The 57,345-nt window shown below is 50.7% G+C and carries 52 protein-coding genes and 18 tRNA genes (2 of these 70 only partly in view); 54 read left to right on the top strand and 16 right to left on the bottom strand.

All coding sequences use genetic code 11. The features are described from left to right. The 18 genes from AC50Y3_RS25320 to AC50Y3_RS25235 all read left to right on the top strand — a co-directional run. Positions 1–4: transfer RNA gene (locus AC50Y3_RS25320), tRNA-Ala, on the top strand; it begins 72 nt to the left of the window's first position. A 19-nt stretch (positions 5–23) separates the two neighbouring features. Further along, a tRNA-Asn gene (locus tag AC50Y3_RS25315) sits at positions 24–99 on the top strand. A gap of 7 nt (positions 100–106) precedes the next feature. After that, a tRNA-Ser gene (locus tag AC50Y3_RS25310) sits at positions 107–197 on the top strand. A 5-nt stretch (positions 198–202) separates the two neighbouring features. After that, positions 203–277, top strand: a tRNA-Glu gene (locus AC50Y3_RS25305). 11 nt (positions 278–288) lie between these two features. Beyond that, positions 289–364, top strand: a tRNA-Val gene (locus AC50Y3_RS25300). A 21-nt stretch (positions 365–385) separates the two neighbouring features. Beyond that, positions 386–462 (top strand) — tRNA-Met (locus AC50Y3_RS25295). Positions 463–472: 10 nt separating this feature from the next. Continuing rightward, a tRNA-Asp gene (locus tag AC50Y3_RS25290) sits at positions 473–549 on the top strand. Positions 550–564: 15 nt separating this feature from the next. Continuing rightward, positions 565–640, top strand: a tRNA-Phe gene (locus AC50Y3_RS25285). A gap of 22 nt (positions 641–662) precedes the next feature. Beyond that, a tRNA-Thr gene (locus AC50Y3_RS25280) sits at positions 663–738 on the top strand. A gap of 4 nt (positions 739–742) precedes the next feature. Continuing rightward, positions 743–827: transfer RNA gene (locus AC50Y3_RS25275), tRNA-Tyr, on the top strand. Positions 828–840: 13 nt separating this feature from the next. Next, a tRNA-His gene (locus AC50Y3_RS25270) sits at positions 841–916 on the top strand. Between the two features lie 28 nt (positions 917–944). Beyond that, a tRNA-Gln gene (locus AC50Y3_RS25265) sits at positions 945–1,019 on the top strand. 5 nt (positions 1,020–1,024) lie between these two features. Next, positions 1,025–1,097: transfer RNA gene (locus AC50Y3_RS25260), tRNA-Lys, on the top strand. Positions 1,098–1,111: 14 nt separating this feature from the next. Further along, a tRNA-Leu gene (locus AC50Y3_RS25255) sits at positions 1,112–1,198 on the top strand. A gap of 3 nt (positions 1,199–1,201) precedes the next feature. Then, positions 1,202–1,276: transfer RNA gene (locus AC50Y3_RS25250), tRNA-Gly, on the top strand. Between the two features lie 4 nt (positions 1,277–1,280). After that, positions 1,281–1,351 (top strand) — tRNA-Cys (locus tag AC50Y3_RS25245). Positions 1,352–1,370: 19 nt separating this feature from the next. Then, a tRNA-Pro gene (locus AC50Y3_RS25240) sits at positions 1,371–1,447 on the top strand. 8 nt (positions 1,448–1,455) lie between these two features. Beyond that, positions 1,456–1,526 (top strand) — tRNA-Gly (locus AC50Y3_RS25235). A 70-nt stretch (positions 1,527–1,596) separates the two neighbouring features. Here the strand turns inward: AC50Y3_RS25235 and AC50Y3_RS25230 are convergent. Beyond that, positions 1,597–1,992: a VOC family protein gene (locus AC50Y3_RS25230; RefSeq protein ID WP_494821487.1), complete on the bottom strand. Its 396-nt coding sequence runs from the start codon at positions 1,990–1,992 to the stop codon at positions 1,597–1,599. A gap of 206 nt (positions 1,993–2,198) precedes the next feature. On the opposite strand from AC50Y3_RS25230, the gene AC50Y3_RS25225 reads away from it, so the two are divergent. The 4 genes from AC50Y3_RS25225 to AC50Y3_RS25210 all read left to right on the top strand — a co-directional run bounded on the left by AC50Y3_RS25225 (position 2,199) and on the right by AC50Y3_RS25210 (position 5,524). Beyond that, the gene (locus AC50Y3_RS25225; protein WP_494821486.1) at positions 2,199–3,332 is read left to right on the top strand and encodes a YecA family protein; all 1,134 of its coding nucleotides are present in this window, start codon (positions 2,199–2,201) and stop codon (positions 3,330–3,332) included. Positions 3,333–3,335: 3 nt separating this feature from the next. Further along, positions 3,336–3,989, top strand: a complete 654-nt coding sequence (locus tag AC50Y3_RS25220; RefSeq protein ID WP_494821485.1) for a M48 family metallopeptidase — start codon at positions 3,336–3,338, stop codon at positions 3,987–3,989. 153 nt (positions 3,990–4,142) lie between these two features. Continuing rightward, the gene (locus AC50Y3_RS25215) at positions 4,143–5,105 is read left to right on the top strand and encodes a ParA family protein (RefSeq protein WP_494821484.1); all 963 of its coding nucleotides are present in this window, start codon (positions 4,143–4,145) and stop codon (positions 5,103–5,105) included. Further along, the gene (locus AC50Y3_RS25210; protein ID WP_494821483.1) at positions 5,102–5,524 is read left to right on the top strand and encodes a hypothetical protein; all 423 of its coding nucleotides are present in this window, start codon (positions 5,102–5,104) and stop codon (positions 5,522–5,524) included. Before AC50Y3_RS25215 ends, AC50Y3_RS25210 begins: the two co-directional genes overlap by 4 nt. A 79-nt stretch (positions 5,525–5,603) precedes the next feature. Here the strand turns inward: AC50Y3_RS25210 and AC50Y3_RS25205 are convergent, their stop codons facing one another. Beyond that, positions 5,604–9,971, bottom strand: coding sequence for an endo-1,4-beta-xylanase (locus tag AC50Y3_RS25205; protein ID WP_494821482.1), 4,368 nt, complete (start codon positions 9,969–9,971; stop codon positions 5,604–5,606). A gap of 220 nt (positions 9,972–10,191) precedes the next feature. On the opposite strand from AC50Y3_RS25205, the gene AC50Y3_RS25200 reads away from it, so the two are divergent. From AC50Y3_RS25200 to AC50Y3_RS25100, 21 genes are all read left to right on the top strand, one after another. Further along, a complete protein-coding gene (locus tag AC50Y3_RS25200) occupies positions 10,192–10,875 on the top strand; it encodes a PspA/IM30 family protein (RefSeq protein WP_494821481.1) in 684 nt (227 codons plus the stop codon). Continuing rightward, positions 10,872–11,915, top strand: coding sequence for a TFIIB-type zinc ribbon-containing protein (locus AC50Y3_RS25195; RefSeq protein WP_494821480.1), 1,044 nt, complete (start codon positions 10,872–10,874; stop codon positions 11,913–11,915). The genes AC50Y3_RS25200 and AC50Y3_RS25195 overlap by 4 nt, the downstream gene beginning before the upstream one ends. Further along, entirely contained in the window at positions 11,912–12,715 is an 804-nt protein-coding gene (locus tag AC50Y3_RS25190; protein WP_494821479.1) for a TPM domain-containing protein, read from the top strand. Before AC50Y3_RS25195 ends, AC50Y3_RS25190 begins: the two co-directional genes overlap by 4 nt. Before the next feature lie 38 nt (positions 12,716–12,753). Further along, a complete protein-coding gene (locus tag AC50Y3_RS25185) occupies positions 12,754–13,749 on the top strand; it encodes an SPFH domain-containing protein (RefSeq protein WP_494821478.1) in 996 nt (331 codons plus the stop codon). Positions 13,750–13,894: 145 nt separating this feature from the next. Next, complete coding sequence (locus tag AC50Y3_RS25180; protein WP_494821477.1) at positions 13,895–14,548, top strand: GGDEF domain-containing protein; 654 nt, start codon at positions 13,895–13,897, stop codon at positions 14,546–14,548. 221 nt (positions 14,549–14,769) lie between these two features. After that, a complete protein-coding gene (locus AC50Y3_RS25175; RefSeq protein WP_494821476.1) occupies positions 14,770–16,074 on the top strand; it encodes an ABC transporter substrate-binding protein in 1,305 nt (434 codons plus the stop codon). 74 nt (positions 16,075–16,148) lie between these two features. Further along, positions 16,149–17,078 (top strand): carbohydrate ABC transporter permease, encoded by a 930-nt coding sequence (locus tag AC50Y3_RS25170; RefSeq protein WP_494821475.1) that lies wholly within the window; start codon positions 16,149–16,151, stop codon positions 17,076–17,078. A gap of 1 nt (position 17,079) precedes the next feature. Then, the gene (locus AC50Y3_RS25165) at positions 17,080–17,907 is read left to right on the top strand and encodes a carbohydrate ABC transporter permease (RefSeq protein WP_494821474.1); all 828 of its coding nucleotides are present in this window, start codon (positions 17,080–17,082) and stop codon (positions 17,905–17,907) included. 37 nt (positions 17,908–17,944) lie between these two features. Next, a complete protein-coding gene (locus tag AC50Y3_RS25160) occupies positions 17,945–19,120 on the top strand; it encodes a trans-sulfuration enzyme family protein (RefSeq protein WP_494821473.1) in 1,176 nt (391 codons plus the stop codon). A gap of 46 nt (positions 19,121–19,166) precedes the next feature. Further along, positions 19,167–19,844 carry a FadR/GntR family transcriptional regulator gene (locus AC50Y3_RS25155; protein ID WP_494821472.1) on the top strand — a complete coding sequence of 226 codons (678 nt, stop codon included), beginning with the start codon at positions 19,167–19,169 and terminating at the stop codon, positions 19,842–19,844. A 171-nt stretch (positions 19,845–20,015) separates the two neighbouring features. Continuing rightward, entirely contained in the window at positions 20,016–20,390 is a 375-nt protein-coding gene (locus AC50Y3_RS25150; protein ID WP_494821471.1) for a PH domain-containing protein, read from the top strand. Between the two features lie 103 nt (positions 20,391–20,493). Next, a complete protein-coding gene (locus tag AC50Y3_RS25145) occupies positions 20,494–21,597 on the top strand; it encodes a glycosyltransferase family 2 protein (RefSeq protein WP_494821470.1) in 1,104 nt (367 codons plus the stop codon). After that, positions 21,594–22,202, top strand: a complete 609-nt coding sequence (locus AC50Y3_RS25140) for a glycerol-3-phosphate acyltransferase (protein ID WP_494821469.1) — start codon at positions 21,594–21,596, stop codon at positions 22,200–22,202. The genes AC50Y3_RS25145 and AC50Y3_RS25140 overlap by 4 nt, the downstream gene beginning before the upstream one ends. 108 nt (positions 22,203–22,310) lie before the next feature. Then, positions 22,311–22,538 (top strand): helix-turn-helix domain-containing protein, encoded by a 228-nt coding sequence (locus AC50Y3_RS25135; RefSeq protein ID WP_494821499.1) that lies wholly within the window; start codon positions 22,311–22,313, stop codon positions 22,536–22,538. Positions 22,539–22,724: 186 nt separating this feature from the next. Beyond that, a complete protein-coding gene (locus AC50Y3_RS25130; RefSeq protein WP_494821468.1) occupies positions 22,725–22,961 on the top strand; it encodes a cold-shock protein in 237 nt (78 codons plus the stop codon). 166 nt (positions 22,962–23,127) lie between these two features. Continuing rightward, positions 23,128–24,381, top strand: coding sequence for a helix-turn-helix domain-containing protein (locus AC50Y3_RS25125; protein WP_494821467.1), 1,254 nt, complete (start codon positions 23,128–23,130; stop codon positions 24,379–24,381). A 147-nt stretch (positions 24,382–24,528) separates the two neighbouring features. Beyond that, a complete protein-coding gene (locus AC50Y3_RS25120; protein ID WP_494821466.1) occupies positions 24,529–26,532 on the top strand; it encodes a glutaminase family protein in 2,004 nt (667 codons plus the stop codon). 100 nt (positions 26,533–26,632) lie between these two features. After that, positions 26,633–27,478, top strand: coding sequence for an SDR family oxidoreductase (locus AC50Y3_RS25115; protein ID WP_494821465.1), 846 nt, complete (start codon positions 26,633–26,635; stop codon positions 27,476–27,478). A 148-nt stretch (positions 27,479–27,626) separates the two neighbouring features. Beyond that, a complete protein-coding gene (locus AC50Y3_RS25110; protein ID WP_494821464.1) occupies positions 27,627–29,384 on the top strand; it encodes a methyl-accepting chemotaxis protein in 1,758 nt (585 codons plus the stop codon). 191 nt (positions 29,385–29,575) lie between these two features. Beyond that, positions 29,576–30,736, top strand: coding sequence for an S-layer homology domain-containing protein (locus AC50Y3_RS25105; protein ID WP_494821463.1), 1,161 nt, complete (start codon positions 29,576–29,578; stop codon positions 30,734–30,736). Between the two features lie 61 nt (positions 30,737–30,797). Next, positions 30,798–32,492, top strand: coding sequence for an S-layer homology domain-containing protein (locus tag AC50Y3_RS25100; protein ID WP_494821462.1), 1,695 nt, complete (start codon positions 30,798–30,800; stop codon positions 32,490–32,492). A 68-nt stretch (positions 32,493–32,560) separates the two neighbouring features. Here the strand turns inward: AC50Y3_RS25100 and AC50Y3_RS25095 are convergent, their stop codons facing one another. Further along, positions 32,561–33,175, bottom strand: a complete 615-nt coding sequence (locus AC50Y3_RS25095) for a TetR/AcrR family transcriptional regulator (RefSeq protein WP_494821461.1) — start codon at positions 33,173–33,175, stop codon at positions 32,561–32,563. 178 nt (positions 33,176–33,353) lie between these two features. Here AC50Y3_RS25095 and kynU point away from each other — a divergent pair, with 178 nt between their 5' ends. From kynU to kynB, 3 genes are read left to right on the top strand one after another with little or no spacing between them, the layout of a single operon-like run. Beyond that, positions 33,354–34,640, top strand: a complete 1,287-nt coding sequence (gene kynU, locus AC50Y3_RS25090; RefSeq protein WP_494821460.1) for a kynureninase — start codon at positions 33,354–33,356, stop codon at positions 34,638–34,640. 25 nt (positions 34,641–34,665) lie between these two features. After that, the gene (gene kynA, locus AC50Y3_RS25085) at positions 34,666–35,517 is read left to right on the top strand and encodes a tryptophan 2,3-dioxygenase (protein ID WP_494821459.1); all 852 of its coding nucleotides are present in this window, start codon (positions 34,666–34,668) and stop codon (positions 35,515–35,517) included. A 53-nt stretch (positions 35,518–35,570) separates the two neighbouring features. After that, a complete protein-coding gene (kynB, locus tag AC50Y3_RS25080) occupies positions 35,571–36,191 on the top strand; it encodes an arylformamidase (RefSeq protein WP_494821458.1) in 621 nt (206 codons plus the stop codon). 110 nt (positions 36,192–36,301) lie between these two features. Here kynB and AC50Y3_RS25075 read toward each other — a convergent pair whose 3' ends face one another. The 4 genes from AC50Y3_RS25075 to AC50Y3_RS25060 all read right to left on the bottom strand — a co-directional run bounded on the left by AC50Y3_RS25075 (position 36,302) and on the right by AC50Y3_RS25060 (position 41,451). Then, on the bottom strand, positions 36,302–37,339 hold the full coding sequence (locus tag AC50Y3_RS25075; RefSeq protein ID WP_494821457.1) for a CapA family protein: 1,038 nt from the start codon (positions 37,337–37,339) through the stop codon (positions 36,302–36,304). Positions 37,340–38,101: 762 nt separating this feature from the next. After that, positions 38,102–39,259, bottom strand: coding sequence for a glycosyltransferase (locus tag AC50Y3_RS25070; protein WP_494821456.1), 1,158 nt, complete (start codon positions 39,257–39,259; stop codon positions 38,102–38,104). 193 nt (positions 39,260–39,452) lie between these two features. Then, complete coding sequence (locus tag AC50Y3_RS25065; protein ID WP_494821455.1) at positions 39,453–40,448, bottom strand: Gfo/Idh/MocA family protein; 996 nt, start codon at positions 40,446–40,448, stop codon at positions 39,453–39,455. 1 nt (position 40,449) lies between these two features. After that, positions 40,450–41,451: a Gfo/Idh/MocA family protein gene (locus tag AC50Y3_RS25060; protein WP_494821454.1), complete on the bottom strand. Its 1,002-nt coding sequence runs from the start codon at positions 41,449–41,451 to the stop codon at positions 40,450–40,452. A 501-nt stretch (positions 41,452–41,952) separates the two neighbouring features. Between AC50Y3_RS25060 and AC50Y3_RS25055 the strand changes: the two genes are divergently transcribed. After that, the gene (locus tag AC50Y3_RS25055; protein ID WP_494821453.1) at positions 41,953–42,084 is read left to right on the top strand and encodes a hypothetical protein; all 132 of its coding nucleotides are present in this window, start codon (positions 41,953–41,955) and stop codon (positions 42,082–42,084) included. Here AC50Y3_RS25055 and AC50Y3_RS25050 read toward each other — a convergent pair. From AC50Y3_RS25050 to AC50Y3_RS25040, 3 genes are read right to left on the bottom strand one after another with little or no spacing between them, the layout of a single operon-like run. Then, a complete protein-coding gene (locus AC50Y3_RS25050; protein WP_494821452.1) occupies positions 42,081–43,169 on the bottom strand; it encodes an SIS domain-containing protein in 1,089 nt (362 codons plus the stop codon). The two genes, AC50Y3_RS25055 and AC50Y3_RS25050, sit on opposite strands and share 4 nt — an antisense overlap. After that, on the bottom strand, positions 43,166–45,574 hold the full coding sequence (locus tag AC50Y3_RS25045) for a glycoside hydrolase family 9 protein (protein WP_494821451.1): 2,409 nt from the start codon (positions 45,572–45,574) through the stop codon (positions 43,166–43,168). Before AC50Y3_RS25045 ends, AC50Y3_RS25050 begins: the two co-directional genes overlap by 4 nt. Continuing rightward, the gene (locus tag AC50Y3_RS25040; protein ID WP_494821450.1) at positions 45,571–46,557 is read right to left on the bottom strand and encodes an ROK family protein; all 987 of its coding nucleotides are present in this window, start codon (positions 46,555–46,557) and stop codon (positions 45,571–45,573) included. The genes AC50Y3_RS25045 and AC50Y3_RS25040 overlap by 4 nt, the downstream gene beginning before the upstream one ends. A 255-nt stretch (positions 46,558–46,812) precedes the next feature. On the opposite strand from AC50Y3_RS25040, the gene AC50Y3_RS25035 reads away from it, so the two are divergent. Both AC50Y3_RS25035 and AC50Y3_RS25030 read left to right on the top strand, forming a co-directional pair. Further along, complete coding sequence (locus AC50Y3_RS25035) at positions 46,813–47,901, top strand: LacI family DNA-binding transcriptional regulator (RefSeq protein WP_494821449.1); 1,089 nt, start codon at positions 46,813–46,815, stop codon at positions 47,899–47,901. Positions 47,902–47,982: 81 nt separating this feature from the next. Beyond that, positions 47,983–48,378 carry a hypothetical protein gene (locus tag AC50Y3_RS25030; protein ID WP_494821448.1) on the top strand — a complete coding sequence of 132 codons (396 nt, stop codon included), beginning with the start codon at positions 47,983–47,985 and terminating at the stop codon, positions 48,376–48,378. A 91-nt stretch (positions 48,379–48,469) separates the two neighbouring features. On the opposite strand, the gene AC50Y3_RS25025 is transcribed toward AC50Y3_RS25030, so the two are convergent. Both AC50Y3_RS25025 and AC50Y3_RS25020 read right to left on the bottom strand, forming a co-directional pair. Next, the gene (locus AC50Y3_RS25025; protein WP_494821447.1) at positions 48,470–48,913 is read right to left on the bottom strand and encodes a DUF3888 domain-containing protein; all 444 of its coding nucleotides are present in this window, start codon (positions 48,911–48,913) and stop codon (positions 48,470–48,472) included. Between the two features lie 81 nt (positions 48,914–48,994). Then, positions 48,995–49,444 (bottom strand): DUF4395 domain-containing protein, encoded by a 450-nt coding sequence (locus tag AC50Y3_RS25020; protein WP_494821446.1) that lies wholly within the window; start codon positions 49,442–49,444, stop codon positions 48,995–48,997. Between the two features lie 156 nt (positions 49,445–49,600). Between AC50Y3_RS25020 and AC50Y3_RS25015 the strand changes: the two genes are divergently transcribed. The 4 genes from AC50Y3_RS25015 to AC50Y3_RS25000 all read left to right on the top strand — a co-directional run bounded on the left by AC50Y3_RS25015 (position 49,601) and on the right by AC50Y3_RS25000 (position 53,607). Continuing rightward, on the top strand, positions 49,601–50,092 hold the full coding sequence (locus tag AC50Y3_RS25015) for an HPP family protein (protein WP_494821445.1): 492 nt from the start codon (positions 49,601–49,603) through the stop codon (positions 50,090–50,092). A gap of 132 nt (positions 50,093–50,224) precedes the next feature. After that, positions 50,225–51,079, top strand: a complete 855-nt coding sequence (locus AC50Y3_RS25010) for a patatin-like phospholipase family protein (RefSeq protein ID WP_494821444.1) — start codon at positions 50,225–50,227, stop codon at positions 51,077–51,079. A 171-nt stretch (positions 51,080–51,250) separates the two neighbouring features. Beyond that, entirely contained in the window at positions 51,251–52,630 is a 1,380-nt protein-coding gene (locus AC50Y3_RS25005) for an MATE family efflux transporter (RefSeq protein WP_494821443.1), read from the top strand. A gap of 125 nt (positions 52,631–52,755) precedes the next feature. After that, positions 52,756–53,607: an aldo/keto reductase gene (locus AC50Y3_RS25000; RefSeq protein ID WP_494821442.1), complete on the top strand. Its 852-nt coding sequence runs from the start codon at positions 52,756–52,758 to the stop codon at positions 53,605–53,607. A 97-nt stretch (positions 53,608–53,704) separates the two neighbouring features. Here the strand turns inward: AC50Y3_RS25000 and AC50Y3_RS24995 are convergent, their stop codons facing one another. After that, a complete protein-coding gene (locus AC50Y3_RS24995; protein ID WP_494821441.1) occupies positions 53,705–54,622 on the bottom strand; it encodes an aldo/keto reductase in 918 nt (305 codons plus the stop codon). 82 nt (positions 54,623–54,704) lie between these two features. Continuing rightward, complete coding sequence (locus tag AC50Y3_RS24990) at positions 54,705–55,544, bottom strand: AraC family transcriptional regulator (protein WP_494821440.1); 840 nt, start codon at positions 55,542–55,544, stop codon at positions 54,705–54,707. Positions 55,545–55,658: 114 nt separating this feature from the next. Between AC50Y3_RS24990 and AC50Y3_RS24985 the strand changes: the two genes are divergently transcribed. After that, positions 55,659–56,477, top strand: a complete 819-nt coding sequence (locus AC50Y3_RS24985) for a phytanoyl-CoA dioxygenase family protein (protein ID WP_494821439.1) — start codon at positions 55,659–55,661, stop codon at positions 56,475–56,477. Between the two features lie 213 nt (positions 56,478–56,690). Here AC50Y3_RS24985 and AC50Y3_RS24980 read toward each other — a convergent pair whose 3' ends face one another. Both AC50Y3_RS24980 and AC50Y3_RS24975 read right to left on the bottom strand, forming a co-directional pair. Next, positions 56,691–57,059, bottom strand: a complete 369-nt coding sequence (locus AC50Y3_RS24980) for a DUF6220 domain-containing protein (protein WP_494821438.1) — start codon at positions 57,057–57,059, stop codon at positions 56,691–56,693. After that, positions 57,056–57,345 carry the 3' portion of a hypothetical protein gene (locus AC50Y3_RS24975; RefSeq protein ID WP_494821437.1) on the bottom strand. The gene runs 244 nt beyond the window's last position, so the window shows 290 of its 534 coding nt (coding positions 245–534); the start codon falls outside the window, past its right edge; the stop codon is at positions 57,056–57,058. Before AC50Y3_RS24975 ends, AC50Y3_RS24980 begins: the two co-directional genes overlap by 4 nt.

The raw sequence follows: 57,345 nt of genomic DNA, 5'->3' as shown, positions 1-57,345 counted from the left end.
ACCATGAATTTGTTTCAAACTATTCCCTGATAGCTCAGTTGGTAGAGCACTCGACTGTTAATCGAGTTGTCACAGGTTCGAGTCCTGTTCGGGGAGCCATTTATCTGGAGAGCTGTCCGAGTGGTCGAAGGAGCACGATTGGAAATCGTGTAGGCGCTAACCGCGTCTCGAGAGTTCGAATCTCTCGCTCTCCGCCAGATATGGCCCGTTGGTCAAGTGGTTAAGACACCTCCCTTTCACGGAGGTAACAGGGGTTCGAGTCCCCTACGGGTCACCATTTATTTCCCTGGAGGCTTAGCTCAGCTGGGAGAGCATCTGCCTTACAAGCAGAGGGTCGGCGGTTCGATCCCGTCAGCCTCCACCATTTAAGGTTTACTTGTATTATCGCGGGGTGGAGCAGCTCGGTAGCTCGTCGGGCTCATAACCCGAAGGCCGCAGGTTCAAATCCTGCCCCCGCAACCAATTTTACTGCGGAGCCGTGGTGTAGTGGCCCAACATGCCTGCCTGTCACGCAGGAGACCGCGGGTTCGAATCCCGTCGGCTCCGCCATTTCTTTATAAGTTCGGCTCGGTAGCTCAGTCGGTAGAGCAGAGGACTGAAAATCCTCGTGTCGGCGGTTCGATTCCGTCCCGAGCCACCATTTTTAAACTGTAAGTTCATATGCCGGTGTAGCTCAGTTGGTAGAGCAACTGACTTGTAATCAGTAGGTCGTGGGTTCGACTCCTATCGCCGGCACCATTATGGAGGATTAGTGAAGTGGCTAAACACGGCAGACTGTAAATCTGCTCTCCTTGAGTTCGGTGGTTCGAATCCATCATCCTCCACCACTTTTTTATTATGGCGATCGTGGCGAAGTGGTTAATGCACCGGTTTGTGGATCCGGCATTCGTGGGTTCAATTCCCATCGGTCGCCCCATTTTTTAACTAAACCAAATGCTTCATGTTGGGGATTAGCCAAGCGGTAAGGCAACGGACTTTGACTCCGTCATCCCTAGGTTCGAATCCTAGATCCCCAGCCATTTTTGAGCCATTAGCTCAGTTGGTAGAGCACCTGACTTTTAATCAGGGTGTCGTAGGTTCGAGTCCTACATGGCTCACTTTATCTTGTTACGCGGTCATGGCGGAATTGGCAGACGCGCTAGATTCAGGTTCTAGTGTCAGCAATGACGTGGAGGTTCGAGTCCTCTTGACCGCACCATCTGCGGAAGTGGCTCAGCGGTAGAGCATCGCCTTGCCAAGGCGAGGGTCGCGGGTTCGATTCCCGTCTTCCGCTCCATCATGGCGCCATAGCCAAGTGGTAAGGCAGAGCTCTGCAAAAGCTTCACCCCCAGTTCGAATCTGGGTGGCGCCTTGAATTTTTTTATGAATCGCGGGATGTAGCTCAGCTTGGTAGAGCACCTGGTTTGGGACCAGGGGGTCGCATGTTCAAATCGTGTCATCCCGACCATATTTTCTGCGGGTGTAGTTCAATGGTAGAACTTTAGCCTTCCAAGCTAATAGCGTGGGTTCGATTCCCATCACCCGCTTACCTTATTAGAAAAAAGCCTTTTATCCGTTGGGATAAAAGGCTTTTTTCTATGTTGCGCACGTAAGGCGCTATTTTGCATTTACATCCGGCTGATGAATCCCAATAATGTTACCTTCGGTATCGATATAGTACCCTTGCCAAGCCATGCCGGGCAGTGCGTATTTCGGCAGCGCGAGTGTGCCTCCGAGCGCCAGAATTTTGGCCTCAGTCGCATCATAGTCGCCAACGCCCATTGTGCAGGCAAAACCATTCACAGGCTGTCCAGGCTCCGGAGAAGCACCATGGCGCTGCATCAAAGCGCCGTTGATTCCCATTCCATCGGCTTCCCCCGTTATAGCTCCAAAATAGGGCATTCCGGCATAGCTGCTGTAGTCCTCAAACTTCCAGCCGAATACCTCTCCATAAAACTTCTTAGCGCGGTCCATGTCCGTGACATGAATCTCGAAATGAACGACTCTTCCCATGATTACCTCCATTGTTTTGGCTTCCTTACTTGATTCTTTTTATAGGGTTTCCTTTCCTACTTGATCCATAACAATTAACAAAATAAAAAATTATAAACGGCTAGGTAAAGCCGGACTAATTTGCTTAATACTACCATTCCCTTCAATTGAGAGCCAGGTTAGGGTACAATTGATATAGGTTGTTTGAATTGTAAAGGGGTTAAGGTATGGATTTGGAAAAAGAAATGCTGCAGTTGAACGTAAACAATGCGATCAAAGGCGCGGTGAAAACGAGTTTAAAGGACATCCTTGGGCAGTTAACCAAGGATCGGTTGAATTTCATTGCTGCAAACTGCGCGCTAGCGGGGCGCTCCAAGCTGAAGAAGCAGGAGCTCGTAGATGCGCTTTGCGATAGAATTACGAATGTGACGCAAGTACAGTCGGCTTTCCTTACAGCAGAGCCGCAGGAATGGAAGCTTGTGAACCGGCTGCTGGAAGTTCCGTACATTCAGGATAACGCGATATATGCGGATGCTTACTTGTTTTTGATGGATAAAGGATTGGTATTCAGCTTCCTCGAAGGGGACGAGCTGTTCTTTGTGATGCCGGAGGAAGTGAAGGCCGCGTATAAGAAGTTGGACCAAAAGTTGTTCCAAGAAAATCGCAACATTAACCAACTGGTGCTGCGGTACATGGAAGCCGCTGCTAACTTGTATGGGATCTGCCCCGTGCATAAGCTCATTGAGATTATTAACGAACAGAACGACGTTAGCTTGACGGAGGAGAAGCTTCTTGCGATCCGTTTATCCGTCTCGGATAAAGTGCTGACTTGGGATATCCAGCGTGGCTTTCTATTTAGCGACAGCCTAGATGGAGAAGACTTGGACGATTATGAAGCGTTCTTGGAGAGCGTGAAGGACAAGCCGTATTACGTTCCTCCAAAGGAAGAGCTGCTTCTGTATGCGAATATCGACTATTTCGAGAAGACGCCTCAGCTGGAAGCATTGAAAAACTATATCATGCAGGACCTGGGCAAAGTGGAGAAACTGGCTGAAGCGCTGGCGGATGATATTCAGTTCTCATGTGCGATGGAAGAGCCGCTTAGCGTCATTATGGAAGAGTTCGATCAGCGCAAGATTCGCCTGAACAAGAAACAGCTAAAGGATGTTACGCCGCTAATTATTAACGTGCATAACAATACGAGAATGTGGTCCAATCGCGGGTTTACGCCTGATGAACTAAGACCGAAGCCGGAACAGAACTCGAATGTGGTCCAGTTCCCTGCGGCATCCACGAAAATCGGAAGAAACGAACCGTGCCCATGCGGCAGCGGGAAAAAACATAAAAAGTGCTGCCTGTAGGGTATGGAGATTCAACTCGCACAGCGAACGATTGACGTTCATGTCGCCTATGGGCCGGGTAAGAAGCTATCTATCCAGATCGAGCCTACAGGTTTCATCACGGTGAAGGCTCCCAACGGCACCAGCGACGAACGGATCATAAATGCAGTGAAGCAGCATGGACCGGCAATTACGGCACAACTTGATCGGATTGAGAAATCCCGCGAAGCGTTGACGGTGAAGGAGTATCAGGAGGAGGGCAAGTTCCTCCATCTGGGCAAATACTGTTTGCTGAGCGATCTCATTGATACAACGGCGCAGACTGAAGAAGAGCTTCGGTTACGCTTGAAGAAGTTTTATTTTTCCAGCTGTAAGAAGGTTGTATTGGAACGGATTCCAATCTATCAGAAGCAGCTGAAGGTCGCGCCAAAGTCGATCGAGATCGTAGAGTCCCTCAGCAAGTGGGGAAGCTGCAGCTCGAAGAAGCAGCTGACCTTTAACTATCGTCTGGCCATGGCACCGATGGAGGTCATCGATTACGTCATCATTCATGAGCTGTGCCACCTGTCGCATATGAATCATGATCGGTCGTTCTGGAGACTTGTAGGGAGCGTTATGCCGGACTACAAAGAGAAGGAAGCGTACCTAGCGCGGTATGGACAGGCTATGACGCTGTAGTGCTTTGCTCAAAACTCTTTGGCTCCGCATAATAGAAAACCACATCCGCGGAGGATGTGGTTTTTGCTTTATTTATGTACAAAACCAGTATATTTCTACAGTCATTCCACTAAGTTCTATTAGGACACTTTTGACTGAGGGGATGATTAGGCTATGTCACGGATCATTTCAGTGATCAACTATAAAGGCGGGGTGGGCAAGACAACAGTCACATCTAATCTTGCTGCAGAAGTAGCAAATAGCGGCTTTAAAGTATTAGTGGTTGATCTTGATCCGCAAACCAACTTAACATTCTCTTTTTTGAAGGTGGATGACTGGGAGCGCAATTACCAAGAAGAAACGATTAAAAAATGGTTTGACGCATTTATCGATAATGATCAAGAGGTTAACTTAGAGGATTTACTCATTAAACCAGAACGTGTAAATAAAAGACTACAGGAGTTGGGAGCTAGCGGTAGCATAGATTTGATTTCCTCTCACCTTGGTTTGATAAACGTTGATCTTGAGCTTAGCGCAAAGCTCTGGGGAGGTAGTGACAGGGCGAATCGCAGAAACTTTCTCAAAGTACATTCCCGTTTAAAAGAAGGCCTTCGGCAAATAGAAACAAAGGAATATGATTATGTGCTAATTGATTGCCCTCCTAATTTTAATGTTGTAACCAAGACCGCTATCATCGCCAGCGACTTCTTGCTAGTTCCGGCAAAACCGGACTTTTTATCGACGATTGGAATTGAACAGCTTAATAAAAATGTAACGGAACTTGTATCTGAATATAATGCCAAAACGCAATATGAAGAAGTTCGGCAGGAATTCAGCATCATTTCACCTACATTCGAAGGGGTAATCTTCACCATGGTCGGAATCAGGGAAGGCCTCCCAATCAAAGCGCAGCAGCAATTTATCTCTCAGGTTCAAAGATTAAAGATTCCCGTTATGGAGACGATTATCAGGGATAATAAAACCTTTTATGCGGATGCTCCCGAGTCTGGAATTCCTGTCGTACTTGAAGATGTAAACAACGGAACTTTCGAGCATGTGCGACAAGAGCTGAGAGCGCTTGCTCGAGAAGTGATCGCTAGAGTTAAATTGCAAGATGGAAGGGGGAGTAAACGGTGAATGCGTTTAAAAATGATATGGCCAAAATCTATAAGTCATTCGCACAGGCACTGTCTGAAATGAGCGACGATGAGTTCCATGCTCTCATGGAGGGAAAGGGGAAATTGAAATATGTGCCCGGAGATAAGGTAGTAAAAGAAAAGGTGGAAAAGAATTCGAGCGTAGAAGTTGGTTACATAGTAGAGAAGCTCTTGATAGCGGATACAAGAGAAATGGCTAGAGAATATCTTATGGAACAGAATTTATCGAAGAACGATTTAATCAAGCTAACGTTACTATTGGATATCTTCATTAATAAAAGTGATGGGAAAGAAAAAATGATGGAGAAGATTGTGGAGTCAACAGTTGGTGCCAGGATACGATCCAAGGCCATTAAGGATACTCAGATCAGGACCAGCTCGGCACGTAAGAAAGGTTGATCCTACTAAAAAGTAAAAACCACATCCCCTATGGATGTGGTTTTTACTTTGGGATGGGGAGCACGCTCCCTAATCGGTCTTACGGATTCCAAATACGGTACAGAATGACCGCCGCTTCGGCGCGGGTGAGCGATTCGTGCGGTGCGATTTTGCTGTTCTTGCCGTTGATGATTCCGGCTTTCACCAGAGCTGCGGCGCTGTCTTGTGCATAGCCTGAGATCGCGGCGGCGTCAGCATAAGCATCCAGAGCTCCGGCAGTTCCGAGCGGCTTGCCGGCGACTGCCAGTGCGCGTGTCGTCAGCACCATCATATCTTGACGGGAGATTGTGCTGTCTGGCTTGAAGGTGTTATTTTCGAAGCCGGTTGCGACTCCCAGTTCCTTGGCGATGACCAGCTCGTTGTAATAATAAGCGGATTGCTCGATATCGCTGAACATTGCACCTGCTTTGCCTGTGCCGTGAAGTTCAAGCGCTCTTACGAGAAGGGCAATGAAGTCAGCACGTTTGATGGAAGCTGCCGGAGAGAAGTTGTTCTCGGCTGTTCCTTTAATAATATCGTGCGATGCCATAACATCCACGGCTTGTTTGGCCCAAGGGACATGTTGCAGGTCGCCGAAGGACTTAAATACGGAACCTACCGCATAACTGCTGAAGTGGGTCGTTTGGAAAACAACCGATTTAGTTGCTGCATCATACCGAGCGTTCGGAATCTGCGTCGCGTTGCCTTTACCATCGATGTACCAAATGACGAGATGCTCCGGATCGTTAAGCTCTTCCGCTGTTGGCGTGTAAGGGATGGCTACCGATACGGGCGCAGTCGGATTATTCCATGCAAGAGCAGTGTTGCCTGCGACTAGGTTTAGATCGATAACCGGACGGTTGCCGATCAGCTCGCGGGTAGCGGCATCTAAGCTGTCTGGCGAAGCTTTGCCTACACGGATGGATACTTGCTCTGCTTTGTCTGTCACGTTAGACAGCATGTTGCTTGGAATTTGGAGCGTTGCGTTCTCGGTCTTCACCGTAAGGACGAAGGATTCTTGCCCTTTCAGACTTTGCGCCCGCAGTTGCACCTCGTACGATGCCGCGTTCGCTTGCTTCGGTAACTCGATGACGACTTGTTTCTTGCCGTTAGAAGCCGGAGCGGCTAGCTCCAATGCCTTCTTCAAGTTGTCACTGGAAATCGTGCCGATGGCGCGTCCGTTGTCCGTCTTCATTTCCGGGTTGATCGAAATGACACCATTCTGGTTCTGGACATTGCCTGTTTGTGTATCAACGATGCTGCTGATTGGCGAAGTCGCCGTAGTGGCAAGAGTAAGTACCCCGTACACGGATGTGTCCATATAGCCGTTGCCGGTTGTATCGTTCCATGCGGTAACACTTTGACGGGAGCCGTCCTTAGCGTCATTGATCTGTACGTCAAACCCGAGCTTCTTGTCGTTAGCCGGCGTAATCGATTCCAGAGGAATTTTCATTTCAACCGTGTAGTTAGTGCCGGAAACCTTGGTTGCGGACGCAAAACCGTCTGCCAGGCTTGTCGGATTAAACGATGTTTCATTGTCGAAGTTCACTCGGTACTGCCCGTCATCCTCTTGGTAGAACGAGGTTTTCGCATTGTTTTGATCCAAGAAGATTTCGACGGAGTCCTGCTCATATTTGTTTACGCTTGTTTTGTCGAGCTGCGCGTCGCTAACTTGAACCAAAACGTAGAGATTTTGATTATCCCAGAGCGCTTTGGCAACTCCGCTAGCTCCTTGCCATGCCGTCTGATACCGGTTAATCGGGATTTCCGGTGTCTGGCTCCAAATCGCGTCAACGGTTCCATCGACTACCGGTGTGGCAAATTTAGCTGTTGCTTGGTTGGCTTCCGCCAAGACGGGTTGATGCTCTTCCATGAATGCGGCCGGGTCGATGACGCCGTAATAAGCCGGTTTGGCCTGCAGGTTCTTATCAAACAACAAGGGGTTGGAGGCAGCTCTCCAGCTCGTGTTGTCATCCATGCCCCAGAGGGTGACACGCTTGATGTCGGCAGCATGCGCGTGGAAGATATCAAACAGCTGCGCGTAGAGATAGCCTTGAGCATTGGCAAGCGGTTCGGAGAGCTGATAGTTGCTTCCGGCCTGAATGTCGAGCTCCGTGATGCTGATTTCTACCCCTAATGAAATGAACTTCTCCAATGAGAGTTTTACATTGTCCGGGTTCGTATTCACGCTATAATGCGCCTGCATCCCGATACCATCGATGAGGCGTTTACCAGGGTGTGTCTCTGCATATCGATCGTTAATGTCTTTGACCATGTTGTAGATCGCTTGCGCTTTATTCTGGTTGTCTTCGTTGTAATCATTGTAATAGAGCTTGATGTCCCAAGCTGGATGTGCGTCCAGTACTTCTCTTGCTGCCAGGAATGCTTGCTCGATATAATCCGTTCCGATCGCATTATACCATGGCGTTTGGCGCAAGGACGCTTCCCAATCTGCCGGGTTCGATGGGTTATCGTTCATGGCTTCGTTGACGACATCCCAAGAAATCACCTTGCTGCCGAAATGCTCCATGACCGTTTGGATATGGGTCTTCAAATTAGTGAGCGCTTCTTCACGGCCCAGTGGAATCGTGTTGTTATCGACATCCTTAGTCGTATTTAGCCAAGCAGGGGATTGCTGATGCCATACCAGTACATGCCCGTGCATCTGCATACCTTCAGCGAGCACTTTATCGACAAGAGCATCGGCCGCCGTAAAAGTGAAGTTGCCCTTCGTAGGCTGAAGCGCGTCCGGCTTCATGGCGTTGCCAGCTGTAGCAACGTTGAAATGCTGCTTCAGAAGCTCAAGTCTGACGCCTTCCAGATCCTCCGCGGAGATCGCGTTTCCGATTAGGAAATCGTCTTGGTACTTGTCTTTAATCGGAGCCAGATCCTTCTGAATGGAGATCGGCCCGGAGCCTGTGCTCTCAAAGCTGATATCGTCGATATAGTAGGAAGCTGTTTTGTTAGTGGAGCTCTCTACATAGATCGATAAGAACTCGCTGCTTACATTGTTGTAGCGGTAGGTGCCTTCGTACTTCACCCAGCCGTCGCTTGCACTGATTGTTTTGCCTGCGAGCTGAACATAGTTGGCGCTGCTTCCTTGACCAACCTGCGTGGAGAGCTGAAGCTGTGAGCTAGCCGGAGAGATCAGCTTCACCCAGGCCGTAATTTTATACTCGGAGCCCTTATCTACATACTTCTCTACGCGTAATGTCGGTCCATGCCACGCATCTGTTCGACCTTCCACTTTCAAAGCGTAAGAGCCCTCGTCGGAATGATTGGCTTCATTCGTTACGGTCAGAGTTTCCGTACCTGCTCGGCCTTCGAAGCCGCCCGCCGTTTGATCCTCAAACGTAACGGTGCTGAAATCCAAAGCCGGCGGCCGCGGCTCTTCTACCACTGGCACATCCGGTTCTACTTGCTGGGTGATGAGGATATCGCCAACGTAGAACGGCACGGTTTTACCGGTTTCGTTCGATTGAACACGCAGGCTTATGTCCTTGCTCGTATCCACCGTAAACTCTTTCGTCAATGTGAAAGCGGCACCTGCAGCTAAGTTAGCGCCAGCCAAGAAGCCATAGCTGTTAACCGTCTGCAGATAGGCTTGCGAGCCGTCAGGCACAACCGTACCCGAGTCCACATAGCCTTGCACGGTTACGGTGTAGGTTTTACCGTTTTCCAAGCCAATGTCGCTGAATTTGAAATCTGCCGCGTCCCAGGTGTTTGCTCTGTTGCTTACGGATAGAGCTGCCCCGTCGGCATTGCCATCAAACACTTTACCGGTAACTTGCGTCAAGTTCGCGCCGCCGGATTGCGTTGCAGCACCTTTGCCGCTTGCAAAAGCTTCGTGGTATACCGTAGCGACGTCTGTCGCTGGTTTCATCGCGGTGATGAGGATATCGCCAACGTAGAACGGCACTGTTTTACCGATTTCGTTCGATTGCACGCGCAGGCTTGTGTCTTTGCTTGTATCTACCGTAAATTCTTTGGTCAGCGTGAAAGCGGCACCGGCTGCTAAGTTAGCGCCAGCCAAGAAGCCGTAGCTGTTAACCGTCTGCAAATAGGCTTGTGAGCCATCTGGCACCACTGTGCCCGCGTCCACATAACCTTGCACGGTTACGGTGTAGGTCTTACCGTTTTCCAGCCCGATGTCGGTGAATTTGAAATCTGCCGCATCCCAGGTGTTCGCTCTGTTGCTTACGGATAGAGCTGCCCCATCGGCGTTACCATCAAACACTTTGCCGGTAACTTGCGACAAGCTCGCGCCGCCGGATTGCGTAGCAGCACCTTTTCCGCCGGCAAAGTCCTCGTGGTAAACGACGGTCGTCTCTGCAGCCGCGGCCTTTACAATCGGGGGCTGCAGGCCGGAAGGAAGAAGCAAAGCTGCTGCCAGCAAAATGGAGAGTACTCGTTTAATTGTTCGGGTCATTGTATTGCATCCCCCTGCGAAGTGAATTTGGTAAAGATAAATGAAGCGCTTACAATAAAAGCTGAATGAGACCTCCTTTCCGTACTTAACCTTGATTATAGCCTGTGTTAAAAACTTGTTTTACCAGAAGAAGTAAACAATATATTGTACTAATTAAATATTAGAGCCAATTTGTTGTAGTATAGAAGATAATGTAAGACTTCGAAGGAGGAGCTTTGCGGTGGGAATCTTATCGAGGTTTAGGGACGTGATGAAAGCAAATATGCATGGTTTGCAAGGCAGTGCGGATGACCCGGAGAAGACTGTAAAGGCATATATGCAGAGCTTACATAGCGATCTTGGTCAAGTGAAGGCGGAGACGGCTGCGGTACAGCTTGAGGAGAGCAGAGCCAAGCGGAAGCGGGACGAGTGCAGCGCGGAGATCAAAAAGCTTCAGCGTTACGCGGAGAAGTCCGCGGAGTCCGGTGAGGATGACAATGCCATCAAATTCCTCGATCTCAAATCGAAGCAGACCGACAAATTCGCAGAGCTGGAGGCCGTGTACACCCGAGCTGCTGCGAAGGCGACGATGATGAAGCATATGCAGGATAAGCTCGTGTCTGATCTGGCGCAGCTGGAAGCGCGGCATGCAGAGCTGAAAGGGAAGTTGGCGGATGCCAATACGCAGCAGCAAGCTGGCAGTGGAGCGGGCGCTGCCTTCAACGCCATGGAAGAGAAGGCCAACCAGGCTTTGAACGAGGCGATGGCTCTCGCTGAGGTTAGGGCAGGCGCGCAGGAAGACGATCTGGATGTATTGATCGCCCAGCTCGAGAAGGATGCAGAAGCGGGTACGTCTGCAGCAACTGTAAAGACAGCACCCGAAGATGAGCTCGCAGCAATCAAGGAAAGATTAAAGTCGAGGTGAGCCAAGTGACGGCGGTTATCGAGTATAAGTGTCCCAATTGCGGCAGCGGAATGGTATTCGACGCGGGCTCCGGGACGTTGTCATGTCCAAGCTGTGGACGACAGGATCAGGTGGATCAGATCCCCGATCCGCTGAAGCAGCAGCCGTTTACGCAAGAGGAAGTGAAGGAGTATCACTGCAACAGCTGCGGCTCGGTCATCGTGACCGAGCTGGAGACAAGTGCGACGACATGCAGCTTCTGCGGATCTGCCGTGGTGCTGAGCGATCGGCTGTCGGGTGGTTTTGCCCCGGTGATGGTGATTCCTTTTACAATTCCCAAAGAAGCCGCAATGAAGGCGTTCAAGAAATGGTGCAGGAACGGATTGCTGACGCCTAAAGGATTTATGACGGCGGACCGCGTCGCAGGGATCACAGGGATGTATGTCCCTTTCTGGCTCTATGATTTACATAACGGGATTGAGGTTCACGGCCAGGGAACTAGGGTTAGAATCTATACACAGGGCGATTATAGGTATACGGAGACACAGCATTTTAACATCTATCGCAAAATCCGGCTGGACTATGCGAGACTGCCAATCGATGCATCGGAGAAAATGAATGATGAGCTGATGGATAAGCTGGAGCCGTTTCCCTATGACCAGCTGAAAGCATTCAAGACACCATATCTGGCAGGTTATATGGCGGAGAAATATAGCTATGATGATGAACAGTTATTCCCGCGAGCCAAGGAGAAAACGAGCTCGTACATCGATGCGTATATTGCTTCAACGGTACAGGGGTATTCGAGCGTGATGTACACCGACAAGCAAGTTGACACGACAGTGAAACAGGCGGATTATGTGCTGCTGCCCGTATGGATGATTAGGTACAACTATAATCGGCGGGAGTACACGTTTGCGATGAACGGCCAGACGGGGAAAGTCGTGGGTAAACCTCCGATCAGCAAAGCGAAGGTAACCGCATGGTTTGCAGGGGTTTCTGCCGTTTCATTCGTGGGGTTAAAGATCGTTTCCTGGATGATGGGAGGCGGGTTCCTATGAGCAAACATACTAGGATTCTAGCAGCGATCATCATGTTCGCGATTTGTTTGATGGCGTTAATAATGCCCGCCTTGCCTACAGCGACGGCAGCAACAACAGCGAGCAAGAAGCTGATTTTTGATCAGGCGCATCTGCTTAGTGAACAAGAACAAGTTGAGCTGAGCGCGTTGGCGACTAAATACGGGGCCGATCGAGAGACGGACATCATCATTCTTACATCCGATAATAAGGAAAACCAAGATGTCCAGCTGATGACAGAGGATTTCTATGATAATCAGGCTCCGGGGTACGATAAGGCTCACGGCAATGCTGTTATTTTGACCATGGATATGAACAATCGCCAGGTTTACTTGGCCGGCTTTGGCAAAGCGGAATCTTATCTCGACAGCGGCAGGCTGGATAAGATCCGAAACGCGATTTCACCGGATCTAACGCGCGGTGATTATGCAAAAGCATTCACCAGGTATATCACAATTTCGCACAAATATATGGGGTTCAAGCCCGGTGTAAATCCCGATAATATTTTGTTTACCATCTGGTTTCAGCTGGGAGCTGCTTTAGTCATTGGGGGCATTGTTGTCAGTGTCATGGTGTTCCGTTCAGGCGGCCGCGTTACGGTCACTCGGGCGACATATGAGGATGCCAGCACTTCAGGCGTGTTAGAGCATGCGGATCAGTACATGCGGACGACGGTTACCAAAAGCAGAATTCCGAAGAACAAAGGCGGCCGCGGTTCAGGCGGCGGTGGCGGGACCAGCAGCGGCGGTCACTCCCATAGCGGAAGCAGAGGGTCTTTTTAATAGCCAATAATGCGGACTATAGAAGGGATGGGATTAGAATGGGGCTTTTCGGGAATCAATTCTCAAACGTTGTGGAATGGGAAGAATTTAGGGATGATATGATTTTCTGGAAGTGGAACAATCGCGAGATTAAGAAGGGCAGCAAGCTCGTTATTCGCGCCGGCCAGGATGCTATCTTTCTGAATAACGGTAAGGTCGAAGGGATATTCAAGGATGAGGGCTCCTTCCAGATCGATTCGGACATCATTCCCTTCTTGTCTACGCTGAAAGGGTTTAAGTTCGGTTTCAACAGCGGCATGCGAGTAGAAGTTCTCTTCGTGAATACGAAGGAGTTTACCGTAAGATGGGGCACGCAGAACCCGGTACTGATCCCAACTCCGCAGCTTCCGGGCGGGATGCCGATTCGCGCCAACGGTACGTTTATTTTCAAAGTAAGCGACTATATGGCGCTGATCGATAAGATTGCCGGCGTTAGACAAGATTATTTGGTCGAGGATGTCAAAATCCGAATGACTGCCGTTCTGGATCAGCTGCTGATGAAATGGATTAGCCGAGAGGGCAAGGATATGTTCAATCTGCAGGCGAACGCATCGGACATTGCAAAGGGAATCCGCGAGGATTTGGATATGCAAATGATGGACATTGGGATTGCGATTACCGGTTTCCAAGTGATGAGCTTCAATTATCCGCAAGAAATTCAGGATATGATTACGAAGACGGCTTCGCATGAGATGATCGGCAATTTGCAGAAGTATCAGCAGGTAAGCATGACCGATGGGATCTCGTCGGGCAAAGTACAAGGCGGCGGCGCTGCCTCGGATATGGCCGGTATGATGATGGGCATGAATATGGCGAATGAAATGCTGAAAAATATGAACCAAAACCAGAATCAGCAGCCTGCGGCAGATAAAACCCCGGATACGGCGCCGGCTCCTTCATCCACGGGAAGCAAGAAGCCGAATTTCTGTCCCAATTGCGGGGCCAAGAATGAAGGAGCTAACTTCTGCCCGAATTGCGGTCAGAAGCTGGGATAGGGTAATTTGGAGGAAGCTAGATCATTCGTCCTATAAAAAACAGGGATTGGATGGAAAATGTCGAAATGGGATAGGTAATCCTACCCTACTCTAATGAGATTTGTTTCGAGGATGGTTACACGCGGATTGGAAAGCGGAGATCGAAATGCAGTATGCAGGTAGAATCGTGATTACGGCTTTTGTAGTGGCGTTGGTAGTGATGGCTCGCATTTACGGAAGCATGTATTATAATTTCCCGCTCTTCCAATTACCTTATCTTGGCCTGCCTGCGGTATTGATTTGCTGGTGGTTGGGTAACCAATATGACAAGGTCAAATTTTATGCGGAAAAGGATGTACTGACCGAAATCTACAACAGGCGATTCGTTATTCAGCAATTCCCCAGACTTCTTGCGCGAATGGACAAAAGTAATCAAAGCTTGCGATTGTATCTCATTGACGTAGATAACTTTAAACATATTAATGATTCGTACGGACACGAAATGGGAGACAAGGTGCTCCAAGCGATTGCAACGATCTTGTCATCACATGCTACCGATAAGGCAATCATCGCCCGTTGGGCGGGAGATGAATTCCTGATCATTTCCCCCTCTTCCAACCCGGACGAGGAAGAGGTGATTCCGACACAAATTAAAGACACACTGAAGATATTATCTAAAGCGTTCAATATGGATGTTTCGGTTTCTATTGGCACTGCTGTGTATCCGCGAGATGCCACAGTCTTGGACGATTTACTTAATGCAGCAGAGCGTGAAATGTATGAAATGAAGTCACGTCAGCGTAAAACCACATTCGCATGAGGATGTGGTTTTTTTCTGTTAAAAAATCGTGAATGGCATTAATTAATAAGGTTAATAGTCAGAATAAAAATAAAATTTGGAATTGTTAAAAAAATGTATTGTGGGATAAATCGCTTTCATTTACACTGATGCTATCAGACAGGCAGAGTGTATGCCTGGAAGATATGGAAGACAATTGAATCCGAGTTGGAGGCTTGTTAAACCAAAAGGAGGCTATTTAAATGGCGGCAGGGAAACAGAAAAAGATGTTATTCGGTGCGGTCGCGGGTGTGATGCTTGTAAGCGTTATGGCAGGCTGTAACGACAACGGCGGCTCGGGGAAGAAGGTCACGCTGCGGATGATCGAGAGCTTAACGAGCCCGGCCCGAACAACGGTTTTGAATGAAATGATTTCCAAGTTTGAAGCAGCCAATCCGAACATTAAAGTTGAATTGATTTCGCCTCCTTTTGACCAAGCCGACAACAAAATCAAAACCATTCTCGGAGCTAAGCAGGATCTTGACGTATTGGAAGTACGGGACTCCACTATTTCGGAATTTTCCAATAACGGCTATCTTGAACCACTTAATGACTACGTGAAAGATTGGTCCGATTATGCGACCGAAGTCGACGTAGCCAAGTCGGTGGCTTCGCTTAATGACAAGCTGTATTTTATAACGAACGGTATGTATCAGCGACAGATGTTCTATCGCAAAGACTGGTTCCAGGAGAAAGGCATTCAGCCGCCGACGAATTATGAAGAAATGGTGGCAGCCGCGATCAAGCTGACCGACGCAAGCAAAAACCGCTATGGGTTCTCGTTCCGCGGCGGAGCAGGCGCTAACGGCGTTCCGGATACGATGATTCTTAACTACAACTTCGATAATATCGATCATGATGATTCGACGTTCCTGAAAGACGGCAAGACGATGTATTCCACGCCGGAAGCGAAGAAAGCAGTTGAGCTGTATGTGAAGCTTTACAATGAAGGCTCTCCGAAAGATTCAATTAACTGGGGCTACCAAGAACAGGTTCAAGCGTTCACATCCGGAGTAACCGGCATCCTGCTGCAAGACCCTGACGCGATCCCGGCGCTATTGGAGAAAATGGATGTCAACACCATTGGCACAGCTCCGATGCCGAGAGGGCCAAGCGGTAAGGCATTTACGGCAACCGGCGGCGCAGGATGGGGGATCACCAGCTACTCGAAGAACAAGGATGAGGCCTTTAAGCTGATCGCCTTCCTATCGAGTCCGGAACAAAATACGTATTTTGCTCAAAAAACGGCACTTATTCCGATTCATACTACAGCCAGCCAAGACGCATTCTTCCAAACGGATATGTATAAGTCGCTGCTTGAGATGTCCAGCAAGCCGGACGAATTCGTTAACCTGAAGGCAAACACGAAATATCCGGGTATTGGCCAATGGGGCCAAATTGCGATGGAAAGCGGACAATCCATGCTGCTCGGGAAAGTTTCCGTTGATGATACCTTGAAGCAATGGGATAAGTTCTGGGCCGAACAAAGAGCAAATTTGAAAAAGTAATGGATGCACAAGGGACGATGGGTGGCGAGCAGTCACCCATCGTTACCACTTAACTCCTAAAGGTGGTGCGATTCATGAAAGATGATCAGCCTTCCATCATCGGGCGAGTGCAGGCAAGTTACCGCAATTCGCCGCGCGGCTTCATCTTTTTCAGTTTGTTACCCACAGTGGTCCTAATGCTTGTATTTACATACTATCCTTTCTTGCGCGGTATCGTGATGGCGTTTCAAAACTATCAACTCTTCGATCTGACCAACGTTCATTTCATCGGCTTTGACAACTTTAAGCATATGTTTGAAGACGCAAAATTTAAACATGCCTCGATTAACAGCATCTATTGGGTGTTCATCTCCCTTATATTACAATTTACGATCGGAATGACAGTCGCACTTCTATTGAACAAACGGTTCCGCGGCCGGGGAATCTTTCAAGGCTTTGTTTTCTATCCATGGGCGTTATCCGGGTTTCTGATCGGCCTGATTTGGAAATGGATGTTCAATTCACAGATCGGGGTCATCAACGACTTGCTGCTCCGAACCGGAATCATTCATGAGCGCATCGGCTTCTTGTCGGATCCGAATTGGGCGATGGTTTCGGTCATTGTGGCGAATATATGGTATGGCATCGCTTTTTTTGCGATCATGCTGCTGGCCGCGCTGCAATCGGTGCCTTCAGAGCTGTACGAAGCAGGGAGCATGGACGGTGCTAACGGTGCGCGCAAGCTGCTGAACATTACAATGCCTTATATTATGCCGACTGTCATTACGACTACGCTGCTGCGCGCGATCTGGATATTCAATGATCCATCGATCATCTATGGGTTAACGAACGGCGGGCCGGCTGGCTCCACGCATATTTTGTCCTCCCTGATGCTTGATAAAATCATGTACGGCGGCGATTATGGTGCAGCTTCTGCAATCGGCATCCTGATGATCGGCATTCTCATGCTCTATACGATCTTTTATTTAACCGTGACGAGATCCGAGAAAATGGGGGACTTCTAATATGAAGCGGCACCTGTCGAAAGGGTTGAAGGTCGTCTTCTTGGCGATCTATTTAATGGTGATGGTGTTTCCGCTCTATTGGATTGTTATCACATCCCTGAAGCCGCAGAAAGAAATTTTCTCGTTCCCGCTGAAATACTGGCCAGATCATTTGAGCTTTCAAAATTACATCAACATTATTAAAATTTCCAAGTTCCACATCTATATCGCCAACAGTATGCTGATTTCCCTCAGTGCTGCCGCGGTTGTTGTCTGCATTGCGATTCTCAGCGCCTATGTGCTTGCCCGTTTCAAATTTCGCAGTCACCGGCATATTATGCTGGGATTCTTTCTGACTCAGATGCTTCCGGGCTTCGTGGCGCTGGCTCCGCTCTATTTGCTCATGTCCCGCTTAGATTTAATTAATACGCGATCCTCGCTCATTCTGATGTACACCGTCGGCTTGATTCCATTCTCGACCATATTGCTCAAAGGGTTTTTCGAACGGATTCCGTCCAGCCTTGAAGAGGCAGCAATGATCGATGGCTGCTCCCGGTTGTCAGCCTTGCTGCGAGTCATTATGCCGGTCATGCTGAATGGGATTGCGGCCACTTTTATTTTCGCCTTTGTGCAGAACTGGAATGAATTGTTCATGGCGGTCCTATTTATCGATGACGAATCGCTGAAGACGCTGCCCGTGGCTATGAATTCCTTCGTCATGAAGTTCGATGTGGATTGGGGCGCGATGTCGGCCGGAACCGTGTTATCCGTCATTCCGACCATCGCCTTGTTCGCCGTTGCACAGCGCTTTATCGTCGAAGGTTTGACGCAAGGGGCTGTTAAGGGATAACAGCCGGCGTACAGGAATGGAAGGAGGAGTAAAACGGATGGCAGAGAAGAACGATCGAGAATGGCAGTACACTTTGACTGCGCATGACGCCGTCGATGAACGACATCACGGATCGATTAATATTCCAATCTATCAAACAAGCCTATTCGCCTTTGAGTCGTACGATAAATTTCAAGAGGCTGCGAAGCAGCAACAGACCCATCATGTCTACTCGCGGGGAAATAATCCGACCGTGCGGTATTTAGAGGACAAGCTGGCCGAGCTGGAACATGCGGAAATGGCGAAGTGCTTCGCTTCGGGGATGGCTGCGATCTCAGCCGCGATCCTCTCGACGGTAAAGACAGGCGACCACATCGTTTGCGTGGATCAGGCGTACGGACCGACACGAGCTTTCGTGACCCAGTATTTGAAGCGCTTCGGCATCGAATCGACGCTTGTGGACGGAAGCTCGCCGGAGACTATTCGTGCAGCGCTTCGCCCGGAGACCAAGCTGCTCTACTTGGAAAGCCCGACGTCGATGCTGTTCCAGCTGCAGGACCTGGCAGCCTGTGCGGAGCTTGCCAGCAGCCGCGGCATTGTTACGATTATGGATAACTCCTGGGCTACGCCTGTATTCCAGCGTCCTTTGGAACTTGGTATCGACCTCGTCGTTCACTCCGTTACAAAGTACATCTCTGGGCAAAGCGATAGCGTGGCCGGTGTGGTGCTCGGATCGGAGCGACTCGTCAGTCGGATTGCGGAGGACGAATATATGCTGTTCGGCGGTATTATGACGGCACATACAGCGGCACTGGTCACCCGCTGCCTGCGTACGCTGCCACTTCGCATGGAGAGGCATGAGCGCAGCGCTCTGAAGGTCGCGACTCATATGGCGAGCCAGCCTTATGTGCTGCGAGTCAATCATCCCTCGCTCCCGGCACATCCGCAGTATGAGCTTGGACGAAAGCAAATGAACGGCTCGAGCGGCTTGTTCTCGTTCGAAACGGCCGAGTCGCCGGAGAAGATGCGGCAATGGGCGGGCCAGCTGAAGCTGTTCAAAATCGGGGTCAGCTGGGGCGGCTTCGAATCACTCGTTACCGTCAATCCGGCCTTCGCCGGTTGTACGGCAGAGGCTCGAAGCCTGATCCGTCTGCATATCGGATTGGAGAGCGCCGACGATTTGATTCGCGACTTGGATCAGACATGGGCGCAAGTTTGTGATTTGCAGCTATAGCAGCTTTAAACAGCTTGGATTCGTATAAGCGGGGAGTGATTCGTTTGTGGCTAAGATTCAACGGCAATTGATGCCTGAGCTGGTCTCGCAGGAAATTCAAAATTATATTGAAGAGAAAGGTCTGCAGGAAGGAGATAAGCTTCCTTCAGCTGAGGTATTGGCGCAGATGTTCGGCGTCGGTCGCTCTTCGCTCCGAGAAGCGCTGCGCTATCTGGAGGCAATTGATGTCCTCTCCGTGGCCAACGGTAAGGGGATCTATGTTCGTGATGTGGGGACATATCGATTTGCCGGCAAAATCAAAATAGAAAATGAGAAGCGATTTTTGCTTTCGATATTAGATGTGCGTCGGGCGCTGGAGGGGAAAGCGGTTGAACTGGCAGCCAAACGGATTACGCAGGCTCAAATTGATGAACTGACAGCCTGTCTGAACGAATACAGCCGACTGAAAGAATTGGGGAAACCGACCTCGCAGATCGACTTGGCATTCCACCGGGGTGTTATGAGTGCGGCGTCCAATCCGATCTTAGCCAGCGTGCTGGAGTCGATAGCTGCTCTGTACGAGAAGTTTTTCAATGAACCGCTTGGCGAACAGAAGCTGTTCGACGAAACATATGAGTTTCATCACACTATGTTCGCCGCAATCGCTGTTCACGACCCGGTTCAGGCACTGGCCGAATTTAACAAGCTTATGGATTGCATCGAGAATATCATCAAAACCTATTGATCGCTCATCGCTGTTAACCCACATCCTCATGCGGATGTGGGTTTGATTATGTAAATATACACAATTAGGATTGACAAATTATTCTAACTTTCCTCATGATACATATATCATAATGTGCTGTTGAAGGGTGAGGGAAGCTTGAATAAAGGGAAGGAACAGGGGGCTAAGCAGATGGCAGCTACTTCAAGTATTCTGGAGTGGACCTTGGTTTCGGAGTGTCCGATACCGCAAGACGTCAATGCACTGCTTGTGACAGGAGAAGTAGCGGTTACGGCTTACAAAACCTTCCGCGACACGGCTATTTTCACGAACAAAAGGTTAATCGTGCGAGATGTGCAAGGTATCACAGGCAAGAAGATTGAGATCTACTCTCTTCCTTATTCCTCGATCAATATGTGGTCTACAGAGAACGCAGGCGGTTTCCTCGATATCAATGCAGAGGTTGAGTTGTGGACACGGGCGGGCCATATTAAAGTGAAATTGCAAAAAGGCGTAGATATTCGCAAGTTCGATATGCTGATCGCAAATGCGCTATTGAAAGACTGAAAAAAGGGATTAGCCGGGGTTACCCGAAATAAGTTCATAGATCTATACATCGATGCCATATATTCTACTTATAGCCGTAAACCAAGTCCTAGGGGGTAATGGAATGGGGATGCTGATTATTGCTGTGCTGATGGGTGCGTGTGCTGCGGGTTTGATATTGTTCCGTAGAAATACGATTCCTGTCGATCTTCATAATCATCTCTCCTTGCAGCCGAGGAAGCTGTCCGTCATTATCCCGGCTAGGAATGAAGAGGGCAACCTGCCGCATCTTCTGAGTTCCCTTCAAGCCCAGACCCTAGGAGCGATTGAGATTATCGTCGTGGATGATCATTCCGAGGATGGGACAAGAGCGATTGCCGAGAGCTATGGCGTGAAAGTCATTGCGAGCCCTGAGCTGCCCTTGGGATGGACAGGTAAGAACTGGGCCGTCTGGAACGGCTACTTGCATTGCACCGGAGAGCTGATAGCTTTTCTGGATGCGGATGTCCGGCTCGCGCCGGATGCGCTTCAGGCGCTCATCGCAGCAAGAGATCAGGCCGGTGGGACGATCTCGGTCGTGCCCTATCATCAAGCGGAGAAACTCTATGAGAAGTTAGCGCTTATTCCCAACCTCTTAGGCTTGTTCGCGTTTACGTCACCCATGGAACGGACGAATGCAACAAAAGGGTTGTACGGGTCATGTATTCTCACGACTAGAACGCTTTATGACAAGGTTCAAGGTCATGAGGGCATTAAGGGCGAGCTGCTGGATGACTTGAATCTTGGCGCTAAATTTATTGAAGCGGGCATTCCGGTCGTGAATTACATCGGATACAACAAGGTATCCTTCCGCATGTATCCCGGCGGCATTCGCAGCGAAATTGAAGGCTTTAGCAAAGGGGCGGTGCTTAGTACAAGCAAGCTCAGCTTGCGTACGACACTGCTCGTGGCGGTTTGGCTGATCGGATTAATTATGGTGGAGGCGACGCCATTCTTCCTAGGTACCTCCTGGGGGATGCCGCTCGCAGTAGGGTACGTTCTCTATACCGCGCAAATTTATTATTTCGTTCACTATACAGGGCGATTCGGCAAATGGCTGCCTGCCGTTCATTTCTTGAGTACTGTTTTTTTTCTGATGATTATGCTGTATTCCGTTTATCAGGTCGTCTTCTTTGGACGAGTGGCATGGAAAGGTCGGAGTATTGAAGTCGGAGCTCGGAGAAAATGATGATGATACTATGGACGGTCCTATCGTACTTATCCGGATCGCTTATGTTTTCTTACTGGCTTGGCTTGATGGCGAAGCATAATTTGAAGGAGCATGGCGATGGCAATCCCGGAGCGCTGAATTTGTGGAGAGCGGCTGGGTATACGTACGGGTTGGCGGGGATTGCGCTTGATTTTCTAAAAGGGTGTGTACCGATATTTTGGCTTGTACATACTAATGCGGTGACGGGCCTCGGAATCATTCTTCCATCTGTTGCGGCCATACTCGGTCATATCTTCTCGCCCTTCTTGCGATGGAGGGGAGGCAAAGCGATTGCAGTGACATTCGGCGTCTGGAGCGGGTTGACGGGATTCGCGGCCTCGCTCGCTTATGCCATTATTCTGGCGGCGTTGCTAGTGTCGGGCCGGCTGCTCAGCAGAGGCAAACCATCCACTTCGGAAGCAGATGCCTTTCAGGTTGTGCTCGGTATGCTGCTGCTTGTAATCTTCTTATTCTTTGCGCGTTATTCAGGGGCAGTCCTTCTGTTTGGATTGATCAATTTTCTATTGTTAGTGTACTCCCACCGGAGAGAGCTGCGTGTTGTTGTCCTTAAACGATCGGAATGATCGGCTCACTGCACATTTCCTTACATTTCCTGCATCTGGTTTAGGAATAAGTCCAATTTCGTGGTATAATAAAATATTGGATGAAACAGAAACGTGAGGTTACCTTATATGCAGGGGTTTAACGACTGGAATTTAAAAGTGAAGGAAACGTTTAATGCAACGAGCAACGAAGTTGTATTAACGGTGACGGAAGCCGGCAGTTTGCTAGGCCTCTCTAAGGATCATATGAAGGTTTACGTAGAGAAACATAAACTAACCAAGGTGCCAATCATGCGAAGCGTTCATCGCTACTTGCTCCTCAAGAGCGAAATCGATGAAATTCTTGCACAGAAATAGGATTGAACCGGTCACTATATAGGCTCCATTTAAAGGTTTCTTTCGCTAATTAAGCGATAGTGTGGTATAGTTTGATTCACGTATATGAATGTATATGAGACTTAATGTCACATACTGAAAAGGTGCGATGTTGCCTAATTCGGTGTGTGACTTTTTTTATGAAGGATCGAAGGGGAGGACTTGCTAATGTATTTTTCACGGAAGAGACCCATTGAGGATTTGCCGAATGAAATGACAGCCATCTGGTCATGTACGAAGGAAGGCTGCAATGGTTGGATGAGGAACAGCTACTCGTTTGAGGAAGTTCCGACATGCGCGCAATGTAAGTCTCCGATGATTAACAGTATGAAAGATCTCCCCATTTTACATAACTCCAGCTCCGAACTAAAGACAGCGTTAAAGAACGTAACGCCCAAGGCGTAATGAAGAAAGCCGACCTCCGCTGGTCGGCTTTTTTCGTCTCGGATGTAGGAGGCATATATCCACCTATTTACATTATTAAAACCATTCGATACATAGTAAAATACAAGATAATCTTTATTGATTTCCCTTACATAAGATATGAGTCTACGATGGCGTGGTGACAACGATGAATGGAACATTGCTCGCGAAAATCCAAGCGTACATGAAGTTGAAAAACTGGAATTATTCCGATTTGGCTTCACAAGCCGACATACATATCAGCGAGGTTAGCCGGATTTTTGGCCAGAAGAAGGCACTTACGCCTGCGCAATTGGATAAAATCACAACGGCTATCGGATTGCCGCCGGGGAGCATGTACGCCCTTTATTTCGAAGAGTACTTCAGTGACAGCGAGCCTGTACATAAAAGCAGAAGCAGTCAGTTTCTATACAACTGCATGCTGAACGGCCGGAATTTGGAAGCGAGTCTCATGATCGGCTGTATATTAGAGGAGAACTCGAAATACTTACGAAGCAAGCAAATGCTCAATATCTTCTCGGTGGCGGAGCGTTTGTTTCATGAAGGCAACGAGTCGGAGGCGCTCTTCCTCTACGAGTCGATCATTGAAAATTTCCCGGATCGCTTCTCGAGCGAATTTGCGATTTGTTATTTCCGCCGGTTTTTCATCCTAATCACGACGGACCGGGCGCAGCATGCGTTATCGACGCTTCTGGAATACATTCATTATTTGCCGGTTGATGTCCGACGAGATGCGTTTCTGTGGATTACTGTTTTCTATTACAGGCGCGAAGACTGGAAAGAAGTCAAATATTACGCAGAGAAATTAGAGAGCATCGCATCCTATGGGAACCATTTGGGCTATGCGCTGATGTACAAAGGTTTCTCCTTAACGAGGCTCGGAGGCACGCTGGATGAAGTGCTCGAGCAGATTGATCGCTATTCGGAAGTGAACAAGCAGTTCAGCGAGTACTCGATTGGGAATCGTCATGCAGCCTACTTGGACTTTGGGATCCTGGATTATGCGGAAGAGTATTTGGCGTGGCTGGTTGAGCGCGATGATCTGTATGTAGGACTGCCAAGGCTGCTGAGGACGTATGTCGAGTTAGACCGATTGGATGATGCGAAGGCTCTTGTCCATCGGTACCAGCATATTATCGATGCGATTTCCAAGGAGCGGGACACTTGGGTGAAGCAGAAAATCGTATTGGATTTTCAGTTTGCTTATTCGACCTATCTAAGCAGGATCGGTTCTTACCCAGAAGGAATCGATGTGCTGCTTGAGGTCACGACGGAGGCGCTTAACCTCAAGAATACCCGTTTATTTAAGAAATGCATGCATTCGTTCTGGGAGCTGCGAGACCGAACGTCTCCGGCACAGAACGAGAAATACCGCCAAATGCTAGTATCGGATACGAACTAATCGGAGCTTAAATCCACAACCTTACCGGTTGTGGATTTTTCTTTTGCCCACTTGCCATTTACCTATATACAAAATTACGTATATATATTATGTTTTATATATACATTATGGTTTTTATATACATATCAATGAGAGGATGTTCAAACCATGAATCCGATTCGTCCAGCTGCAGTACCTTTAGTAACGGTAGATCCTTATTTCAGCGTATGGTCAACTGCTGACCGTTTAACCGATGATTTCACCCGCCATTGGACGGGACAACGACATGCAATGACAGGCCTTATCCGAATTGACGGGGTACCTTACCGCTTCGCGGGTCGCGTAGAACCGAGAGCGGAGCGTTATTATACGGAGCCGACGGCACTTACGCAAACGAGCCTGAAGGTCACGCCGCTGAGCACCATCTACACCTTTGAGGCGGCGGGCATTGAATTGACGGTACGCTTCACGACGCCGCTACTGCTGACCGATCTGGATGTGCTGTCGAGACCGGCTTCTTATGTGGCGTTCGAGGTGAAAGCCCTTGATGGACGCGGCCATGACGTGAGCGTGTATTTCGACGTAACCGGCGAATGGTGCGTGGATCAAACCTCGCAAGCGATCGTTTCGGAGTTTAGCGATAATCAAGAATTACTTGTGATGAAAATGAGTCATGAGCAGCAATCCTACATGAATCGGTCCGGTGACGATCATCGCATCGATTGGGGTTATTTCTATTTAACCGCACGGAAGTCGGAGCAAACGCAAGCCTATCTGCATTCGGCAAATTTGCGCAAGCTCTTCGTACGCAACGAGAAATTAACGAACGAACCGGCTGCATCGCCCCAAGTGGTTGCAGAAGGGAATCCGGTTATGGCACTTGTCTATGATCTGGGCGAGGTTGGCGCATCCCCGGTATCCGAGCTGGCTGTGCTGGCTTATGATGACGTGTACTCCGTTACGTATTTCGGCGATCAGCTGCAAGCCTACTGGAAGAGAAACGGCCAAAGCACCGACGATATGATTGCGGCAGCCTTCGCTGAATACGACGAGTTAATGGAGCGCTGCGCGGCATTCGATCAGGAGATTGTGGCCGATGGCGTAAAGTCAGGCGGCGAGAAATACGCGGATCTTCTGGCGGTTTCTTACCGTCAGGCTATTGCAGCGCATAAGCTAGTGACCGATACGGACGGAGAGCTGCTGTTCCTGTCCAAAGAGTGCTATAGCAACGGCTGCATGGCAACGGTTGACGTCAGCTACCCTTCTGTTCCTTTGTTCCTTCTCTATAACCCTGCCCTAGTCGAGGGCATGATCCGTCCGATCATGAAGTACACGAGAAGCGATAAGTGGCCGTTCGAATTCGCACCGCATGATATCGGACAGTACCCGATTGGCAATGGTCAGGTATACAGCGAGAACGCCAGAGAAGGACAGATGCCTGTCGAGGAATGCGGCAACATGCTGGTCATGGCTGCGGCGGTTTGCTTGGCTGGCGGGAATCGCGACTATATTTTCAGTCAAATGGATGTATTCACGGAATGGGCGGAGTATTTGTTGGAGCATGGATTGGATCCGGAGAATCAGCTGTGTACGGATGATTTTGCCGGCCATCTGGCCCGTAATGCGAACCTGTCTGTCAAAGCGATCATGGGCGTTGCGAGCTTCTCCATCCTGAAGAAGCTGCAGAACAAAGCCGATGAGGCCGCTCGCTATCGCAATGCAGCGAAGGAAATGGCGGATCAGTGGGGTGCGCTTGCCGATGACGGCGATCACACGAAGCTGGCGTTCGGGCAAGAGGGCAGCTGGAGCTTGAAATACAATTTGATCTGGGATCAATTGTTCGGCACAGAGCTGTTTGATAAAGCGATGATTCAGAAGGAAGTCGCTTGGTACTTGAAACAAAGCAACAAGTACGGCACGCCGCTGGACAGCCGGGCTACCTATACGAAGTCCGATTGGCTGGTATGGTCAGCGGCATTGGCCGACGAACAAGCAACGTTCACCGCATTGGTCGAACCGATCTGGCAGATGTTGAACGACACAGCGGACCGCGTGATGTTCTCCGACTGGACGGATACGTTTACGGCGAGAGCACTTAACTTCCAGCATCGCAGCGTAGTCGGTGGCATCTCGATGAAGGTGCTCAAAGACAAAGGAATCATGAAGGCGTAGTGCGGCTGAATAAGTAGATATAAGGGAATATTGGTTGAGGGGGCCGAAATGGCTCCCTTTGCCTATTTTAATTGGCCAACATAGGGGTGAAACGATAATCATGAGCAAAACCATACTTATAACCGGCGCATCCGCAGGTATTGGGCTCGCAACCGCACTTAAGTTCGCGCAGAACGGCTGGGTCGTATATGCCGGAACGCGGCAGCTGGAGCGCGATCAGGAGCAGTACGCAAGGTATGACAATCTCCATTTTCGCGAAATGGAGGTGACGGACCCGGATGCCATTCGTACGGTGATAGACGAGATTAAACGGGAGCAGAAGCAGCTCGATGTGTTATTCTGCAATGCGGGTATCGGCTATTTGCGCGCACTGGGACAAGCGCCGATACAGGAAATCGAGCATATCTTTAACACGAATGTATATGGCGTTATGCATACGATTCAAGCCGCCCTGCCTATGATGCAGAAGGCCGGTCATGGTCATATCATTGCAACGTCCAGCGTAGGCGGCTTGGTGGGTCAGCCGATGAATGAAATCTACTGTGCGAGCAAGTTCGCGGTTGAAGGATTGTTGGAGAGCTTGGCTACCTACTACAAGCCATTCTTCAATATTGATGTGACGCTGCTTGAACCAGGTGCGATCGCAACGAATTTCAACCAATCTGTTCTGGGGCATGTTGCAAGCACGGGCGGCATTCTGGAGGATGAGTATAAGCCGATCATCGATCAATATACGAAAATGTTCCTAAGCCGTAACGCGGAGCCCCAGACTGCAGATGCGGTTGCAGAAGTGATGTGGGAGCTGGTAGCAATGGAAGAGAAGCCGCTTCGCATCCGCACTTCCGAGCGTGCGGAACAGTTTGCACACCACAAGACGCAGAACGATCCGACTGGGCTAGCCGGTGTCCGCAGCGTACGCAAACTGCAGCTCGGGATAGAAGAATAAGCCGTGGAGCCTACTATAGACCGGGAAGCGACCTTTCGAGGTCGTTTTTTTGTTAATTCATGGCATATTTTGGAGAGTGATAGCGAGAAAATTATGGTAAACTAGTATGAAAGCAATTACATAGGTCTGCAGGAGGAGTATACGTATCATGTTCTTAAGCATTAGAAGCCGGTTAGCAGTAAAGTTATCTGTTCTTATTTTGGCTACTCTCGTAATCCTGTCTACAGCCCTAATCTTCTTGCAAGTCCAGAATACGAGGAAAGCAAGCGAGGAAGCGATCGGCAGCTTTGGCATGCATACAGCTGAGGCTTACGCGGGTCAATTTGATGTCAAGCAATATGAAACGTATACGCAAGATGCTAAGGAGAATGATCTCTATTGGCAAATTCGTAATGGCATGAATGACTATCGCCAGCGGATTGGCGCTTTGTACGTATATACGATTCAAATTAATGACCAAGGGGAGCCCATCATTCTCGTTGATGGCCAGCCTAAAGATGACGAGGATGCGTCTCCGATCGGTGAAGTTACCGACATGCCAAAGGATGCAATAGCGCTCGTATTAGAGGGCAAATCGGCCAAATCCGGCATTATTCGCAATCCTGATTATGGTACTTATATTTCAGCGTATGCACCGCTTCGCAATGAATCCGGTACAATCATTGGCGCCATTGGGATTGATACGGATATATCGGTATCCACGACCATTTATAAGGAAGTTTTGAAATCCAGCACGCCGCTATTTATCGTCATGGGCATCGTGATTCTGCTTGTTTTTGTCTTCATTGCCGTGTTCCTGTCCCGTGCCTTGCGGCCGCTGCGGATTGTTGTAAAAGGGGCAGAAGCCATGGCCGAAGGAAACTTCGCTGCTGCGAAGGGAAACCTGGGCTCGGCGCGCGTGAACTCACCCGATGAAATCGGACAAGCATTCGCGGCGATGAACAAAATGAGCGACAGGCTAGGTGTGACGCTTGGCAATGTGGTTCGGGATATGCAGATCACGACGAAGGATCTCATTCAGTCCACCGATCAGTTTGGCTCTGAGGCAGGCCAGCTTGTTGACTTGAACGAGAAGCTTGAGCTGTCCATTACGCAATTGGCGGATGGGGCGCAGCATCAGCGTATTGGGGCAGAGGAAAGCGCCAAATCGATGGAGGAAATTACGTACGCGATTCAGCGCGTATCCGAGGCTTCCTCTCAAGTTTCGAGCGCCTCTGCAGAAGCGCTTGATTCCGCGGAGGAAGGCCGCAAGTCGATTCACCAATTAAGGGCGCAAGTGATCTCCATCTCTGATGTGGCTAAGCAGACCAACGATTCAGTCTTGGCCCTCAATGCATTTATGCATGAAATGGAACCGGTACTCGCCTCGATCTCGAGTATTGCGGATCAAACCAAGCTGCTGGCATTGAATGCTTCCATTGAGGCAGCAAGAGCAGGCGAGCATGGCTCGGGTTTCGCCATTGTAGCCGGTGAGGTGCGTAAGCTGGCTGAAGCCTCCTCCGTATCTGCTAATCACATCACATCGCTTCTTGGGCAAATTGCACAGGAGTCTGCTCATATCGGCAAACAAATGATGGAAGGCAGCGAAGAGATGATCAGGAGCACGGAGCTCTCCGGTTATGTCGAATCGATGTTCGATCAGACGGTCGATCGCTTCCATCTCGTGAACAGTCAGATTCAGGAGATTTCCGCTGCGGCGCAAGAAGTGCTGGCCGGATCGGAAGAGGTTGCTGCATCGGTGGAGCAAATCTCGCAAATTTCGAATACGGCTGCGGATAATACCGCGTGGATTCAAAGGATGTCTGCCGACCAGCTGGCTGCGGCCAAGCGCATTTCCGTGACGACGGAGCTGCTGAAGCAGCGAAGCTCAGGTTTGGAAGAAGCGATTAAGAGGTTTAATCTATAAGCAATAGTGGCCACATCCGGGTGCGGATGCGGCCTTTTTTATGGTGTCGAACGATGGGGAAGGCGGAGTGCGAAAACTGGGCATTTTATCCTATATTTTCCTACTAATAGATGGCGATTTATGGTATAAAGCTAGTAGATAGATTTGCCAACATGAGAGGGGCTTTTGCCACTATGGAAGGGTTTGTGAAGATGGATCGCGTACGAAATGTATCATTGAAAGCATTGCTTTGTTTTGCATTCATTGTTGTTCTGGCAGCTGCGGGCCTTAAGAACTACTCCTATGCTGAAGAAACGACAGCTGGCAGCGCTGTTGAAATTACGGCCGGCCTCAAGCATATTCCGGGCGTGAAGAGCTTTAAAACCATCATTAACCGCTCGGAGCTGCCTGAACAGGCGCAATTATTTACGCATATCACCGTTCAATCCTCCAATGCTCCGCATGCCTTTGACGAACTTGGTATTGCAGCCTTTGTTGGCATGCCTGAACCGTATTCCGCAAGCGGCTATAACAGCAGCTTTGCAAACGGCGGTACCTATTACGCGCTTACAATTCTTTACGATGATAACCGTAACCCGCTCGCCTACAATGAGAGCCGGGTCGATGTTCTAAACGATGAACAGACGCAACCGACACAACCAAGCCAGCCGTCCAATCCGAATAACTACGGCAATGACATCGATCCGAACTACAACAGTGTCGGCGAATCCCAGTTCTCGGATATTACGAATCAATACTGGGCGTTTAGCGCCATTCAAGATTTGAATACAAGAAATGTCATCAGCGGCTATCCGGACGGCAAGTTTAGACCGGAAAAAGTCGTTACACGCGCCGAGTTTGCGAAGATCATGGTACTGGCAGCCGGACTCACTCCTGCGAAAGTAACCAAAACAAGCTTCTCCGACATAAAAGCAACGGATTGGGAAGCCCCTTTCGTAGAGGCTGCTAAATCGTACTTGAGCGGATACAAACTTTCTAGCGGGAAGCTTGTGTTTAAGCCGGATGCACCGGCAACGCGCGAAGATGTTGCTGTAGCGATCGTGAAGCTGAAAGGCTACAACAAGACGAAGCTGCCGGATCGCACGATTATTCAAGCGATGTTTAAAGATTACAATTCGATTTCCTCATATGCCAAAGACTATGTTGCATTGGCGATTGAGAACAACCTCGTTTCCGGCTTCCCGGACGAGACGTTCCGTGCACAGCAGCCCGTAACGCGCGCGCAAGCGGCAGCGATGCTCTGGAGAGCGTATCAGTACGGGGATGAGAACAAGGAAGAGAATGGCGATGACGAGGAAGCCGTCGATATGGTGGATGGCGAACCGGCGGAGATCGTAGAATTTCCATCTTAGTAATCATTCGGTGTCCTCCTAAGCGGGGGCACCTTCATTTCTTTATAAAGGGGCATCGATCATGAAAGGTTTATCCAAGCTGCTGCTGCTAATCGTCATTATTGCTTTGCTTGTTCCGGCTTATTCCGCGTCAGCGGCGGAAAGTCAGCTCCGTGACGTTCATATCTACAGAACGCTATGGAAAGGTGACCCTAGAATTATTAAGCCGATCCAAGAGGTGTCATTCGACTTTATCGTTTCCACGCGGGAACATATCCACGGTGAAGATATGGTGTTTGTCGATAAGGCGGGAGCGGACTTTATACTCAAGGCTGAAGGACATCCGGATGTAGCCGCTCAACTCAGAGGCGGTTTCGGAGATCCTGCAGATACGGGCTTTGAATTCCACATCAATGACACCAGCCAAATGGCTGACGGTGTTCCCTACCAGCTCATCGCGCCATCCATCAGCACTGAGTATGTATGGCATGTTGAGCCGGGCGTTGTCGTGGTGAAAGGCGCATCGAGTACACCAAGCAACCCAGTGCCGCCTGCTCCTGGCAACTCGCTGGACTATGGCAATGATATTGACCCTAATTACGGTCAGCCTGCAAGCTCAACCTTCAAAGATGTCGCCAATAACTATTGGGCGTTGACTGCGATTGAAGACTTGGCGAAACGCGGCGTATTGGGCGGTTATCCCGATGGCAAGTTTAGACCGGAGAAAATCGTGACCAGAGCGGAGTTTGCCAAAATCATGATGCTGGCCTCCGGCGTGAAAGCGAAGAAGGTAACGAAATCGACCTTTGCCGACCTGCAGCCTACAGATTGGGAGACGCCTTTCGTTGAAGCGTCGAAGCAATACTTGAACGGGTACAAGCTCTCCAGCGGGAAAATCGTATTTAAACCGAACTCGCCTGCACTGAGAGAGGATATTACGACGGCGCTGGTTAAACTGAAGGGCTATGACAAAACGCATCTGCCGGATCAAAGCATTATCCAGGCGATGTTTAAAGACTTTAATGGTATTTCCAAGTTCGCCCGGGATGCCGTAGCGATTGCGATCGAGACAGGCATTGCATCCGGCTTCCCGGATGAGACCTTCCGCCCGCAGCAGCCGGTTACCCGTGCGCAGGCAGCGGCTATGTTATGGCGGGCTTATCAGTTCGGCAATGACAATAAGTCGGACGATACGGAAGACAAGGTGGAATTAGACGATAGCGATAATGCCGGCGATACCGATGCTGTGCAGCAACCGGAGAACGGAACAGGTTACTCCGTTACGGTACAAGTGGCAGACCTGAATGGGGAGGCCGTCAACACAGGCGTTTATTTGCGCGGCGAAGATCGTGATTATCCCGTCACGAATGCCGATCGAGAAGCAGGTACGTATACGTTCAATCCGATTCCGAATGGGTCCTATAAGATCATGTTCCATTATTCCGGCTACAAGTTACAAACTTCCAATAAGATCACGGTTAAAGGCTCGAATTTGAGCAAAATATCGCTGCAGCTGGCTGTTCCAACGTATACGGTGAGAGGTAAGGCGGTAGACGGCAACGGGAATCCGCTTGCTGATTTGCCGGTTAGACTTATTACGTCCAGCAACGACGGCAGTTACTGGCCGGGGACGGACGAGGACGGCGCGTTTAAACTGACCGATATCGCGCCGGGCAGCTACACCTTAGTAATAGGGAATCAAAGTAATCCAGCAGCTATGTTAGAAATCGTTGTGGATGGCGATCAGTCCGGCATAATTGTACAAGCAGTCAAGTAATTGCAAGACCAACAGAAACCGGCCTCTGCGCGAGATGCAGAGGCCGGTTTTGTTTTAGCTAAGCTTCATTAGAGATAGAGTCCCGCCGTATATAGATCGGTAATGTTGACCGCGATTTCTTCAACCGAGCTTTGGTGCTCGTCCCGCACGATTTCCCACAAGTACATTTCATTGGTATAGAACCAGCCGCGCGCGATCAGCAGGTGGTTAAGATCGGTTCGCGCCAGTCCATGCGACTGGGAGTAGGCGATGTCGCTGGATATCCGCTGGATAAACTTCTCGCGAATGCCCTTCCACTTATCGGAGATGACAGAGGAGATGCCGATCGCTTGCTCGAACACTTGCATCATATTGCGCTCTGCCTCGGCCATTTTGAGAAAAGCCAAGGTTTGTCTGCGGATGGTATGAACCGCTTCTTCTTTTGTCTCCGGAACGAAGGAAATGGCGGCAATTTCATAAAACTGCTCCATTACATTCTCCATTAACACGCTTAACAAATCTTCTTTTCCTTGAAAATGAACATAAGCTGTTCCATATCCGATTTTGGCGGCATGAATCATCTGCGAAATGGTCGCTTTCTGGAACCCTTCTTCCAGAAACACCTGCTTGGCGGCAACTAATATTTTCTGGCGAGTCAGCGCGGAGCGTAAGTGTCGTTTATCTGTCGTTTTCTCTGTGGCCATCGTTCTCCCCCTCCGTCCATACCCTTCTAGAATATAAGAAATGGCTGGAAAATGAAAGGTTCGTTCGGATGCCGGCACAGCTTGCTTATTGCCCAATTTGAACATATTGACACGATGTCATATTGGTTGGTATGATCACCTCATCAAGCGATTATTCTGTGAAAACGAGGGAGCAGCTATGGGAACAAATGCGTTTCAACCCACACTAGATTACGCTAAACAATTAGATGCCGAAGATAGCCTGTCACGGTTTCGCGAAGAGTTCTACGTGAAGCCGGATTCGATTTATATGGATGGAAACTCTTTAGGACTTCTGTCGAAGCGGGCAGAGCGTACACTGCTGGAATCGCTGGCGGACTGGAGAGAACATGGGATTGACGGCTGGATGCAGGGCACCCACCCCTGGTTCACTTTATCGGAGAAGCTGGGGGAGATGAGTGCGGGACTCGTCGGTGCCTCCCCGGAGGAAGTGATTGTTACGGGTTCTACGACCGTAAACCTGCATCAGCTGGTCGCTACGTTTTATGAGCCGCAAGGGGAGCGCAATAAGATTTTGGCCGATGAATTAACCTTCCCGTCGGATATTTACGCGCTTCAAAGTCAGCTGCGCATCCGCGGTTATGATCCGGAAACCCATCTCATTCGCGTGAAAAGCCGTGATGGCCGGTTCTTGGAAGAAGACGATATTATCGCGGCGATGACGGATGATATTGCGCTGATCGTACTGCCGACGGTGCTGTACCGCAGCGGACAGATTCTGGATATGAAGCGGTTGACAGAAGAAGCCCACAAGCGCGGCATTCTCATCGGGTTTGATGGCTGTCACTCGGTCGGGGCGATTCCTCATTCGTTCAGCGAGTGGGATGTTGATTTTGCCTACTGGTGCAATTATAAACATCTTGGCGGTGGGCCGGGCAGCGTCGGAGGGCTCTTCGTAAACCGGAAGCATTTCGGCAAGAACCCCGGTTTAGCGGGTTGGTTCGGTTCAAGAAAAGACAAACAATTCGATATGGAGCATACGTTAACCCCTGCGGAGACAGCCGGAGCTTATCAGATCGGAACGCCTCATGTGTTAAGTTTAGCACCGCTACTTGGTGCGCTGGAGATCTTCGCGGAAGCGGGTATCGCGAATATTCGGCAGAAGTCGCTTCATATTAATCAATATTTAATCGACTTAATTGAGCATGAGCTTGGCGAATTCGGATTTTATATCGGCAGCCCGCGCGACGATTTGCGGCGCGGTGGCCATGTCAGCTTGGAGCATCCGGAAGCAGCACGAGTCTGCAAGTCATTGAAGCATAACGGCATTATTCCTGATTTCCGGGCACCTCATATTATTCGGCTTGCACCGGTCGCGCTGTATAACTCCTATACCGAAGTATGGGAAGTCGTTCAGAAGCTGAAGAAGATCATGGTCGATAAAGAATATGAGCAGTTTAAGAACGAACGCGAAGTCGTTGCCTAACGAACATTGAGAGGGGCCTTACACCATGAACAACCATGAAGAGCAGCACGGCAGCGGGAAGCTGGAGAAGGATATTCAAACCGATTTCTCCAAATCGATGTCCTACGGGGACTATCTTCATCTGGATAAAATTCTGCAAAGTCAGCATAGATGCTCCGACCACCACGATGAAATGCTGTTTATTATCATTCACCAGGCGAGTGAGCTGTGGATGAAGCTCATCTTGCATGAGCTGCAGGCTGCAACGCTGTCCATTCGCAATAACGATCTGGAGCCTTCCTTCAAAATGCTGGCGCGCGTATCCAGAATTCAGCAGCAATTGATCCAGTCCTGGAGCGTGCTCTCGACGCTGACGCCGGCCGAATATATGGGCTTCCGCGATGCGCTCGGTTCATCCTCCGGCTTCCAATCGCATCAGAATCGCTTGATCGAATTCGCCATGGGCAACAAGAACGTGCATACGTTGTCCGTGTTCCAGCATCAAACAGAGCTGTACACGCAGATGCAGCAGGCGCTGCATGAGCCGGGCCTTTATGATGCGGCTATCGGTGCGCTCGCAGCTCGCGGCTTGCCGATAGATCAAGAGGCACTGGATCGGGATTGGTCGCAAAACTACTCGCCGAATGCCAGTGTGGAAGAGGCCTGGCTGACCGTGTACCGCGATGTCGATCAATATTGGGACCTCTATGAGCTGGCAGAGAAGCTCGTCGACATCGGCAGTCAGCAGCAATTCTGGCGCTTTAACCATATGACGACTGTGGAACGGATTATCGGCAATAAGATGGGAACCGGCGGTTCGTCCGGGGTGAATTACTTGAAGAGAGCGCTGGATCAGCAGTTCTTCCCGGAGCTGTGGAGCATGCGCACCAAGCTGTAAGCTTAAGCTAAGCATCGAGGGCCGAAAGCAGCAGGAAGGGGATTTAAGGTGATATGAGCAACTGGATAGATATATCACAGCCGCTGGATGAGAAGGTTGCCACTTGGCCGGGGGACACTCCGTTCTCCTACAAGGTAAGTTGGAGTAAAGAAGAGAGCGGCTCCGTCAATGTGGGGCAAATCAGGATGAGCATTCATACGGGGACGCATATTGATGCCCCGTTTCATTTTGATAATGAGGGTAAGAGGGTCAGTGAGCTCGACCTCGATTTATATATCGGGCAGGCGCGAGTCATTCATCTGCCAGACCCTGCATCGATTGGCGTGCGAGAGCTGGCCGGCGTAGAGCTGGATGGAGTTACGAGGCTGTTGATCCGTACGGATGCATGGAAGGATAGACATGTGTTTCCGCAATCCATTCCGCCGATTGAACCGGAGCTTGCTGCATATCTTGCAGGTTATGGCGTGCGATTGATTGGGCTTGATTTGCCCTCTGTTGATCCGCTGGATAGCAAGGAACTGCCTGCTCATCATGAACTCGCCAAACATGGCATTCACATATTGGAAGGGCTTGTCCTAGACCATGTGGAACCGGGGGATTATGAGCTGATCGCGCTTCCGCTGCCTCTGGCCGAAGCGGATGGGAGTCCGGTTCGTGCGGTGCTTAGGAAATGATGGTGTGTTAGAGCTGTGAGTTTGTACCGGTGTTGTAGCGAAGCCGCATCCCTTTAGGGGGTGCGGTTTTTTATGCTGTTGGTTCCAACCTACTGATCGCGTGAACGGATCTAGAGCAGCGTGCGCTTCTCAACGAGCAGCGGGGACATTTTCTTCCACACCTTAAGCATTAACCGGCGATCGGCCGCCGGTTGACCGGGCTCTGGCTGGTTCAAGGTTTGGAGAATCGGGAGGATCCGATAACGCATGCCGCTTGATGTTGCTACTCTGGTCGTCCAAGTTGGGACGTAGGTAGCCTCTTTCACGCGCACCTTGCCATTGTCGTCTTTGACAACGGTCAGCTCGGCGATGGCACCGCATTTGGTGGCAGCGTTCTTGTAGAGGAGGGTAGAGGCGAAGTTGCCAAGTGAGTAGATGGCGAATTTGTCGTCTTTGGTATGACAAGCAGGCTGAAGGACATGCGGGTGGTGGCCGAGTATGATATGCGCGCCGTTTGCGAGCAGCAGATTCACGAGCTCACGCGATTGGCCCAGGGGGACGTGGCGGCATTCTTTGCCGATATGCAGGCAAACGATGACGACATCGACCTGCTCCGCGAATCTGCGGATATGTGCGGCGACTTTGTTATAGGTGGCAGGAGTGACGGTGTTTACACGCCATGCTTCACCTGCTGGCAAGGGGATATTATTGGTTCCTTTGCTGTAGTTGGCGATGCCGACCTTCAGGCCTTTTACTTCGATGATGATATGGTTGTCAGCCCCGGGGTCAGAAGCATAGGTGCCGGTATGTGCCAGGTTGTTATCGTTCAGTATATTAATGGTGCGGTTCAGCCCCTTCGTGCCGCGGTCCAAGCAGTGGTTGGTGGCTGTCGTTAAGACGCCAAATCCCGCGGATTTAAGCGCTGGAGCGAGCTCATCCGGACAGTTGAACATGGAGAAACCCGTGGTGGCGTTCGCTCTTGTATAGGCAGCTTCTCTGCCGGCGAGCGGCGTTTCCAGATTGCCGATGACCAGATCCGCTTGCTTGAGGTAAGGGGCAACCTTCTGGAAAAGGGGCTCGAACGCGTACCGATCCCCTTGCTGTTTGGCAGACCGCAGAATCGGCCCAATCATCAAAATATCCCCGACAGCAGCGAGCTTAAATTCCATAGGCTTCGCATCCTTTCCACTATACGGAATCCGTGATTCTCATAGTCATGGTATGTAGGTATTCACTCTAACGAACCATATGGGCCTTATTTGGGCGAAAAATGGCAGTTTGAAAATCTAACGAACCGTACGGGTCTTATTTGGTGCGAAAATGTCCCTTTCCGCTCGAATTCGCCTCAATAGCGTCTCCACGGTTCGTTAGAATAAAAGAGTGACTGTTTTCGCGTGTATAAGACCTGTAGGGTTCGTTAGCGCGGGAGTGCGATGGGTGTGTAGCTCTGGGAGCAATACAATAGCGAGAAAAGAGTGCGAGTGGCGGAAGTGTTGCCCTGGGAGCAGCATATGCCCTGGAAATGCGCGCGAGCGGAGGATGTGTGGCTCTGGGAGCGACACATGCCCGCGAAAAGCTGGCGAGCGGCGGAAGTGTTGCCCTGGGAGCGACACATTCGCGCGAAAAGCACGCGAGTGGTGGAAGTGTTGCCCTGGGAGCAACACAATAGCGAGAAAAGAGTGCGAGTGGTGGAAGTGTTGCTCTGGGAGCAATACATTCGCGCGGAAAGTTGGCGAGCGGCAGAAGTGTTGCCCTGGGAGCAACACAATAGCGAGAAAAGAGTGCGAGTGGTGGATGTGTGGCTTTGGGAGCAACACATGCCCGAGAAAAGCGTGCGAGAGGCGGAAGTGTTGCTCTGGGAGCAACACATTCGCGCGGAAAGAGTGCGAGCCGGTGAAGTGTTGCCTTGGGGGCGACACTTCCGCCTCGCTTCACTTCGCCAGCGTCTCAGCGCGATCCAGCATCTCGCGCAAGGCTTCCGCGACAGCGCTTTTTCGGTGCTGCGTCAGCGCGCGGATTCGCGCCAGCGATTGCTTGTAGGCCGCGACATCTTGCGGCTGATAGAATTGCTGCGCGGCAAGCCTTAGCGTTCGTTGCAGCAGCAGCGCGGAAGAACGCGTCGATTTCTTGCGCATGCCGCTTCGAAGAGTGCGCAGCGTATTTTTATACTTTGCAAGATCCTCCGATGGGGGCAAGAGAACGAATAGATTGAGGGCGGAGTCCCGCAGACCGTGACTGTCAAACAAGATGCGTACATTTTCCAAATTCACTTGATTGCCGCGAAAGGAGGTCGGATGCTCCTGATGGTAGCCGACGACTTCGCGGATGGGAATAAAGGCGATTTTCCGCTGATGAAGCCGATAGCCGAGCTCCCAATCCTCCAGCCCATACAGGACAAAACGTTCATTAAACCCCTTGCTGCGAATCAATGCAAGGCGTCTCACCGCTACGCAGCGTGTGACGAACTGCATCCAAGGCGCAACATCCTTAGCGGCAAATTGAGCGACGACCTCGGCCGACATTCGCCTGGGAATGAGGACTTTCGATAAGGTGCTGGTCCGATGAAGGAGATCCTCGGGCGTAATTAACGGCATGACTTCAGCAGCGTTCTCGAAATCCGGCTTCCATACGCCGCTCGGGCCGATGATGTTGTGAAACATGAGCTGCTCTTCAGGTGAGAAGGCGGGGTGGTAGTGGGTGTATGCGTCGTCCAAGGAGTATGGAGTACCGGACAGGATGGCACGGGGATATTTGCGGTGATAACGGCTAATTGTTCGCAGAAAATGAGGCAGTACTAAGAAGTCGGCGTCGATGAAAATAACATAGCGGCCTTTTGCCTGGCGCAGTCCTAAATTCCGAACGGCAGAGCGACCGCGCTGCTCAGGCTGGGCAACATAGATGAGGCGATAGGAGGCGGCGGTTTTGTAGTCTTCGACCATTTGCCGTGTACCGTCCGTTGAGCCGTCGTCGGCGACAATGACTTCCATCAAGCGCTTCGGATAGTTCTGCGTCTCTAAGGCAACGAGCGTAAGCATCAGCTGCTGTACGCGGTTAAAGGTTGGGATAACAATACTGTAGCGGACGGTCACCGGCTATCGCCTCCATAATCCGAAATGAATGCTAAGACAATATATGCATCCACTGTGGCTTGGACTAGACCAACATCATGCCAAGCCAAAAACCCACAGCCGCATCTGAACTGCAACCCAATCGTTAGACACCATCTAACGATCGGGACGCAGCTCCATCACGTGGACTGTGGGTTCGTCTAATTTATAGAGCCTACAGCTTAACCGGCGCTTCCAGTCTTGCCGATTCCAGTGCGGCAAGCGCGACTCGAGCCGATTTCAAGCCGTCTTCACCGGTGATCGGCACGGCGGAGCCGCTGCGAATCGAGCTGATGAAGGCGTCCACGAGACCTGCGTCCATATCGTCGCCCCAGTATAGCCAATGCGCCTTCGACTCTTTGTTGCTGTACAGATCATTTTTCTGCGCAAAAGAGTCGATGCTGATAACGCCATTCGTACCGATGATCTCCATCGTGACGTCGCCCCATGTCGGGAACGATCGGGAGCGGGACCAGCTCGGGTCCAGCGATGCAACCACGCCATTGCCGAAGCGGACATGCACCATACCGGCGTCTTCGACTTCCAGCTCCGGATGGAACAGAGTAGCTGCTTCCGCATACACGTCGACTACGTCGGATTGCACGAACCAGTGCATCAGGTCCATCACATGCACCGTATGGTCGAGTACAGCGCCGCCGCCGGAAGCGGAAGGCACTACGAACCAATCGCCAGGCATGGAGCCGCGGTTCGTTCCCTTGATGGCCACGATCTCTCCGATATCGCCGCGGTCGATCGATCTCTTCGCTTCCACGACAGCGGGGATATACCGGCAAGGGAAAGCCGTCATAAGCTGAACGCCGTTAACTGCGCAAGCTTGGATCATAAGCTCCATCTCCTCCACGGAGATGCCGAGCGGTTTCTCGCACATAACATGTTTCTTGGCAGCAGCCGCGGCAAGCGTCAGATCAGCATGTTTCGCATTCTCCGAGCAAATAATGACGGCATCGATGCCTGCACCGAGAAGCTCCTGCAAGGATTCGTAATGGCGGAAGCCATACTGCGCTGCAATCGCGTTCGCGCGGTCTTGATTATCGTCCCAAAAGCCGGCAATGGTTACATCGGAACGACGGAGCAGTTCGCCGGTGTAGCTGTGGGCATGACCATGGGCAAAGCTAAGCAGGCCAACCGAGATTGATGTAGTCGTCGTCATATTAGCGTGCCTCCCCAGTAGTCGATTGTAGGCGGATCAATTGTCCGGTAGCAGCCGATTCCATTGCAGCCCGTGCAACCTCAACGGCTTTCTTCGCATCTTCGGCCGTCACGATCGGTTCAGCTCCACTGCGGATGCAATCGATAAAATGAGCCAGCTCGATGAAATAAGGATCACGGTAGGAAGGACTTTGCGGCACCTGAACTGCTTTCTCGGCAGCAGCTGCTTCCGTGCGGCGGATTTGCAGCGATTTGGCAGTGCTGCTGTCGTATTGAAGCACGCCTGAAGTACCCGCGAAATCTACGGCTGTTGTGAATGCGCCCGGATAGCCCCAATGGGATTCAAGATGAACGATGGCGGAATGATTGTGGAACCGAAGGGTAACGAGTGCATAATCAAGGGACGGTTGTGTCCGGTTAAGAGCATACACGGATTTCACATCTCCGAAAAGGGAGCGCATGTAGTCGATATCGTGAATCATGAGATCCATGATTACGCCGCCGCTTGCTTCTTTATCCGCATACCAAGGCGAGTGTTCGCCCGGATGGGAGCCGATCCGTTTCGCATGAGCGACGCCGACAGTACCGATGGCACCGGACCCAATTCGCTTACTTAGATCCACGTATTCAGGGAAGAAACGAACGACATGGCCGATAAACAGGCGAACGCCTTGCGTACGGCAAGCTGCAATCATCTCATCCGCATCCGCGGCCGTTGGCGCGATCGGTTTCTCACAGATGACATGTTTGCCTAATGCAGCGACCTTCAGTACGTATTCCTTGTGAAAAGGAGTAGGCAAAGCAACGGAAACGACGTCAGCATCGACGGCCTCCATCATCGCCTCAAACGAGGTATAAGAGGCCGTTCCAAGTGAAGAAGCTACGCGTTCTGCGCGTTCTTCATCAATATCACACACAGCGGCCAGCGTGACGCCGGGCATCCGACTGAATGCGGCGGCGTGTACGTATCCCATTGTGCCGCAACCCAATACTACGACTTTCATGAACATGCGCTCCTTTGCGAAATAATGGTAGTCCCTTTGGTTCACTGTCATTTTAGACGAAGTTCAGCCCATTGGATAGAGGGAAAGGAACAGGGACGAGCGGTCCGAACGATTCGAGCAGTTCAGCGGAAACGAAATCGAGCGGCCGGCTTGCTTTCGCGCCAACCGATTCCTTTAACTAGATGAACGCGGGTTTTTGAATCTAACGAACCACAGAGGTCTTATTTGAGCCAAATCGAGCAGTTTGAAAATCTAACGAATCGTACAGGCCTTATTTGGTGTCAAAATGCCCCAAACCACACCAATTCGTACGAATAAGGCTTCTACGGTTCGTTAGAATATTTTTAGGGCTGTTTTCGCGCAAATAAGGCCTCCACAGTTCGTTAGCGCGATACGACTGCATCAAAGACAAGCGCAGCGGGCTGACAACGCAATAACACACCCGTTTCTGCTATCTCACTCGCACAGGTATGCAGCAACCAAATCGCAGCAGTCCGCATCTTGTCCAAGGGAGCGGAGGAAGCGCAGCGACTGCCCCCGCATCCGCGGAGCATGACAAAAAAGCCGTCTCAAGAAGCGCATACCGCGGGCGTTCATGAGACGGCTTTTCTCGGTGCAACCGGCGCAGCCTAGGCGTAATCGCCCGGCTGCGTCTTGCTCTTCATCGCAACGCCGAAGTCGGTGAAGATGCGCGTCTTCAGGTCGTTGCCCTTCGCTTCTGCGATGTAATGGGCTAAGAGCTGGAACGGAATGACGAGCCACAGCGGCGCCGTATATTCATCGCACGCAAGAGAGAGGCCGAGCGTACGGTCATCCTTCGACTCGCCAAGCGAAACGGTGTATGTGTACGGAGTTACGCGGCTCTCGTAATCGCGCAGCAGCCGAAGCCGGTCGTTCACCGCGCCGGCTCCCGTTTCGAGGAAGAAGATGCGGTGCTCCGGGTTGACCTCCAGGTACGGTCCGTGCATAAACGCTTCGAGCTCGATCCCCTGTGACGGCACCCGCACCGTCTCCGAAAACTTCGTCTCGATCTCCTTGACGGTGCCGACCGCTGGCCCGTAGCCGATTGCGGTGAAGCGCGGAGCCGCTGCGAACGCTTCGCGATGCCGCACGAAGAAGGCTTCGGACCGCTCAATAATGGCGGGAATCGACACGGCTGCCTCGTGGAAGCCGGCGCGAATCCCTTCCGCTTCAGCCTGAGACAGCTTCCCGGCAGTCTCAGCCAAATGAAGGCCGGCAAGCATCAGCGTAAGCACGGTGGCGAGGAACCCTTTCGTCACGTAACCGACGCGTTCCTTGCCGCAGCCGATATCGACCGTCAGATCGGCGGCCTCGGCAATTGCGCTCGCCGTATCGCTGGCAAACGCGATGGTCGCGATTCCGCCGGCATCGCGGCGAACGCGCTGCAGCGCTTCGATGGTCGAAGTGCTTTGCCCGCTCTGCGAAATGCCGATGACCAAATCGGTATGCGGGCTGATCCGTTCATAATGGGTGAAGTGGAAAGGCTCCTTCACCTCAATGCGCACGTCGGCCCAGCGTTCTATCGCGAACTTGGCGCTAAGCGCCGCATTATAGCTGGAGCCTGTCGCGAGCATTAGCCATTCACGCTTACCCGCGGCGTGCTTCGCGAAGGAGCGCACTTGCTCCGGATAAGACGCCAGAATCCCCCGAACCATCGCTTCTTCCTCAAGAATATAAGTCATCATCGTCGGTTTCATCGCGTACCCTCCCGATCGGCCGCTGCGTATAGATCCGCCGCAAGCGACAGCCATTTTCCCGCGTTTCCAGTCCAAACTTCCTTGTAGGTGGCGTTGTTGAACTGCGGCCAGTAAGGGAGATCCTCGTTGCCGAACGTTTGAACGCCAACCGGAATTTCGCCGGTCATCTCGCCGCTCAGCACCGAATACTGCTGCGCATACCGATAGCCTTCGCCATGCATGAGCGATTGGCCGAACGGATTAAGCCCTGCAATCCACTGCAGCTGCCCTTCCGCAATGGCAAGCAGCTCGCTGTCGTTCAAGTGAAGGCCGGCGAGCGAAGCCGCTTTGCCGGCAGACAGCAAGATCGCATTATTGCCTCGGAACGAGAACCAAACCGGGAACCGCCGCAGGTAGTAGGAGTCGTTCAGCTTAACGCCTTCCTTCAGCTGCAGGCCATAGTCCGTCTTGGCACGCTCATCAATAAGCAAATGCTGGTGGCCGAAGCTCTCGTCATCCTCATGTTCATCGACATGATACACGCCGCTCGCAAGCATCGGATAAGGCTGCGTATAGGAAGCCAACTGCTTCACATAATCGCCATAGGCCGCAATCGAAGCTAGCCAGCTGTCGGCATCCCGATGATGAGGCTGCGTTTCATGAATGGCCGTGAAAGCCCATAGGTACAAATGCTCCCGCGCCTGATGGTTGAAATGCTGAACTATCCGCTTATCGGGATTGCGATAGAAGAAACCACCCAAGCGTGAGCCGTCCTGCAGCAGGAGGCCGTCCAACTCTTGTGAGCGTTGGACGTATGCGATGAATTCGGCTGCTTTTGCCGCATAGCACTCCTCTTGTGTCGCTTGATAGAGCATCGATGCTGCCCAGGATGCCGTCGCCATATATAAGCTTTCAGATGATTGGTAAGTATGCTCCCAGAAGATAGGCTTCTCATGAAATCCGACCTTCTCGAACTGAGCCAACGCAAAATCAAAATCCTCCCGCGCAATCTGCAGCAAACGTGAGGACAGCGCCGCATTCGGCAGCCTTCGGTGAATGTAGGCATCAATACCGGCACAGTAAAAGTTCTCGTAAGCCTGGTTGTGCACGCGGGCAGCGGCATCATCCATGTTGCCGATTCGCCCGTCCGTCCAGCGGGTGATGCCGGCGCTCGTTGCCCGGAAGCCGTCTCCGAAGCGGGTTTTGAGCATGAAGTCGAGCCCCCATTCGCCTTCCTCCAGCAAACGGAGATAGAGATCCTCATCGCGCAGCTTGACCTGCTCGGCCATTTCAATAAGCGACCATGTTACCTCCGCGGTCTGAATGAGCTGCTGCGAGACGTCGCCTGCATCATGCCAGCCGCCGTTAAAGGCGAGCATCGTGCCTTCGTGCTTCGCTATAATATCAGCGTGACAGCTGCCGTGGATGCCGGGAACGGGATAGCCGCATCGCTCGCAAAATATGAAATTTAACGCTTTCCAGAGAGAAGGCTGCCACAAGAGCGTAGAGGAGCCAATCGCGAAGCTTTCAGTCATAAGGTTGCCGGCCTGCAGGTAGTAGCGGCCTACTTCCCGAAAATCACTGAAATCAAGCAGGGCATAGCGGCCAAGCGATGTCTCGATCACTCCAATCGGCTGGCTGAAGACCGTCTCGCCTCGCTCGGCACACTTCAATTCGAACGTCTCTGCAGCAAGCTCAGCGGCGAAAGCGGTCTTCGGACTACCAACATTGTAGCCGGTATGCGAAAACGCGATCTCGCCTTTGCTTGGTATCCAGCCTTTAGAGATCGACTGCCCGGTCGTCTGTTCAAGCGTAATGCGTCTTACTTGTAGGGTCATCGTCTCACCGGTGGCTCGTTCCTTGCCGTTAATGAGATACCCAATCGCCAGCTCCGTGATCACATCTCTCGGAAGCTCCCCAATATCGAGGTGGATCGTATTCCATTCGTGGTTGCGCAGGTTAACGCCGTGCACTCCTTCACGGTCGTAGATGTCGGGAATGGGGACGACGCCTTCGTTTCGGAACTTAATCATGACGTAGGCATTCGGCATGCCGTGGAAGTCCGGTCGCAGTTCCATGGTGATGCGGTTGAAGCTTTCCCAATCCTCTCGATTAACGGCCATCGCCATCCAAGACTGGCCGAAATTCGTATAATCGCCATCGGCCGGAGCGCCGGGGGGCCACTCGGGCATAACTGTTGGGGAGCTCAGCAGAAGCGGCTGCTCTGCCGGTTGCTGCAGCGATCCAATCCCGCGATGCACCCATACCAGTCCATTGCCGCTCACATTGCCCAATTCATAAAACGGCTTCGCGTCAATCACCTGATGCCGTTGCTGCTCCCGTTCCAGCGAGTGCTCCTCATAGATCGGCAGCGGGCGATGGATATAGCCCGATTGTTTAATGTCCCTAATGAATGCCTCGTTCATCGTGCTGCATCTCCTTTATGACGGGAATGAAAAGCTTCATAGCCTGCAAGCGCGGCTCCCACAAGCCCTGCTTCTTGCGAGGGAAGCATCGTGGCAACTAGGCCGTTGGTAACGAAACGCATCGTTCTAGGGTTCAAATACAGCCCGATCTGTTCCCGGAAATAATCACTTCGCGCAACGCCGCCGCCTAGTACGATCGTTTCCGGATCGGTGACGCGCACCAGATTCATAATGGCTGTCGCAGCTGCCCGGGCTGCATCAGCAACGACTCGCTGTGCAAGCGGATCGCCGTTCTCTGCTTCGGAGAAAATCAATCGAGCAGGCACTCGGGATCCATGCCCTGCGATCGAAATCGAGGTCTCCGGATAGTATGACCGAAGCGCCATTACTCGCTCATGCATGCCAAGGCCGGATGCAAGCCGCTCGACACAGCCTCTGCGGCCGCAGCCGCATACAACTTCGCTGTCCATCGCCACCACCATATGCCCGACTTCGCCGGCATTGAAGTTACTGCCTTCCATATAGTGCCCGTTCACGATAAACCTGGCCGCAATGCCTGTGCCAATATTGAAATAGATAAAATGATTGGAACGCGTGCCCCAGCCAAACTGCCATTCCGCTTTCGTGGCGCAGGCCACATCATTATCGATGCCGCAGGGCAGTCCAACCGCGGACTCTATGATCGCGGTCACGTCAGTCGGATCAGACTTGCCGGGCTCGATTTCGAGCCAGCGGCCGTTGCGAGAATCGACGCGTCCGACGACCCCGATACCGAAACCGACCAGCTCGCGCGCGATAAGCGGCTCGTTCGTTCGATAATCTTCGATGGACTTCAAGATGCGTGCCATCGCTTCAGCTTGCGAAGACGTGTCACTGGAATAGGATTTCATATGCAATATCGTACCGTCCGGCGCAACCTCCCCAACGCGTATCGAGGTGCCGCCTAAATCGACTGCAAGAACGGAAGCAGGAAAAGTATTCATCTGTCGGAAGAGCTCCTTTCGATTTGGTAACGGTACCAAATAAAGCTGTAATGATTTCGTTATGACCTGAGAGTAGCAAATAAGGATAGGGTGGTCAACGGATACAATTCCAGTATCTACAGGGATAAAATTAACCGAATTCCGTTTAGTCAGCAATTTGGTACCGATACCAAATTTCAATTGAATTCGACTTTGAACTAGGATAAAATCAAAACTAGCTATCACCCAATGAATGAAATAGCGGAGGAACCGCCTGTGAAAAGTAAGATCACGATTAAGGAAATTGCCCAGAAGAGCGGTGTCTCCGTCTCAACCGTGTCACGTGTACTTAATGACAGCCCCTCTGTCTCCCCGAAGAAGAGAGCAGTCATTGAGAAAATCATAGAGGAATACAACTATACCCCGAGCGTGTTTGCGAGAGGGATGGTTCATCAGCATAAACCCGGTAATATCGGCGTTATTCTACCTGACATTACAAATCCTTATTTCGCTTCCTTGTTTCAGCAAGTGGAGCGTTTTGCGATGCAGCATCAGTACGCTACGCTGCTGTTCAATACGATGTTTGTCCGTCAGCATCAGAAGCAGGGGACACCCAATCTGCGCTTCTCGGAAGAGGATTATTTTCGCATGCTGCTGGAGAAGCAGGTTGACGGCGTCCTTATTCTTGGCGGCATGATCGATAAAGAAGAGATTCCGGACTCGTTTATCCAAGCGCTCAATCAGCTCCACCGTCGATTGCCAGTTGTCATTGTCGGGAGCCGAATTGAAGGCTGCGAGTGTCTCTTCGTCGAGCGCGGCTTGAAGCAGGGAGTAACGGCGATCGTTCATCACTTCATTGCGCTGGGCCATGAACGCATTGGATTCATCGGAGGAGAGCCGGGCATCCGCATCACCACAGCGCGTATGGATGCATTCAAGCAGGCCATGCACGCGCTCGGCAAGACTGTAGAGGAACAGATGATCGTTCCATCGGATTATTACGCGCCGGATGGTTATGCAGCGATGAATCAGCTATTGGATGCGAGTGAGGCGGGTGGAATCTCCATGCCGACTGCGGTTATTGCCATGAATGATAGGGTTGCGCTCGGCGGCATTCGCGCGATGAAAGACCGAGGCTTGCATTGTCCCGAGCATATTGCGATCGCTAGCTGTGATCAGTTTCTGCAGAGCGAGTTCAGCATCCCGAGGCTCACCGCTATGGATCAACACAATGAATACTTAGGCAAAATGGCGGTGCTTCAATTGATTAGCGCCATGAACGGTTCGCCTGAGGCCATTGCCATCCAACATACGCCGGAGCTTATGATCCGCGAGTCGTGCGGAGCGATGCTTTCTCAGCGTTAGTTATGTTTTCTTTTCTAGTGAATTTTTCCATGCGCCATGCTATCATTGGTTCATAAGAACTATTAATAGCGAGGTTACAGTATGGCTATAGAACTAAACGTGGCGCACTGCCCCAACTGTGGAAAGGTTTTTCAGAAGAATCTGCGTAATTTATGCGCGGCATGCACGGCCGAGGAAGATGGACAAATTACATCGATTGAGCAGGTTCTAAGGCGCAACCGCCAGCTCACCAATGAGCAAGTGGCTGAACAAACTGCAGTTCCCGTGCAACAGATTCGCTCGTATATCCGCAAGGGCAAGCTTAAATTATTCGATTACCCGAACTTATCCGATGCCTGTGATCTTTGTTCAGAGCCAACCCGCCAGGGCAAGCTTTGTGTGAAATGCGTCTCGAAACTGAAAGATGACATTCAGCAGGATCGGGAGAAAGCCGTTCAGAAGAAAGAGCATGTTTTCTTAACGAAACATAGACGCTAGCAGATGATTGGTTTGGGGCGACCGCTGGTTGCCACAGCATTCATCCCAGCAACTAAACAGCCCGCCCCAATCACAATTGGGACGGGCTGTTCTATCTCAATAAATCCAGATAATTAGGCGGAAAATCATTCCGATCTGGTCCCTTCAAGTGCTCAAGCTTGATGAGCGTCACCTTGGGGCCAGAGGAAATTTCATATATTATCCGATCCTCGCCGACTGGGATGTGCGGACCTACAGTCGGGTAGGCATGGAGGGTGATACGAAAGATGAACCCGCGAAATCCGTTTACACGCTCGACATGCGTGACGTCAACGAAATAGGGATACAGATCAGGCCCTGCGGCCAGATCCTTGGCATACACCTCGGCAAGCTTCGCTGTCATATCAGGCAGCAGAAGCAATACCAGCATGTCCTGCAATTGCAGCTCTCTGGAATCTTGTTTGGGTTTACTCGGAACGGCAGCCTGAGAGTGGGGTGTCTGTCCCAGCAGCAACCCTGCAATTAACAGCCCGCTTAGCATGAACTTTTTTCTCATATCCGCTATTATTCCCAGCTGATCGCACAACACTCGCATTTCGCACAATAAAACCGACCTAGCGTCAGGTCGGTTCCACAATTATTGCGATATTTTCCGTCTCAAGAGAAATTGCTTCCAGTGAAAGTACATGAAGCAGCCAACGCAGAATCCGCTAAGCGCAAGCACAACGGCTACGGTAAGCATGCCAAGCGCTACATAGGCTACAGTTAGGAATCCGAGAGCATAGGCAACGAGCGTGACAACGAGGAAGAGAATCGCCAGCAAATTGTTGAACCGGAGCAGCTCGCGGCTCTCCGTCCGAGCGCTCACAGGGAACAATGGCGCAAACAGACGAACAAACAGATTATAGTTGACGCCATAGGTGCGGCTGATCAATTGAACGACTAGAGGAAGTGCGAGTATCCATAATTGTCCTGTACTTACACTAATAATAACGCTAAGCAAAATGCCGAGCTGGTTACCGCGAACACGGTGCAAAGGAACATCGTCTACGCACGCATACGTAGGGAGAATCGGTTGTTTGCTCATCTCAAGGCCCTCCTTGTAGTTCGAATCGGTACATTCATTATACACCAATTCCTAGTTAGCGGGTAGGTTTAAAAGGCTATTTTCCGAGTGATTTTTCTAAGACAGACCGTTATAATAAAAACTATGTCAATTCAATTAGGAGGCAGTAACGACCTAATGAATGTGAAATCATTAGCTATTTGCTTATATGTCATGGTGCTCTACTGGCTTTCGCTGCATGTTTCGTTCCTGGATACGTTGTTTTTTCCGACGATCGGCTCATTTAGCTTCCTGTTTCTCACACGCACGTATTCGATGTCGGAGCTCGGCAAGATTACCTTCGGGTCCGTAGTGTCGGCAATTATAGGTACGATTCTGTTCTATCTCTATCCAAGCTCGCTCACCCTGTTTGTGAACGCCGTTATCATCATTTGGCTGATTCGCAAGTTCAATTGGAACGCACCGCCGATTGCTGCCATAGCGTTGATCCCCTTCTTCTCGCATACTTCGCATCTATGGGCGATTCCGATATCGGTATGCGCAGCGCTGGTTGGATTAATGGCTGCTCTTGTCTTGGCGGAGGTCATGGAGCGCAAGTTCGGTCATCAATTATCATCGATGTTTAGAAACAAACCTGCAGCAGTCGAATCCAGAGACATCGCAAGCTGACAGGAATAGAAACGAGTAAAGAAAGTCGGCCGCATCAGGTCGGCTCTTGTTTGTCGTAAAATTGACTCTCCCGTTAAGCGATAGGTACAATGAATGTAGCGAAGACGGAAGCACAGGCAAAGGGGTTTGGTCATGGATTCATCCATCGGTTTAGTACTCGAAGGCGGAGGCATGCGGGGCATCTATACGGCCGGCGTGCTGGACTATTTTACAGAGCAGAACATGTACTTTCCCTATACAATCGGCGTATCGGCCGGAGCTTGTATGGCAGCAAGTTACTTATCGAGACAGCTTGGCCGAAATCGAGAGGTCAATGTCAACTACGTCACGGATCCGCGCTATATTTCGTGGAAAAATTATTTCAGCAAGGGCGAGCTGTTCGGCATGGATTTTATTTTCGACGAGCTCCCGAACGTGATTGTTCCTTTCGATTATCAAGCTTTCGAGGCGAGCAAAGAGCAGTTTGTCATCGGCACGACCGATTGCGATACAGGGGAGACGATCTTCTATAACCGGGATGAACCCGGCTTTGATCTGCTGAAGATCATTCGCGCGTCGAGCTCGCTTCCTTTTATCGCGCCGATTATCGAATATAAGGGCCGCAACCTGCTGGATGGCGGGATCTCGGACCCGATTCCGCTTCGTAAAGCAGAGACGGACGGCTTCAAGCGCAATGTAATCGTACTGACCCGAGATTCGGATTATCGCAAATCGCGCAACCGTTTCGGCTGGCTCGTGCGACGTGCATATAGGAAATTTCCCGAGTTTGTCAAAGTCATGCTTCGTCGCCATGAAATCTACAACGATACGTTAGCTTATATTGAAGAGCAGGAGCGTAAAGGGAATCTCTTCGTTATTCGGCCGCAGCAGAAGCTGACAGTCGGGCGGATGGAGCGCGACCCGGCTAAGCTGGATGCGCTATACCAGGAAGGCTATGAGGATGCCAAACGGTTAATGCCTGTTATGAAAGCATGGATGCAGGCATAAGACGGGGGTAAGCTGGAATATAGATGAAAGGACCTCCATCTCTATACGGGATTGGAGGTCTTTTGTCATAGACAGGGTCAATTTGAGGTGGGATAATAACGATTGGTAAGTGGAAGCGATAAGCGTTATATAGAGAGATGAAATGTAATAAGTGATAGGAGATAGACCCCTTTGATTAAAAATGATGCTGTACCTTCTTGGAAGAAGCTGAGTCTCTTTGCTCTGTCATGGCCAATTCTGGTCGACTCGGTTCTACGCATGATGCTCGGAACGGCCGATGTCTTCATGCTCAGCCGGATTTCGGATAAAGTGGCGGGAGCCGTCGGGTTTGCCAATGAAATTATTATGTTCTGTATTATGATGTTCGGATTCGTCGCGATTGGAACGAGCGTTGCGGTTACGCAGTACTTGGGGGCGGGGCAGAAAGCAACGGCCAGCCGTATCTCCGCGCTTGCCATCATGATGAATTTGATGTTCGGCGTCGTCGTTAGCATCGTGGTTGTTTGTTTTAGTGAACCGGGCATGCGGCTGCTCCATCTCGACCCTTCGCAAATTGCAATCGCGAGCACCTATTTGAAGCTGATTGGCGGATTTATTTGGATCGAGGCGATTTCGTACGCGGTTTCGTCGATTATTCGTTCGAACGGCAATACCCGGGACGTTATGTATGTGACGCTCGGCGTGAATTTGATCCATGTCGCGGGCAACTACCTGCTGATCTTCGGTAACTTTGGCTTCCCGGAATGGGGCGTAACCGGAGCGGCTGTGTCTACGATCGGCAGTCGAATTCTCGGCCTTATCGTACTGTTTATCCTCTTGTATCGCAAAACGCCGAGTCCTATAAGGCTTCGAGATTATATTTCCTTCGATAAGCAGTACATGAAGAAAATACTCGGCATCGGCTTGCCGTCCGCCGGCGAGCATCTGGCATGGCAGTCGCAGATGATGATGATTATGGCCTTTATCAATTTAATCGGCCAACAGGCGCTCAGCGCCCATGTGTATGTCTACAATATCAGCGCTTATTTCATGGCGTTGTCCATGGCGATTGGGATGGGGACGGAAATTATAGTCGGGCACATGGTGGGTGCCGGCGAGAAGAAGGCTGCGTACTTCCGGCTGCTGCGAAGCTTGCGGATCAGCATTCTGCTGACAGCCGTATTGGTCGGCATTGCGGCATTGTTCCGCTATCAGCTGGTCGGGTTGTTCACGGATGATCCGAAGGTCATCGCGATCGGGGCGAGCATCCTCCTCATATCGATTATTTTGGAACCGGGGCGGGTATTCAACATTGTCGTGATCAACTCGCTGCGCGCAGCGGGGGATGCGAAGTTCCCTGTCTTGATGGGCGTCTGCTCGATGTGGGGCATTTGCGTTCCGTTGTCCTACTATCTCGGCATTCATTTGGAAATGGGCTTAATCGGCGTATGGATTTCGTTCGCAGTGGATGAATGGGTGCGCGGGCTGTTGATGCTGGCCAGATGGAAGAGCGGCATTTGGACGAAGAAGGCGATTGTGAGCCGGGAGCATGCAAAGCCGCTTGAAGCTTAATATTGAATGAGATCCACGACCGATTGAGGTTGTGGATCTTTTTTTTGTAAATCGGTGCTGACAAACGGACATGCGCTGTCCTATGATGGGGAAAGAATGAGTCGGATGTAGAGGAGAGATGCAGGATGACGGAAACCATTTCGAGCGGTGTCACATTAAATAATGGCGTTGTTATGCCTTGGCTTGGACTTGGCGTATGGCAGGGCAGACCGGAAGACGGCGCGCATGTGGAGCATGCGGTACGTACGGCGATTGAAGCGGGCTATCGCAGCATCGATACGGCGGCGGCTTACCGTAATGAGCAAGGAGTCGGGAGAGCGGTCCGTGCGAGCGGCGTGCCAAGAGAAGAGATCTTTGTCACGACCAAAGTAGATAACGCCAACCAAGGCTATGAGGCTACGCTGAAGGCATTCGATAAGTCGCTGGGCGAGCTTGGGATGGAATACATTGATCTCTACCTCATCCACTGGCCGGTGAGTGCGCATTATAAGGATACATGGCGTGCGATGGAGAAGCTTTATGCAGAAGGCAAAGTAAGAGCGATTGGCGTCAGTAATTTTCAAGTGCGGCATTTGGATACGCTGCTTGCAGAATGCAGTGTCGTGCCAGCGGTCAATCAAGTGGAATATCACCCGCGGCTGACGCAGAAGGAACTGCAGGGATACTGCAATAACAAGGGCATTCAGCTGGTTGCCTGGAGCCCGTTGATGCTGGGCCGAGTGTTGGAGGAGCCGCTTGTTCAAGAGCTGGCCGTGAAGTACGGGCGTACCGGGGCGCAGATCGTATTACGCTGGGATTTGCAGAACGGCGTGGTGACGATTCCGAAATCCGCGAATGCGGAGAGGATCCGCGAGAACGCCGGTATCTTCGGCTTCGAATTGTCGGCAGCCGACATGGAACGTCTCGATGCGCTGAACCGCAATGAACGCTCCGGCATGGATCCGGATAAGTTTGAAGAGCTGTGGGGGCTGCGCTAACGAAAGGGCATGCAAGTCATACAGCAGAAGTATATGTAATAAAAAGAAGGAGCCGGGAAGTCCGCATGAACGGACATCTCAGCTCCTTTGTTATGTCTTATGGCAAAATATTGCCTGCCGCGCGGTAGATGGCGTACCATTCTTCGCGTGTCAGGTAGATTTCGCTTGCTTTGATGCAATCGAGAATACGCTGAACGCTTGTAGTGCCCGTTACCGGCTGCATTTGTGCAGGATGGCGAAGCAGCCATGCGATCGCGATTGTCGTGTTGCTCACTTCGTATTTAGCGGCGACTTCATCGATCACTTTATTCAGCTCTGGGAACTTCTCGCTGCCCAGGAATACGCCTTCGAAGAAGCCGTATTGGAATGGCGACCATGGCTGAATCGTAATGTCGTTCAGGCGGCAGTAATCCAGAATGCTGCCGTCGCGGCTGATGGATGAATCAACCGTCATATTGACGTTAATGCCGTTGGAGATCATATTGGCATTTGTGATGCTCAGCTGCAGTTGGTTAGCAACAAGCGGCTGCTTCACGACTTTCTTGAGCAGCTGGATTTGCATCGGGTTCTGGTTGGATACGCCGAAGTGGCGAACCTTGCCGGAGCTCTCCAGTTTATCGAATGCTTCCGCTACTTCATGCGGCTCAACCAGTGCATCCGGACGGTGCAGCAGCAGAATATCGAGGTAGTCTGTTCTGAGACGTTTCAAGATGGCATCGACAGAGTTAAGAATATGTTCTTTAGAGAAGTCGAACATGCCGCTGCGAATGCCGCATTTGGATTGCAGGATGATTTTCTCCCGCACATCGTCATTCATATGTATAGCGTCCGCGAAGATTTCCTCGCACTTGCCGCCACCGTAAATATCGGCATGGTCAAAGAAGTTCGCTCCTGCTTCCAGTGAAGTTTGGACGAATCGTTCTGCCTCAGCTTTCTCCAGCCCATTAATACGCATACACCCTACAGCAAGAACCGGCACCTCAAGGGAGCTGCTTCCGAGCTTCATCGTTCTCATTCGTTTCATCCTCCTAATTGCGAATAGGTATAGTCCTACAGAAGATTGTGACATACAAGCAGGGCGGATTCAAGGGCACTGCCTATTCCATGCGCGCTTTATACTCGGCCGGCGTGTAATCCGTATGCTTCTTGAAGGCTTTGCAGAAATGCGCCGCATCGAAAAATCCGGTATCCATCGCGATATCGGTAATTTGCAGATGGGTGGTGCGTAACAGTCGTTTGGCTTGCTCGATGCGGATTTTCATCAAATACCGTCCAAGCGGAATGCCCGTTGCACCTTTGAAGACATGATTCAAGTACCGTTCGTTTAGCGAATAGGTTGCAGCAATGTCCGAGAGCGAAATGTCGGAGCCGTAATTCTCATTGAGATCTTTTATAATTTCGGCGATCATCTGGTCATGTTTATTATGCTTCGGTCTGCTGCCATGATAAATATGAACCGCTCGGTAAATTTTCACAAGAATATGGATGAACAGATGCTTCAGCAGATGCGGCGAACGCAGGCCGGAGCGCAGTTCGGTAATGAGCGCGACAAAATCATCCTCAAGGCCGGGCACCGCAAGCGGTTGGGAATCGCGGGCGATTGTCTTATAAATCTGGCGCAGCCTTGCGTTTAACGCATCGTCCTTAAACCAGAACGATAAGAAAATCACCTTGAAGCTGCCGTCGTCGCAGCTGCTCTTACGAATCGTATCCGGCAGAAAAAGCAGATCGCCCTGCTTCACTTCTACCCTGGCTTGATCCTGGCGAATCAGATTACTGCCCTGTATATAGTAGTTCAGCTCGAAGCTGTGGCCTACGCCATCCCAGCCGTGATTGCGCCACAAGCCGTAGGAATGCAGGTCGAGGGAGGGCCACTCCGAGTCGATAAGGGCAATGAGTTCTTCGAGTCCGGATAGGAGGTTATCGTTCGCTGCCAAAATTATCACTCACTTTTTTCTGACTTTTTTACAATTTAGATTCCATTATACAATACGTCCTGCAATCTGCAACGTATAATCAGGACATAAATCGAAAACAAGGAGTGATTAAATATGTTGTTGAAATTGACTGAGCAAGAAAGATTGACTGGTGTACCGGAGCAAGAAACGATCGAGGTAGCGATTGAACAAATTCGCAAAAACGGCTATATCGGATTTGAAAGCGTTTTGTCCAAAGAGCAAGTGCAAGAGATTAAGGATGCATTCCTTCCGATCTTCAACGAATACATCGACAGATTCGGTTACAACACAGGTACGAACCGTGCACAGATGCATCTTCCTTTTTTACAACCATTTGTTAATGATTACATGGTAGCAAACGCATTTGCGATGCCTGTTATCAACGCCGTGCTTGGCGAAGGCGTTCGTTGTACGTATCTGGCTTCGGATACAGCTTGCCCAGGTTCCGATTATCAAAACGTACACTCCGACGTGCCGCCGCTGTTCCCAACTTTGGGCGTAGCGCTGCCGGCATACAGCCTGGTTATGAATATCCCGCTCGTAGACGTTCATGAAGAGAACGGTCCGCTTGAAGTATGGCCTGGCGGTACGCATCTGGACCCTGAGAGCACCAAACATACATCCATCGACGGTGAAATGCTGCGTGCAGCAAAATCGATGTACTCGGAGAAAGTTTACATGCCTGCAGGCTCGGTTGTTATCCGTGACATTCGCATGTGGCACCGCGGTACGCCGAACCGTACGCAAGAGAACCGCACAAACATCGCATTGATCTACAACAACGACTGGTACGGTGCGGGCGGATCGATTCACGTTCCGCAAGAAGCGTACGACCAAGCATCACCAGCTGTGAAAAGCCTGTTCAGACACGAAAGAGTCGGCGCTTCTGTCAAAATGCCTTGGCAGTGGTAATCACGCTACACGCTACTCAACCTTAAAAATAACGAAAGAGACACCGAGAAATTCGGTGTCTCTTGTTGTTTAAGCGTGCAACTTACCTGCTGTCATCCCAGAAGTACTCGAAATATTATGAGGTTCGTTGGAAGGGTAGTCAGGATAGTTCATATGCTGACCGATTGTCATCCCAGAAGCTCGATACACTGCGGTGCCGTGTTGTGGGAGGCACTATCGGCTAATGGATTTCCATGGGTTGGAGCGGCGAATGATCGTCAGCGTGCCCCAGAGCATCAGCAGTGCCGTAACCGGATGGATGGCCGCAATCACGCGTGTATCTAGGTTGACGGAGATGTATTGAAAGATGATGCATACATACAATAAGGCCGATAAGGTAGCGGTTCTCCAGCCCATGCGGCCAATGAGGGCGAATACGATCATGACAATCGGAACAAACTCGAAGTAGTGGATGAAAGACTTGTGCATCGACCAGTCGCCATTGTCGAAGATCGCAAGGCCCGCCAGAAACACTTGCGTAAATAATGAAATACCAAACAGCCAGGCTAGTACATAGAAAATGATTTTGGATATACGGATCATGATTGCTTTGCCCCCTTTAATGGTTTGCGATACGACCGCCGCTCGCCGCCCGGTTTCCATATCGATAATATATACATGACGACGAGTGACACCGTTTGAAGCACGATTCCGATCCAGAGCAGCGTATGATTGACGGTGAAACCGGATGTTTGCCATGCGCCAAGCCCAGCCTGAGCTGTCGGCTCGATCCCCTTCAACGTCCACTCATATAAACCGAATATTCCGATGCCGATGCAGACCAGTGTAAGTGCCTCTTTGGCGATGATCCAGTTGTAGCGAAACAGCT

This window comes from Paenibacillus sp. J22R98 (assembly GCF_059383835.1).
Note: the sequence above shows the minus strand (reverse complement) of the source record. Positions and strands in the feature narration are given on the sequence as shown.

Bases quoted from the DNA above. Each gene is read 5' to 3' on its own strand.
- AC50Y3_RS25185 (WP_494821478.1), top strand. From the start codon at position 12,754: ATGGGGCTTTTCGGGAATCAATTCTCAAACGTTGTGGAATGGGAAGAA.
- AC50Y3_RS25110 (WP_494821464.1), top strand. From the start codon at position 27,627: ATGTTCTTAAGCATTAGAAGCCGGTTAGCAGTAAAGTTATCTGTTCTT.
- AC50Y3_RS25040 (WP_494821450.1), bottom strand. From the start codon at position 46,557: ATGAATACTTTTCCTGCTTCCGTTCTTGCAGTCGATTTAGGCGGCACC.
- AC50Y3_RS25170 (WP_494821475.1), top strand. From the start codon at position 16,149: ATGAAAGATGATCAGCCTTCCATCATCGGGCGAGTGCAGGCAAGTTAC.
- AC50Y3_RS25150 (WP_494821471.1), top strand. From the start codon at position 20,016: ATGGCAGCTACTTCAAGTATTCTGGAGTGGACCTTGGTTTCGGAGTGT.
- AC50Y3_RS25075 (WP_494821457.1), bottom strand. From the start codon at position 37,339: ATGGAATTTAAGCTCGCTGCTGTCGGGGATATTTTGATGATTGGGCCG.
- AC50Y3_RS25105 (WP_494821463.1), top strand. From the start codon at position 29,576: ATGGATCGCGTACGAAATGTATCATTGAAAGCATTGCTTTGTTTTGCA.
- AC50Y3_RS25020 (WP_494821446.1), bottom strand. From the start codon at position 49,444: ATGAGCAAACAACCGATTCTCCCTACGTATGCGTGCGTAGACGATGTT.
- AC50Y3_RS25060 (WP_494821454.1), bottom strand. From the start codon at position 41,451: ATGAAAGTCGTAGTATTGGGTTGCGGCACAATGGGATACGTACACGCC.
- AC50Y3_RS24995 (WP_494821441.1), bottom strand. From the start codon at position 54,622: ATGAGAACGATGAAGCTCGGAAGCAGCTCCCTTGAGGTGCCGGTTCTT.
- kynA (WP_494821459.1), top strand. From the start codon at position 34,666: ATGAACAACCATGAAGAGCAGCACGGCAGCGGGAAGCTGGAGAAGGAT.
- AC50Y3_RS25000 (WP_494821442.1), top strand. From the start codon at position 52,756: ATGACGGAAACCATTTCGAGCGGTGTCACATTAAATAATGGCGTTGTT.
- AC50Y3_RS25120 (WP_494821466.1), top strand. From the start codon at position 24,529: ATGAATCCGATTCGTCCAGCTGCAGTACCTTTAGTAACGGTAGATCCT.
- AC50Y3_RS25135 (WP_494821499.1), top strand. From the start codon at position 22,311: ATGCAGGGGTTTAACGACTGGAATTTAAAAGTGAAGGAAACGTTTAAT.
- AC50Y3_RS25045 (WP_494821451.1), bottom strand. From the start codon at position 45,574: ATGAACGAGGCATTCATTAGGGACATTAAACAATCGGGCTATATCCAT.
- AC50Y3_RS25160 (WP_494821473.1), top strand. From the start codon at position 17,945: ATGGCAGAGAAGAACGATCGAGAATGGCAGTACACTTTGACTGCGCAT.
- AC50Y3_RS25220 (WP_494821485.1), top strand. From the start codon at position 3,336: ATGGAGATTCAACTCGCACAGCGAACGATTGACGTTCATGTCGCCTAT.
- AC50Y3_RS25050 (WP_494821452.1), bottom strand. From the start codon at position 43,169: ATGAAACCGACGATGATGACTTATATTCTTGAGGAAGAAGCGATGGTT.
- AC50Y3_RS24985 (WP_494821439.1), top strand. From the start codon at position 55,659: ATGTTGTTGAAATTGACTGAGCAAGAAAGATTGACTGGTGTACCGGAG.
- AC50Y3_RS25230 (WP_494821487.1), bottom strand. From the start codon at position 1,992: ATGGGAAGAGTCGTTCATTTCGAGATTCATGTCACGGACATGGACCGC.
- AC50Y3_RS25010 (WP_494821444.1), top strand. From the start codon at position 50,225: ATGGATTCATCCATCGGTTTAGTACTCGAAGGCGGAGGCATGCGGGGC.
- AC50Y3_RS25100 (WP_494821462.1), top strand. From the start codon at position 30,798: ATGAAAGGTTTATCCAAGCTGCTGCTGCTAATCGTCATTATTGCTTTG.
- AC50Y3_RS25130 (WP_494821468.1), top strand. From the start codon at position 22,725: ATGTATTTTTCACGGAAGAGACCCATTGAGGATTTGCCGAATGAAATG.
- AC50Y3_RS24980 (WP_494821438.1), bottom strand. From the start codon at position 57,059: ATGATCCGTATATCCAAAATCATTTTCTATGTACTAGCCTGGCTGTTT.
- AC50Y3_RS25015 (WP_494821445.1), top strand. From the start codon at position 49,601: ATGAATGTGAAATCATTAGCTATTTGCTTATATGTCATGGTGCTCTAC.
- AC50Y3_RS25215 (WP_494821484.1), top strand. From the start codon at position 4,143: ATGTCACGGATCATTTCAGTGATCAACTATAAAGGCGGGGTGGGCAAG.
- kynB (WP_494821458.1), top strand. From the start codon at position 35,571: ATGAGCAACTGGATAGATATATCACAGCCGCTGGATGAGAAGGTTGCC.
- AC50Y3_RS25145 (WP_494821470.1), top strand. From the start codon at position 20,494: ATGGGGATGCTGATTATTGCTGTGCTGATGGGTGCGTGTGCTGCGGGT.
- AC50Y3_RS25065 (WP_494821455.1), bottom strand. From the start codon at position 40,448: ATGACGACGACTACATCAATCTCGGTTGGCCTGCTTAGCTTTGCCCAT.
- AC50Y3_RS25095 (WP_494821461.1), bottom strand. From the start codon at position 33,175: ATGGCCACAGAGAAAACGACAGATAAACGACACTTACGCTCCGCGCTG.
- AC50Y3_RS25025 (WP_494821447.1), bottom strand. From the start codon at position 48,913: ATGAGAAAAAAGTTCATGCTAAGCGGGCTGTTAATTGCAGGGTTGCTG.
- AC50Y3_RS25175 (WP_494821476.1), top strand. From the start codon at position 14,770: ATGGCGGCAGGGAAACAGAAAAAGATGTTATTCGGTGCGGTCGCGGGT.
- AC50Y3_RS25190 (WP_494821479.1), top strand. From the start codon at position 11,912: ATGAGCAAACATACTAGGATTCTAGCAGCGATCATCATGTTCGCGATT.
- AC50Y3_RS25165 (WP_494821474.1), top strand. From the start codon at position 17,080: ATGAAGCGGCACCTGTCGAAAGGGTTGAAGGTCGTCTTCTTGGCGATC.
- AC50Y3_RS25140 (WP_494821469.1), top strand. From the start codon at position 21,594: ATGATGATGATACTATGGACGGTCCTATCGTACTTATCCGGATCGCTT.
- AC50Y3_RS25205 (WP_494821482.1), bottom strand. From the start codon at position 9,971: ATGACCCGAACAATTAAACGAGTACTCTCCATTTTGCTGGCAGCAGCT.
- AC50Y3_RS25115 (WP_494821465.1), top strand. From the start codon at position 26,633: ATGAGCAAAACCATACTTATAACCGGCGCATCCGCAGGTATTGGGCTC.
- AC50Y3_RS25030 (WP_494821448.1), top strand. From the start codon at position 47,983: ATGGCTATAGAACTAAACGTGGCGCACTGCCCCAACTGTGGAAAGGTT.
- AC50Y3_RS25225 (WP_494821486.1), top strand. From the start codon at position 2,199: ATGGATTTGGAAAAAGAAATGCTGCAGTTGAACGTAAACAATGCGATC.
- AC50Y3_RS25180 (WP_494821477.1), top strand. From the start codon at position 13,895: ATGCAGTATGCAGGTAGAATCGTGATTACGGCTTTTGTAGTGGCGTTG.
- kynU (WP_494821460.1), top strand. From the start codon at position 33,354: ATGGGAACAAATGCGTTTCAACCCACACTAGATTACGCTAAACAATTA.
- AC50Y3_RS25125 (WP_494821467.1), top strand. From the start codon at position 23,128: ATGAATGGAACATTGCTCGCGAAAATCCAAGCGTACATGAAGTTGAAA.